50 protein-coding genes and 1 pseudogene (1 of these 51 cut by a window edge) are annotated in these 55,951 nt (G+C 69.5%); 16 read left to right on the top strand and 35 right to left on the bottom strand.

What is annotated here, in order from left to right:
• Both ABD927_RS17615 and ABD927_RS17620 read right to left on the bottom strand, forming a co-directional pair.
• Positions 1-259, bottom strand: a pseudogene (locus tag ABD927_RS17615) (preprotein translocase); the annotation flags it as partial.
• A gap of 954 nt (positions 260-1,213) precedes the next feature.
• The gene (locus ABD927_RS17620; RefSeq protein WP_345251156.1) at positions 1,214-1,954 is read right to left on the bottom strand and encodes a ProQ/FinO family protein; all 741 of its coding nucleotides are present in this window, start codon (positions 1,952-1,954) and stop codon (positions 1,214-1,216) included.
• A gap of 227 nt (positions 1,955-2,181) precedes the next feature.
• Between ABD927_RS17620 and ABD927_RS17625 the strand changes: the two genes are divergently transcribed.
• On the top strand, positions 2,182-2,559 hold the full coding sequence (locus tag ABD927_RS17625) for a rhodanese-like domain-containing protein (RefSeq protein ID WP_345251157.1): 378 nt from the start codon (positions 2,182-2,184) through the stop codon (positions 2,557-2,559).
• A gap of 66 nt (positions 2,560-2,625) precedes the next feature.
• Here the strand turns inward: ABD927_RS17625 and ABD927_RS17630 are convergent, their stop codons facing one another.
• From ABD927_RS17630 to ABD927_RS17660, 7 genes are all read right to left on the bottom strand, one after another.
• A complete protein-coding gene (locus ABD927_RS17630; RefSeq protein WP_345251158.1) occupies positions 2,626-4,113 on the bottom strand; it encodes an MmgE/PrpD family protein in 1,488 nt (495 codons plus the stop codon).
• Positions 4,114-4,139: 26 nt separating this feature from the next.
• Positions 4,140-5,189 (bottom strand): TauD/TfdA family dioxygenase, encoded by a 1,050-nt coding sequence (locus tag ABD927_RS17635; RefSeq protein WP_345251159.1) that lies wholly within the window; start codon positions 5,187-5,189, stop codon positions 4,140-4,142.
• Between the two features lie 10 nt (positions 5,190-5,199).
• Complete coding sequence (locus tag ABD927_RS17640; RefSeq protein ID WP_345251160.1) at positions 5,200-6,180, bottom strand: Bug family tripartite tricarboxylate transporter substrate binding protein; 981 nt, start codon at positions 6,178-6,180, stop codon at positions 5,200-5,202.
• A gap of 47 nt (positions 6,181-6,227) precedes the next feature.
• Positions 6,228-6,563, bottom strand: a complete 336-nt coding sequence (locus ABD927_RS17645) for a DUF4387 domain-containing protein (protein ID WP_345251161.1) — start codon at positions 6,561-6,563, stop codon at positions 6,228-6,230.
• A complete protein-coding gene (locus tag ABD927_RS17650; protein WP_345251162.1) occupies positions 6,560-7,927 on the bottom strand; it encodes an acyclic terpene utilization AtuA family protein in 1,368 nt (455 codons plus the stop codon). The genes ABD927_RS17645 and ABD927_RS17650 overlap by 4 nt, the downstream gene beginning before the upstream one ends.
• Positions 7,928-7,966: 39 nt before the next feature.
• On the bottom strand, positions 7,967-9,142 hold the full coding sequence (locus ABD927_RS17655; protein ID WP_345251163.1) for an acyl-CoA dehydrogenase family protein: 1,176 nt from the start codon (positions 9,140-9,142) through the stop codon (positions 7,967-7,969).
• Between the two features lie 125 nt (positions 9,143-9,267).
• Positions 9,268-10,020: an SDR family NAD(P)-dependent oxidoreductase gene (locus tag ABD927_RS17660; protein ID WP_345251164.1), complete on the bottom strand. Its 753-nt coding sequence runs from the start codon at positions 10,018-10,020 to the stop codon at positions 9,268-9,270.
• Between the two features lie 152 nt (positions 10,021-10,172).
• Between ABD927_RS17660 and ABD927_RS17665 the strand changes: the two genes are divergently transcribed.
• From ABD927_RS17665 to ABD927_RS17675, 3 genes are read left to right on the top strand one after another with little or no spacing between them, the layout of a single operon-like run.
• Positions 10,173-11,225: a cyclase family protein gene (locus ABD927_RS17665; RefSeq protein WP_345251165.1), complete on the top strand. Its 1,053-nt coding sequence runs from the start codon at positions 10,173-10,175 to the stop codon at positions 11,223-11,225.
• Positions 11,226-11,227: 2 nt separating this feature from the next.
• Complete coding sequence (locus ABD927_RS17670) at positions 11,228-12,880, top strand: AMP-binding protein (RefSeq protein WP_345251166.1); 1,653 nt, start codon at positions 11,228-11,230, stop codon at positions 12,878-12,880.
• A gap of 2 nt (positions 12,881-12,882) precedes the next feature.
• Positions 12,883-13,635, top strand: coding sequence for a GntR family transcriptional regulator (locus ABD927_RS17675; protein ID WP_345251167.1), 753 nt, complete (start codon positions 12,883-12,885; stop codon positions 13,633-13,635).
• Here ABD927_RS17675 and ABD927_RS17680 read toward each other — a convergent pair.
• Positions 13,550-14,194 carry an alpha-ketoglutarate-dependent dioxygenase AlkB gene (locus ABD927_RS17680; protein ID WP_345251168.1) on the bottom strand — a complete coding sequence of 215 codons (645 nt, stop codon included), beginning with the start codon at positions 14,192-14,194 and terminating at the stop codon, positions 13,550-13,552. The genes ABD927_RS17675 and ABD927_RS17680 overlap by 86 nt on opposite strands.
• A 263-nt stretch (positions 14,195-14,457) precedes the next feature.
• On the opposite strand from ABD927_RS17680, the gene ABD927_RS17685 reads away from it, so the two are divergent.
• The 3 genes from ABD927_RS17685 (at position 14,458) to ABD927_RS17695 (ending at position 18,037) form a co-directional block, all read left to right on the top strand.
• Entirely contained in the window at positions 14,458-15,438 is a 981-nt protein-coding gene (locus tag ABD927_RS17685; RefSeq protein ID WP_345251169.1) for a Bug family tripartite tricarboxylate transporter substrate binding protein, read from the top strand.
• 2 nt (positions 15,439-15,440) lie between these two features.
• Entirely contained in the window at positions 15,441-16,856 is a 1,416-nt protein-coding gene (locus tag ABD927_RS17690) for an aldehyde dehydrogenase family protein (protein WP_345251170.1), read from the top strand.
• Positions 16,857-17,062: 206 nt separating this feature from the next.
• Positions 17,063-18,037: a Bug family tripartite tricarboxylate transporter substrate binding protein gene (locus tag ABD927_RS17695; RefSeq protein ID WP_345251171.1), complete on the top strand. Its 975-nt coding sequence runs from the start codon at positions 17,063-17,065 to the stop codon at positions 18,035-18,037.
• On the opposite strand, the gene ABD927_RS17700 is transcribed toward ABD927_RS17695, so the two are convergent.
• From ABD927_RS17700 to ABD927_RS17760, 13 genes are all read right to left on the bottom strand, one after another.
• Positions 18,034-18,759, bottom strand: a complete 726-nt coding sequence (locus ABD927_RS17700; RefSeq protein ID WP_345251172.1) for a GntR family transcriptional regulator — start codon at positions 18,757-18,759, stop codon at positions 18,034-18,036. The genes ABD927_RS17695 and ABD927_RS17700 overlap by 4 nt on opposite strands.
• A gap of 86 nt (positions 18,760-18,845) precedes the next feature.
• Positions 18,846-20,084 carry an MFS transporter gene (locus tag ABD927_RS17705; protein ID WP_345251173.1) on the bottom strand — a complete coding sequence of 413 codons (1,239 nt, stop codon included), beginning with the start codon at positions 20,082-20,084 and terminating at the stop codon, positions 18,846-18,848.
• Between the two features lie 7 nt (positions 20,085-20,091).
• Entirely contained in the window at positions 20,092-21,054 is a 963-nt protein-coding gene (locus tag ABD927_RS17710; protein ID WP_345251174.1) for an alpha/beta hydrolase, read from the bottom strand.
• Positions 21,055-21,068: 14 nt separating this feature from the next.
• Positions 21,069-21,653 (bottom strand): cupin domain-containing protein, encoded by a 585-nt coding sequence (locus tag ABD927_RS17715; protein WP_345251175.1) that lies wholly within the window; start codon positions 21,651-21,653, stop codon positions 21,069-21,071.
• 111 nt (positions 21,654-21,764) lie between these two features.
• Positions 21,765-25,436, bottom strand: coding sequence for a hydantoinase B/oxoprolinase family protein (locus ABD927_RS17720; protein WP_345251176.1), 3,672 nt, complete (start codon positions 25,434-25,436; stop codon positions 21,765-21,767).
• On the bottom strand, positions 25,433-25,966 hold the full coding sequence (locus ABD927_RS17725) for a winged helix DNA-binding protein (RefSeq protein WP_345251177.1): 534 nt from the start codon (positions 25,964-25,966) through the stop codon (positions 25,433-25,435). The genes ABD927_RS17720 and ABD927_RS17725 overlap by 4 nt, the downstream gene beginning before the upstream one ends.
• Positions 25,956-26,333 carry a 2Fe-2S iron-sulfur cluster-binding protein gene (locus ABD927_RS17730; RefSeq protein ID WP_345251178.1) on the bottom strand — a complete coding sequence of 126 codons (378 nt, stop codon included), beginning with the start codon at positions 26,331-26,333 and terminating at the stop codon, positions 25,956-25,958. The genes ABD927_RS17725 and ABD927_RS17730 overlap by 11 nt, the downstream gene beginning before the upstream one ends.
• Complete coding sequence (locus ABD927_RS17735; protein WP_345251179.1) at positions 26,330-28,066, bottom strand: FAD-binding protein; 1,737 nt, start codon at positions 28,064-28,066, stop codon at positions 26,330-26,332. Before ABD927_RS17735 ends, ABD927_RS17730 begins: the two co-directional genes overlap by 4 nt.
• 25 nt (positions 28,067-28,091) lie before the next feature.
• Positions 28,092-28,817, bottom strand: a complete 726-nt coding sequence (locus ABD927_RS17740) for an ABC transporter ATP-binding protein (RefSeq protein WP_345251180.1) — start codon at positions 28,815-28,817, stop codon at positions 28,092-28,094.
• Positions 28,810-29,673: an ABC transporter ATP-binding protein gene (locus tag ABD927_RS17745; protein ID WP_345251181.1), complete on the bottom strand. Its 864-nt coding sequence runs from the start codon at positions 29,671-29,673 to the stop codon at positions 28,810-28,812. The genes ABD927_RS17740 and ABD927_RS17745 overlap by 8 nt, the downstream gene beginning before the upstream one ends.
• A 2-nt stretch (positions 29,674-29,675) precedes the next feature.
• On the bottom strand, positions 29,676-31,556 hold the full coding sequence (locus ABD927_RS17750; RefSeq protein ID WP_345251182.1) for an ABC transporter permease: 1,881 nt from the start codon (positions 31,554-31,556) through the stop codon (positions 29,676-29,678).
• A gap of 142 nt (positions 31,557-31,698) precedes the next feature.
• Entirely contained in the window at positions 31,699-32,817 is a 1,119-nt protein-coding gene (locus ABD927_RS17755; protein ID WP_345251183.1) for an ABC transporter substrate-binding protein, read from the bottom strand.
• A gap of 108 nt (positions 32,818-32,925) precedes the next feature.
• Positions 32,926-33,666: a GntR family transcriptional regulator gene (locus ABD927_RS17760; RefSeq protein ID WP_345251184.1), complete on the bottom strand. Its 741-nt coding sequence runs from the start codon at positions 33,664-33,666 to the stop codon at positions 32,926-32,928.
• A 156-nt stretch (positions 33,667-33,822) separates the two neighbouring features.
• On the opposite strand from ABD927_RS17760, the gene ABD927_RS17765 reads away from it, so the two are divergent.
• The 6 genes from ABD927_RS17765 to ABD927_RS17790 all read left to right on the top strand — a co-directional run bounded on the left by ABD927_RS17765 (position 33,823) and on the right by ABD927_RS17790 (position 41,146).
• Positions 33,823-34,995 carry an enolase C-terminal domain-like protein gene (locus tag ABD927_RS17765; RefSeq protein WP_345251185.1) on the top strand — a complete coding sequence of 391 codons (1,173 nt, stop codon included), beginning with the start codon at positions 33,823-33,825 and terminating at the stop codon, positions 34,993-34,995.
• 75 nt (positions 34,996-35,070) lie between these two features.
• Entirely contained in the window at positions 35,071-35,895 is an 825-nt protein-coding gene (locus tag ABD927_RS17770; RefSeq protein ID WP_345251186.1) for a fumarylacetoacetate hydrolase family protein, read from the top strand.
• 46 nt (positions 35,896-35,941) lie between these two features.
• The gene (locus ABD927_RS17775; RefSeq protein ID WP_345251187.1) at positions 35,942-36,961 is read left to right on the top strand and encodes a Bug family tripartite tricarboxylate transporter substrate binding protein; all 1,020 of its coding nucleotides are present in this window, start codon (positions 35,942-35,944) and stop codon (positions 36,959-36,961) included.
• Positions 36,962-37,027: 66 nt separating this feature from the next.
• Positions 37,028-39,085, top strand: coding sequence for a tripartite tricarboxylate transporter permease (locus tag ABD927_RS17780; protein ID WP_345251188.1), 2,058 nt, complete (start codon positions 37,028-37,030; stop codon positions 39,083-39,085).
• A 29-nt stretch (positions 39,086-39,114) separates the two neighbouring features.
• Entirely contained in the window at positions 39,115-40,143 is a 1,029-nt protein-coding gene (locus ABD927_RS17785; RefSeq protein ID WP_345251189.1) for a Bug family tripartite tricarboxylate transporter substrate binding protein, read from the top strand.
• Between the two features lie 4 nt (positions 40,144-40,147).
• On the top strand, positions 40,148-41,146 hold the full coding sequence (locus ABD927_RS17790) for a PhnD/SsuA/transferrin family substrate-binding protein (protein WP_345251190.1): 999 nt from the start codon (positions 40,148-40,150) through the stop codon (positions 41,144-41,146).
• Positions 41,147-41,165: 19 nt separating this feature from the next.
• Here ABD927_RS17790 and ABD927_RS17795 read toward each other — a convergent pair whose 3' ends face one another.
• From ABD927_RS17795 to ABD927_RS17805, 3 genes are read right to left on the bottom strand one after another with little or no spacing between them, the layout of a single operon-like run.
• Positions 41,166-42,251 carry a nickel/cobalt transporter gene (locus ABD927_RS17795; protein ID WP_345251191.1) on the bottom strand — a complete coding sequence of 362 codons (1,086 nt, stop codon included), beginning with the start codon at positions 42,249-42,251 and terminating at the stop codon, positions 41,166-41,168.
• A complete protein-coding gene (locus ABD927_RS17800; protein WP_345251192.1) occupies positions 42,248-42,901 on the bottom strand; it encodes a DUF1007 family protein in 654 nt (217 codons plus the stop codon). Before ABD927_RS17800 ends, ABD927_RS17795 begins: the two co-directional genes overlap by 4 nt.
• Positions 42,880-43,275: a Fur family transcriptional regulator gene (locus ABD927_RS17805; protein WP_345251193.1), complete on the bottom strand. Its 396-nt coding sequence runs from the start codon at positions 43,273-43,275 to the stop codon at positions 42,880-42,882. The genes ABD927_RS17800 and ABD927_RS17805 overlap by 22 nt, the downstream gene beginning before the upstream one ends.
• Before the next feature lie 47 nt (positions 43,276-43,322).
• Between ABD927_RS17805 and aztA the strand changes: the two genes are divergently transcribed.
• From aztA to ABD927_RS17820, 3 genes are all read left to right on the top strand, one after another.
• Complete coding sequence (gene aztA, locus ABD927_RS17810; RefSeq protein ID WP_345251194.1) at positions 43,323-44,072, top strand: zinc ABC transporter ATP-binding protein AztA; 750 nt, start codon at positions 43,323-43,325, stop codon at positions 44,070-44,072.
• Positions 44,066-44,947, top strand: a complete 882-nt coding sequence (aztB, locus tag ABD927_RS17815; protein WP_345251195.1) for a zinc ABC transporter permease AztB — start codon at positions 44,066-44,068, stop codon at positions 44,945-44,947. Before aztA ends, aztB begins: the two co-directional genes overlap by 7 nt.
• Before the next feature lie 62 nt (positions 44,948-45,009).
• Entirely contained in the window at positions 45,010-46,011 is a 1,002-nt protein-coding gene (locus tag ABD927_RS17820; protein WP_345251196.1) for a metal ABC transporter solute-binding protein, Zn/Mn family, read from the top strand.
• 49 nt (positions 46,012-46,060) lie between these two features.
• Here the strand turns inward: ABD927_RS17820 and ABD927_RS17825 are convergent, their stop codons facing one another.
• The 9 genes from ABD927_RS17825 to ABD927_RS17865 all read right to left on the bottom strand — a co-directional run.
• A complete protein-coding gene (locus ABD927_RS17825) occupies positions 46,061-47,053 on the bottom strand; it encodes a Bug family tripartite tricarboxylate transporter substrate binding protein (RefSeq protein ID WP_345251197.1) in 993 nt (330 codons plus the stop codon).
• 47 nt (positions 47,054-47,100) lie between these two features.
• Positions 47,101-48,753, bottom strand: coding sequence for an AMP-binding protein (locus tag ABD927_RS17830; protein ID WP_345251198.1), 1,653 nt, complete (start codon positions 48,751-48,753; stop codon positions 47,101-47,103).
• Entirely contained in the window at positions 48,750-49,529 is a 780-nt protein-coding gene (locus ABD927_RS17835) for an enoyl-CoA hydratase/isomerase family protein (protein ID WP_345251199.1), read from the bottom strand. The genes ABD927_RS17830 and ABD927_RS17835 overlap by 4 nt, the downstream gene beginning before the upstream one ends.
• Positions 49,530-49,589: 60 nt before the next feature.
• On the bottom strand, positions 49,590-50,282 hold the full coding sequence (locus ABD927_RS17840) for a GntR family transcriptional regulator (protein WP_345251200.1): 693 nt from the start codon (positions 50,280-50,282) through the stop codon (positions 49,590-49,592).
• A 121-nt stretch (positions 50,283-50,403) separates the two neighbouring features.
• Positions 50,404-51,399, bottom strand: coding sequence for a LysR family transcriptional regulator (locus ABD927_RS17845; protein ID WP_345251244.1), 996 nt, complete (start codon positions 51,397-51,399; stop codon positions 50,404-50,406).
• Positions 51,396-52,400 (bottom strand): tripartite tricarboxylate transporter substrate binding protein, encoded by a 1,005-nt coding sequence (locus ABD927_RS17850; RefSeq protein ID WP_345251201.1) that lies wholly within the window; start codon positions 52,398-52,400, stop codon positions 51,396-51,398. The genes ABD927_RS17845 and ABD927_RS17850 overlap by 4 nt, the downstream gene beginning before the upstream one ends.
• Complete coding sequence (locus ABD927_RS17855) at positions 52,397-52,705, bottom strand: DUF4387 family protein (protein ID WP_345251202.1); 309 nt, start codon at positions 52,703-52,705, stop codon at positions 52,397-52,399. Before ABD927_RS17855 ends, ABD927_RS17850 begins: the two co-directional genes overlap by 4 nt.
• Positions 52,702-54,078: an acyclic terpene utilization AtuA family protein gene (locus ABD927_RS17860; protein ID WP_345251203.1), complete on the bottom strand. Its 1,377-nt coding sequence runs from the start codon at positions 54,076-54,078 to the stop codon at positions 52,702-52,704. Before ABD927_RS17860 ends, ABD927_RS17855 begins: the two co-directional genes overlap by 4 nt.
• A gap of 68 nt (positions 54,079-54,146) precedes the next feature.
• Positions 54,147-55,951 carry the 3' portion of a hydantoinase/oxoprolinase family protein gene (locus ABD927_RS17865; protein WP_345251204.1) on the bottom strand. 334 nt of this gene lie beyond the right edge of the window, so 1,805 of the gene's 2,139 nt are visible here — the last part of the coding sequence; its start codon lies off the right edge, out of view; its stop codon occupies positions 54,147-54,149.

The following is a 55,951-nucleotide window of genomic DNA, read 5'->3' on the forward strand; positions in this document are numbered from 1 at the left end:
AATTTACTTCGGCGCGAGCGCCGACAAAGGGGTCAGTTTTCAACCGGCGTTGACATATCGTCCACGAGCGAGGGTCGCCAATCGTGGTTCGGACGGTGAGCCCGTGTAACTTGGCCTGGAATATGTATGCCTTCGCTCCGGCGCCAGTGGCGCGCAGGCCCAGGCCCGGCACCTTGCTGTCCCATAGGAACGCCTGGCTTTTACCGGACGGGCAGGCGAAGCCGTCCACGCGCGAGGCAGTGAAGTTGACCTTGGGCATGACTGAGTGATCCGAGAACGGCTTACATGGATTCCATGTAAGCGCTATGTAACCCGATTATCGGGAAAACGATCACATCAGGTCAATCAAAAAGTCCGCGCTACGTCATGCAATATGCTGTTTTTATAGGAATTTATCGCGTTACATGCATCCGGATCAACATGGATAAACACTGTATCACACGGATTGAAAATCCGCGTGTCGGTGGTTCGATTCCGCCCCAGGCCACCAAGGATTCGATGCCCAGCCCTGAACGCTGGGCATTTTCATTTGTGCATCAGGGGCTTAGGCGAAAAATCTCACCCATAACGTCCCAAGTCGTGCCGTTACATCCCACGTTGGCCCGTACCCCAAGCCGTACTCCAGAATGATTTCGTGAAAACGACCTCTGGGGGTACGGGTAGGTCATCATGGGGCAGCTAACCGAGACGCAAATCGGGGCCGCTAAGCCCGGCTCGAAAGAGTATTTTCTCAACGACGGTGACAACCTGTTCCTGCGGGTAGGCGCGAGCAATTCTGGCTTCGTCGATCCATCAATTGACCGCGCACTCTTCAGCACCCGATAAATGGGTGGCAGGAAGTCCATCCCATGCCGAGTGTCGTCATAGGCGTCGCTGCGCCATATCCACGATCTACCAAGCCAATCCCGGCATAGACGCAGGGCGTCCACCCGCCGCCAGGCCCAGGCGTTGCAGAAAGTCCGGCTCGCCGCGCCTGGGCAGCGAGCCGGACTTGGCACACGGTCAATCCGACGACGGCGCGACCATCGCTTGCAGTTGATCGAGCACGCCGTGGCACGATGGGGATCAGCAAGGCCGCCAATTTACCAGCAGCAGAAGGCCAGGGTTTGCGCGCGGCGCGAAACGAAACCTTGGTCATGCGTTCCGCGATGCCGCATGTCACCGGGCAGACCTGGTGCGGCTCGCCAGTGGCGCGACCTGGCCGCGTTCCGGATCACTCCGGCTTGGCAGTGTCCTCGGCTGGCTCTGTCCGACTCGGCTCAGCGTGAGCCGGCTCAGCGTGGGCCGGTCCGGCCTGTGCCGATTCTGCCTGTACCGGTTCACTCTGTGCCGGTTCGGCCTGGCCCGCAGTCTGCCCGGGCGATTCAGGCGACGGCCCCTGCTGCGCCGCCGCGCCTTTCTCCGCTTGCGCCTTCTGCCTGCGCTGCCGGTGCGCCAGGAAACGGGCATGCGTCGCTTCGGCGGGCGTGACCTTGCCGGCAGGCTCGCCAGCCAGGTCGACGCGCACGGCATCCTTGGTCAGGCACACCCAGTAGCGCTGGACCGAGCACCAGGTGGCCACGGCCTGCTTGATTTCGTCCTGGCTCAGGCGCAGCTTGGAGGCATGCGCGTACAGGTCGTCGATGATGCCGAGCTTCAGCGGCACGCGCGGGGCCGGACGCTTGGGAAACGCCTTGGGGAAATGTTGCTGCAGCCGTCCGATGGCCACCAGCAGCGGGTCGCGCGGCGGTTGCGCCGGCGCATCGGCGGGGCGGGCACGGGCTGCCGGCCGGCCGGGAGGGCGCCCCTTGTTGGCCGGCGGGCCGCTCCGTGCGTCGCGCGCCTTGTCGCCGCCCTTGGCGGGACGCGGATGTTGCTTGGCCTGCTGCCGCCGTTCATCTGCCGCCTGCTTGGCCAGCATGTCGCGCAGCGCGGCGAGTTGTTCGAACCCCATGGTCTTGCCCAGTACCTGCATCGCTCAGTGTAGTCCGCCATTGTATTCACTTCCCATGGCTGCGGATGTCTCACTTCCCGCACTATCTCTGGCAATGGCCTCGAAACCGACAACCACCCGCCTGCGAACGCCGGCTTTTCCGCTCTGGGCTTGCGAGCGCGGGCCTCGTTTGCCAGGATCCCAAGGGATCCCCACATCCGCTATGCTCCACCCCAGCGCACGTTCAGACCCAGCCCAAGGAGCCCTCCATGCCTGCAAACACCGACTACCAGCAACTGGTCGCGGCCGCCCGCTCGCGTATCGACGAGATCACGCCCGAGCAGGCGCGCGAGCGCGCCGCGCAGGGTGCGCAACTGGTGGATATCCGTGATCCGGACGAAGTGGCGGCCAACCCATCCATTTCCGGTTCCGTGCATATCAGCCGCGGCCGGCTCGAGTCGCGTATCGCCGAGGCGGTGCCCGACAAGGACACGCCCGTGGTGTTGTACTGCGCGGGCGGCGGGCGGGGTGCCCTGGCGACCGATACGCTGCGCCAGCTCGGCTATACCAAGGTGGCCAATCTGGCGGGGGGATTGCGCGGCTGGCGCGATGCCTTCGGCAGCGAGCCGTCGGACAAGGCCGGTTGAGCTGCAGTCGAAGCCGTCCGCCGCCGCGAATGGGATGGCGGCGCGCGCGATGCGCCCCGGTGCCGGTCAGCGCCGTTCGCTATCGTCTCGCACGGCCCGTTCCAGCAGCGTAGTCAGTTCGCGGATGTCGCCCAGGCATTCGATGCGGTCGACTTGATCGGCGATTTCGCGGGCCGCCGCGGGGTCGGCGGTCACCGCCGCGCACAGGGCGAATTTCTCCCGCAGCAATTCCCCCGGCAAGGGGGTCTCCGCGGTCCGGCCCGCTCGCTCTTCCACTCGGGCGCGCAGCACCTCGCCATTTCGCATGTGGATCTCCACCGTGGCGCCGGCGTGGTTGTCCTGCGCGAAGTCGTTGTCCGTCGCGTGATCGTAGGCGGCCACCTGCATGCGCGGCAGCAGGTCGCGCACCGCGGGGTCGCGGTAGGCGGCCTGGTCGAAATCCCCCACGCCCACGCGGCCGCTCAGCAAGGCCCGCGCCAGCACGTATTGCAGGCTGAATTTGCAGTCGAGCGGGCTGTCGGGCCGCGGTCGGTTGGTGTGGGCCAGGCGGCGGCTGTGGATCGCGGCGTCGACGCGGACCACGTCATCGGGCGCGGGGCGGTGCGCGCGCACCAGTTGCAGCATCGCGTCGAGCGCGGGATGCGTGCTGGCGCAGCAGGGATACTGCTTGATGCCGATGCCGGGCGAGACGATGTCCCAGGGCGCGCCCCAGGCGGCCAGGGCAGGTTCCATGTCGTAGGTGCCGGGGCCGTTGAATACGTCGAGGAAGCCTTGCCGGTGCTCGAACGCCGACGCCGCGTTGGCGGTGAATCCGAGGCCGGCCAGCCGGGCGGCATAGATGCCGTTGCGGGCGGCGTGGCCCACGTGCAGCGGCTTGGCCATGGTGCCGAAGTTGGCCTTGATGCCGGATGCGAACGAGGCCGCCAGCGCCAGCGCGCGCGCCGTGGCGCCGGCATCCAGGCCCAGCAGCCTGGCGCAGGCCGCCGCCGCGCCGAAGGTGCCGAGCGTGCTGGTGGGGTGCCAGCCCTTGCTGTAGTGATGGAAGTTCACGCCCAGGCCCAGCTTGGCTTCTACCTCGAAGCCGGCGACGTAGGCGGCCACGAAATCCCGGCCGTTGCTGCCCAGCTGCTCGGCCAGCGGGAACAGCGCCGCCAGCAGCGGCGCCGAGGGATGGCCGCCCATGGTGACGCTGCAGTCGTCGAAGTCCAGCACGTGCGAAGCGGTGCCGTTGACCAGCGCGGCGTCGAGCACCGACACCCGGCGCCGCGAGCCGAACAGCAGCGCGGGGCCGGGCTGCAGGTCGAGGCCGGCGGCGCACAGGGCCGTGGCGTCTTCGCGCGCGCCGGCCAGCATCGCGCCTACCGTGTCGAGGATGCCGACGCGGGCCCAGTGCACGGCTTCCGACGGCAGGTCGCCGTAGCGCAGGGCGGCCACGCGGTCGGCAAGTTGGCCGGCAATCCCGGCCTGGGCGGCTTGCGCGGCCGTTTGGCCGGGGGCCTGAGCGGACGGCCGAGCGGTTGCCTGACCGGATGCCGGGTCGATTGCTGCTCCCATTTTCGGATCTCCTGGCGTGGCGCGCATCAATCGGGATTGACGGTCTCGTAGGTATGTTCCGACACCCGCGAAGGAAACCCGCCCCGGAAGGCGCCCGCGCGCGTGTCGCGGAAAATGGCCTTCATTCCGTCGTCCAGCGGCCGGCTGTTCGGCACCGCCAGCCACAGGCGCAGCAGGTGGCGCTTGCGCTCCGGTTCGGGGAAGTCTTCGAACTCGGTGCGCGCGTGCATGGTGACGTGGTTGTTCAAGAACTGCACGTCGCCGGATTCGAATTTCATCTCGCGGCAGAAGCGGCGGTCGTTGGCCATGTCGAACACCAGGTTGATCGCTTCCTCCTGCTTCGCCGTCAGCCGCGGCACATCGGGGAATTCCTGGGCGGCGCGGATGTGCGAGCGGATGAAGCGCGAGCTGAAGCGGCCGCCCGCGCTCGAATAGACCGGCATGGTGTAGTAGGGCAGCTCGCCGGGCTCTTCCTGCCCCTTCCAGCTCCAGTGGAAGGGCTGGTAGAGCACTTCCAGCAGGTCGGGGCGGGTCCGCTTGATCTCGTCGTGAACGGCGAGCGAGCTGCAGAACATGCTGACGCCGCCGCGCATGGCGGTCTGGATCACGAACAGGCCGACGACGTCGCTGGTATCGGTGTGGAAGCCCAGGTGCTGGCGCGAGACGTAGCCGCGGCCCTTGGCGGAGTTGAAGTCGCTGTTGAAGTTCTTGACGTCGCCCAGCAGGTCGCCGCGCCGGCTTTGCGAAACGGCCCGGCCCATGTTCAGGCCGATGCCCCAGTACATCAGCCGCAGGTCTTCCTTGGAGTAGCGTTCGGTGGGGATGCCTCGCAGCACGTACACGCCGCGGCCGTTCTCCAGCCTGTCCAGCAGCCTGGCCAGGGTCGGCCTCATCGCGTCGAGCGGAAAGTCTTCCTTCACCATCGTGGCGCAGGAGCCGTGCCTGGCCTTGGTCGTGCGCAGGGCCCGGTCGAGGTCGGCCGTCTCGGCGTCGGACAATCGATGGATCCATTGCGCGGTGTCGTCCAGGTCGGACGCCGTCCAGTTGGCAAGGCGATCCGCCGCGTAGTCGTTCATTGTGTTCTCCTCAGTTGACGCGTGCGCCCGATATGCGGACCGCTTGCGCCCAGTGCCCGATTTCGGAATGCAAATAGTTCTTCAGGTCTTCGGCGCTGCCGCCCTGCGGCTTGCCGCCGTCGACCAGGAACAGTTGTTCCATGGAAGGGTCGCGCAGTACCTTGTTGACGGCGGCGTTCATCCGGTTCACCAGGTCGGCGGGCATGCCGGCCGGGCCGAGCAGCGCCGACCAGGCGCTGATGTCGTAATCCTTGACGCCCTGTTCCATGAAGGTGGGAACGTCCGGCATGGCCGGCGAGCGGGCGGCGCTGGTGACGCCGATCAGGCGCACCTTGCCCGCCCGCCCCAGCGGCAAAACGGAAGCCGCCGACACGATGGCCAGCTGGATGTGGCTGGCGACCATGTCGGTCAGCATGGCGGCCGTGCCTTTGTAGGGCACGTGCACCATCTTCAGCCCGGTGGCCCTGGCCAGCAGTTCGGTGGCGATGTGTCCGGTCGAGCCGGCGCCGTCGGAGCCGTAGTTGAGCTTGCCGGGCCGCGCCTTGGCGTAGGCGATGAATTCGGCCACGTTGTGGATGGGCAGCTTGGGGTCCACGGCCAGGAACAACGGGCTCTTGGACAGCAGCACGATGGGCGCGAGGTCTTTCTCCGAATCGTAGGGCAGGTCCTGGTAGAGGGCCGGGTTGATGGCCAGCGCGCTGCCCGAGGCCACGGTCAGCGTGCGGCCGTCGGCCGGCGACGAGCGCACCGCCTGCATGGCGATGATGCCGTGGCCGCCGGGGCGGTTGTCCACCACGAACGGCCGGTCCAGCAGGGCGGACAGGCGCTCGGTGACCTTGCGTGCCGTGTTGTCGGTGGTGGTGCCGGCCGCCGTGCCGAGTATGACGCGTACCGCGCCGGCGGGGTATTCCTGTGCGTGTGCGGCGGTCGTCGCGACACTCGCGGCGAGTGCGCAGACGCCCAGGCAATGCGCGATGCGATCGAATTTCATGGAAGTCTCCTCGTTTTTCTATTGCTTGTCGTCGTGGGCGCGGCAGGCTAATCGGCCGGCCAGGGAATGGCGATGGACTGCAGGGGCACGTGCATCTGCGCGGCATGCATGTCGGTCTCGCCGATGCTGCCCTGCGGCCGCGGCCGCGGGATCGTTACCTTGATGGCGTTGATCGGTTCGAAGAAACCGAAGGTCCCGATCGTGTCTTCCGGGATGCGGTACAGCGCGGCGAACATGGATTTGGTGAACGCGCCGGACTCGCGCACCCGTTCGAAGTCTTCGCGGTTCCTGAAGATGATGTCGAAGGTCACTTCGAAAGGGCCGGAATTCTTGCTGCGGATGACCTTGGCGATGTCCTTGAGCGGCTTGTCGATGGTTTTCATCCGAGCTCCACGTAGCGGATGGGAAAGGGCGCGACCGGATCCCGCACCGCCATCAGGTGGTAGACGTTGAATTCGCACACCGGGCCCAGCGGGATCTCCAGCGGGGTGAAGGGATGGGCCAGGTTGCCGGCCGTCGCCAGCCGGCCGGGGTAGGGCGCATGCAGCAGCGAGCTGCGCAGCCGCCCGCAAATGGCGGTGGCGAGGTCCTGGGTCGTCGCGGCCACTTCGACGATGATGCACAGCTCGTGGGATACGCGGTCCACCAGCGGCTCCAGCGGCCCCATCACGCCGTTCCTGCCGTAGATGTGGGGAATGACCTGGTAGCTGTCGGCGGGAACGTCGGGAAAGCTGGCCCGGACCGCCGCCATCACGCGCTCCAGCGTGCCGTCCAGTTCGGCGATGAAGATGGGGTCGCGCGCGCCGGCGATGAAGATGGTGCGAAAGCCCACCTGCTTGGCGCCTTCGAGCTTGACCGTATAGGCGGGCGCGGGGCGGAACACGGCGCCGCTGGCGCGCACCCGGCGGTCGGTCACCTGTTCGTAGGCGCAGTGGGACAGATCCAGCGTGCCGCCGGGGCCCGCCAGTTCGAAGGGATGCGATTTCTCGTACAGCGTGTGGGCGGCCACCGAGCTGGTGGTGCAGCGTTCCGCGGGATTGACGGGCTCCAGTTCGAAATGCTCGTGGCGCAGCACGCCCATGATGTTGCGGCCGTTGGGCTCGGCGCACAGCGCGCCGCATTCCATGATCTTGCCCATGTGCCAGGCCAGCGCAGGCGGGAAGCCGTGCAGCATGCCGAGCGCGGCGATGGGAACGGGATCGTAGGCGCGGCCGCTGACGATCACGTCCAGGTCCGGGCGTTCCTGCATGGCCTTGATGAAAGGCTCGGCGCCCATTTGCGCCACGATGTTGGTGGCGGCGTCGATCTCGGCCGCGCGCAGGGGCGGGACGGGGCCGAGCGGGGCGATGCGCCCGGCCTCGAGGGCGGCGTGGATGGCGGGCTTGGGGATGTCGGCGTAGATGGCCGCGCAGCGCAGGCGCCAGCCTCGCTCGCGGGCGATCTCGTCGATGATGTCGAGGAACAGGTCGGTGTGCGCGTTGGTGCCGTCGCCACCGGCCGACGATACCAGTACCGGCGCGCCGGCCTGCCGGCCGCCTTCCAGCATCAGCGCCAGATCGGAACGGTAGGCGGCGCGCGAGCAGGTCATCGCGCCCATGCCGAGTTTCTGCGGACCGCTGTCGGTGGAGCCGGCATCCGCGCAGATGGCGTCGGGCCCCCAGGCGATGCCCTGGCGAAAGAATTCCCGCGGTATGCCGTAGCCGAGCATGCCGATGGGCGTGAGTATTTTCAGCTGGTCTTTATTCACTTGCCGCTTCCTCGAACCCGCGTGGCCGCTATGGCCGCGCTAGGACTTCAACAGTTCCCGCGCGATGATCACTTTCTGCACTTCGGTGGCCCCCTCGTAGATGCGCAGCGCGCGCACGTCGCGATAGAGCTGTTCGATGCGGCTGCCCGCCACCAGCCCGGCGGCGCCGAACATCTGCTGCGCGCGGTCGATCACCTGCTGGGCCGACTCGGTGGCCGTCATCTTGGCCATCGCCGCTTCGCGCGTGGTGCGGGCCGGGCCGGTGTCGCGCCGCCATGCCGCACGGTAGGTCAGCAGCGCCGAGGCGTCGATGGCGGTGGCCATGTCGGCCAGGCCGGCCTGCGTGAGCTGCAGGTCGGCCAGCGAGCCGCCGAACATGGCGCGCTGGCGGACGTGTTCCAGCGCCAGGCCGAGCGCGGCCTTGGCCATGCCGAGGGCGGCCGCGGCCACCGAGGCGCGGAAGATGTCCAGCGTCTGCATGGCCAGCTTGAAGCCCTGGTCGGGTTCGCCCAGCAGCCGGTCGGCCGGGACGCGGCAGCCGGAGAACGTGAGCGTGGCCAGCGGATGCGGCGCCAGCAGGGGGATGGGCGCGGAGACGTCCAGGCCGGGCGTGCCGGCATCGACCAGGAAGGCGCTGATGCCGCGCGAACCGGGGGCTTCGCCGGTGCGGGCGAAGACGCAATAGAAATCGGCGATGCCGGCGTTGGAGATCCAGGTCTTCTGGCCGTCGAGCACGTAGGCGTCGCCGTCGCGGCGCGCGCAACAGGCCAGGGCGGCAACGTCGGACCCGGCGCCGGGTTCCGACAGCGCGAAGGCGGCAATCGCCTGGCCGGTGGCGACGCGCGGCAGGTATTGCCGCCGCTGCGCGTCGCTGCCGGCCAGCGAGATGGGCGCGCTGCCCAGCCCTTGCATGGCGAAGGCGAAGTCGGCCAGGCAATCGTGGCGGGCCAGCGTTTCGCGCAGGATGCACAGCGTGCGCGAATCCAGCGCCGGCAGCGCGCCGCCCCAGGCCCCGCCGGGGCCGGCCGGCACGCCGTGGCGCAGCCAGCCGGCCTCGCCCAGGGCGCGCACCAGCCGGCGGCAGGTGTGGCCGACGTCGTCCTGCGCGTGGCCGCCGATCGGCAGCGACGCGCTGCACCACGCTTCCAGCTCATGGAACAGCGCGACGTGCTGCGGTTGCAGGAAGGGCCAGTCGAGCCAGGCGGTGTCGGCCATGTCAGTGTTCCACGGCACGGCGCATGCATTGCGGCGCCCTGTGCAGGGCACCGCGGATCCGGCTTCGCCGGTCCGCCGGTGCCGCCCCTTGCGGGGCGCGCGAAGCGCGCAGGGGTGGGTTCATCTCAATTGCCCGTCGCGCCGATGGTCAGGCCGCCGCACACATTGATCACCTGACCAGTGACGTAGCCGGCCAGCGGATCCAGCAGCATGGCGACCACATGCGCGATTTCGTCCGGGCGGCCCATGCGCCCGACCGGGATGGCCGATTCCAGCCGGGAGCGCGCCTCGCCCGCGGGATTGGAGCGGTCGAAGAATTCGGTGGCGACCGGCCCGGGCGAGACGGTGTTGACGGTGATGCCGTGCGGCGCCAGTTCGAGCGCCCAGGTGCGCGACATGCCGGCCAGCGCGGCCTTGGAGCCGCCGTAGGCGGTGCGCCCCGGCTTGCCCAGCGCGGCGCGGCTGCCTATGTTGACGATGCGCCCATGGCGCGCCGCCTTCATCCCGGGCAACAGGCCCTGCACCAGCAGCAGGGGCGCCACGACGTTGATGGCCATCGTCCGCTGCAGGAGGTCGGGCGACATCGCCTCGACGTCGGCCAGCTCCACCATTCCGGCGTTGTTGACGAGCAGCAGCACCTGGCGTTCGGCCGCCAGTTCGCCCACGGCCTGCCGCGCCTGTTCCGCCACGGCGAGGTCAACGCTGCGGAAGGTTTCCCCCGGCAGCATCTGCTCGGGCGGGGTGCGGCTGAAGTTGACCACCTGGTGGCCGTCGCGCAGCAGCCGGGCGACGATGGCGCGGCCTATGCCGCGGCTGCCACCCGTCACGAGGGCGGTGGTTCCGTTTTTTGCGTTTTCACGGACGCTGGTATGGGCCATGCGCGCTTCCTGTCTCCCGCCCCGTGGCGATGTCGTTGTGATGGATGTTGATGCCGCGCCTGCATAACTACCTAACCGCATAAGTACTTAAATACGTACTTTCGTAGTATCGTACCAATGTGCCCGACGATAAACAAGGAGGAGACGCGATAATGAATAAACGATGGAAGCGCAGGCCGGAGGGATCGACATGGGGAGACTTCGGTCCGGAAGACGAACTGGGCCGGCTCAACCTGTTGACCGAGGAAAAAGTCCTGCAGGCGGTGCGTGAAGTGCGCGCAGGCAAGGTCTTCTGCCTGTCCCTGCCGCTGGACCTGCCGGGCGGCAACGTGCTGAACCCGCGCCGCCATCCTCCCATCCTGCGGCCGACCTTCCGCGACGGCACGCCCTATATGAACTTCGCCTTCGATCGCCTGCAGCAGTCGGCGGTCGACGTGCTGTCCGACGACCAGGTCACGCTCAGCATGCAGTATTCGACCCAGTGGGACGGCCTGTGCCACATGGGCGCCCAGTTCGACACGCAGGGCGACGGCCTGCCGCGCCGGGTGTACTACAACGGCTATGCCGCCGGCGTCGACGTGCTGGGCGGCGAGGGCTTCCAGGAAGGCGACGCGCAGCGGGATCGCTGCTGCCCGCCGGGCCGCTCCTACGCCCGCAAGCTCAGCGTGAGCCGCTACGCGGAGAAGGGCATGCAGGGGCGCGGCGTGCTGGTGGACCTGGCGCGCCATTTCGGCCCGGGCCGCATCCGGGTGGGATACGAAGGCTTGCAGGCCGCCATGCGCGAAGCCAGCGTGGCGGTCGAGCCGGGCGACATGCTGGTCCTGCGCACCGGCTTTGCCGAAGCGGTGGTGGCCATGGGCGGGCAGCCGGACGGCCATGCGCTGGAGGCGGCCGGCGCCGTGCTGGACGGTTCCGACCCCGCCTTGCTGGATTGGATCGCCGAGTCCGGCGTGGCGGCGATCTGCGCCGACAACTACGCCGTGGAAGCCTATCCCGCCGGCACTTCGGGGCCCGGCCATTCGGTGCTGCCGCTGCACCACCATTGCCTGTTCAAGCTCGGCGTGCCGCTGGCCGAGCTCTGGTACCTGAAAGACCTGGCGGACTGGCTGCACGAGCACGGGCGCAGCCGCTTCCTGCTGACGGCGCCGCCGCTGCGCCTGCCCGGCGCGGTCGGTTCGCCGGTCACTCCCATTGCCACGGTGTAGCCATGCAGCCATCCTCGCAGCAGACATTCGCGCAGCGCCTGGCCCACCATGCCCGCAGCAGGCCGGGGGCGGCGCTGGTGATCGACCGCGATCACGCCATCTCCGCCGGCCGGTTGCAGCAGGAGGCCGCCGCGCTGGCGGCAGGGCTTGCCGGTGTGGGCGTGGGCGCGGGCGACCGGGTCGCCATCTGGCTGCCCAATTGCGCCGCCTGGATCACATCCTTCCTGGCCTGCGCCCATCTGGGCGCGCTGGTGCTGGCGGTCAACACCCGCTTCCGCTCGGTCGAGCTGGCCGACATCATCGATCGCGGCCGCGCCGACTGGCTGGTGCTGTGGCCGGACTTCAAGGGCATCGATTTCGAAGGCATCTTCAACGACGTGGCCGGCGAGCGCATGGGAAGGCTGCGCGGCATCGTGGCCGTGCGCGAAGGATCGACGGCGCCGGCGGCCGCTCCGGCCGCGGATGCCTGGCGCGGCCTGCCGGTGCACGACTACCGCCGCCTGCTGGCGACGTCCGCATCCCCTCCGGCCGCGGCGCCGGATGGGCCGGTCCTGTGCTTCACCACCTCGGGCACCACCTCCCTGCCCAAGTTCGTGGTGCACGACCAGGCCACCCTGCTGCGGCACGGCGATGCCGTCGCCCAGGCCTGCGGGTACGACGGCGACAGCCGGGTGCTGGCCGCGGCCCCGTTCTGCGGCGCTTTCGGCTTCGCCACGCTGGTCGGAGCGTTCGCCTACGGCGCGCCCATCGTCTGCGAGCCGGTGTTCGGCGCGCAGGCCTCGGCCGCCGCGGTGCGCCGGCATCGCGTCACGCATACCTTCGCCAACAACGAAGCGCTGGTGGGCATCATGCGCGCCGCAGCGCCGGGCGACCTCGCCTCGGCGCGACTGTTCGGCTTCGCCAGCTTCGCCCCCGGCATGGACGAGCTGCACACGCTGGCGCGGGACGCCGGCGTCGCGCTCGCGGGGCTGTACGGATCCAGCGAACTGCAGGCCCTGGCTGCCATCCAGCCGCGCGCCACTCCCGCCGCCGGCAGCCCGGCCCAATGCCTGCCGGGCGGCATGCTGGTCCACCCGGCGGCGCGCGTGCGGGCGCGCGATCCGGAATCCGGCGAGCTGCTGGCCACGGGGCAATCCGGAGAACTCGAGATCCGTTCCCCCAGCCTGATGCAGGGCTACCTGGACGATCCGCAGGCCACCGCCAAGGCCTGTGACGAAGACGGCTATTTCAGGACCGGCGACCTCGGCTACGCGCTGAACGACCGCCAGTTCGTGTTCCAGGCGCGCATGGGCGATTCGCTGCGGCTGTCCGGCTTCCTGGTGAACCCGGCCGAGATCGAGCGGGTGGTGGAGGCGCTGCCCGGGGTGCGGGCCTGCCAGGTGGTGGGCGCCGTCCACGACGGCAAGACGGTTCCCTATGCGTTCGTGCTGCTGCATGCCTCGGCGCGGCCCGATGCGCAAGGCTGGCGCGCCGCGTGCCGCAAGGCGATGGCGGGATTCAAGGTGCCCGTGGCGTTCACCGTGCTCGATGAATTCCCGTCGGTGCAGAGCGCCAACTCGGTGAAGATACAGAGGTATAAACTGCGGGAAATGGCCGAACGGCTGCTGGCCGAGCCGCATGCATCCGTCGATCCGAAACCCCTCCCGCTTTCCTGACCGTGTCGCCCAAGCTTTTTTCCCGCAGTCCGCAGCCGCTGTACCTGCAGGCCGCGGCGATCTTCCGCGCCAACATCCATAACCGCCATTGGCTGCCGGGCCAGCGCATTCCGCCGCTGGAATCGCTGATGGAGACCTACGGCATCTCGCGCGCCACGCTGCGGCAGGCGCTGGGATTGCTGGAGGCCGACGCGCTGATCCACCGCTCGCGCGGCGCCGGCACTTTCGTCAGCAAGGCGCTGCCGGCGCGGCCCACCCTGCTGATACCCAAGACCTGGGCCGAAACGGTGGAGCTGAGCAACCAGCTCGGCACCGTATCGCTGGTGCAGTCCGATGCCGACGTGCCGCTGCCCGAGGTGCTGGGCATGGAATGCCGCGCGCGGCGCGACGGCCGGTTCCAGTTCCTGTGCCGGGTCCATACGACCGAGGCCGGCCCCTTCTGCTACAGCGAGGTCTACGTGGACAGCGGCCTGTTCCGCAAGCATCGCGCGCGCATGCAGAAAGAAACGGTGGCGCCCGTGCTGGACCAGTACTACGGTTCGCAACTGACGCAGGCACACCAGGTACTGAACATCATCCAGGCCGGCAAGGAATCCGCCGAGGCGCTGCAGATTCCGGTGTCGTCGCCGGTGGCCGAGATACGGCGCTTCGCCTGCCTGGAGGACCGGGTCATCTACTACGCTCGCCTGGAGTTTCCGTTTCACAACATGAGCATGCAGTTCGATCTGCTGGGCGAACGCAAGTGCGGAAAGTGATGGACCAGCGCAGCGCCCCGGTGGGCGCCACGCTGTGCTGCCAGGCCCACCGGGCCGGCCCCTGCAGGCGGTAGATCGAGCGCGGCGCGACGGCTACGCGCACTACGTCGGCCTTCTTCGGCGCCACCGGCGGGTAGGGGCGGAAACGCAGGATGGCTTCGCTGCCCAGCGAGATGCCGACCACGTCTTCGAACTGCGGCACGTCGCGGTGCCAGCCGAGCGGCGTGCCGGGCGCGTATTCGGCCACCAGCGCGTGCACCAGGGCCTCGGGCGGCACCCCGAGCCAGGCGGCGGCGCGGTCGCGCAGGCCATGCAATTCGGGTATCAGCTCGGCCGTGGGCTGCAGGCGGTTGGCGTCGTAGTCGAAACTGCCGCCGTAGCTCACCACGCGGCGGCGCGCGGTATATGCCTTGTAGCGGGCCGCCGCGAACGGCAGCGTCCGCACGAGCGCGAGCAGCCCGGCTTCGTCGGCCGGCGACAGGAAGCCGGGTTGGTAGACGAAGCCTGCGGGCAGCCGCGACGGCGGCGGAACGAGGTCGAACAGGGAAGCCTGCTGCATATGGCCAGCGTAGCGCAGACCGGCCCTGCGGCGCCAACCTTTCACGCTTTGAAAAGTAGAAAAATTCGCGTTGAAACGCGGCGATTCCCGGCGCATTCTCCGTCCCGGAGACAGCACCCCAACGAGGCTCTCCGCGCATGCGCCGCCGGCTTGCTCGGCCGGGCCGCGCGTCTGCCCTATTTCATTCGTTGAAAAGTACAAGACATCAATTGTCCGTGCCGCCATCTCTGGGGAAACGGTAACGGCAATATCTGGAGACAACGATGAAACGCACCGCATTTCCTCGCGCATTCGCCTGCGCGGCCGGATTGTTCCTGGCGCTGCAGGGCGCCGCGCATGCGCAAAGCGACTGGCCCAACAAGATGGTCCGCGTCGTCCTGCCGTTCGCGCCGGGCGGCAGCTCGGATCTCGTGGGGCGCCAGGTGGCGCAGCACCTGAGCACGCACTATGGGCAGCAGTTCGTCGCCGAGAACCGCGCCGGCGCCGGCGGCAACATCGGCGTCGATTTCGTGGCCAAGGCCGCGCCCGACGGCTACACGCTGGGGATAGCGACGTCGGGCCCGCTGGCGAACAACAAGTCGCTGTACAACCCGATGCCGTTCGATCCCGAGAAAGACCTGGCGCCAATCGCCCTGGTGGGCGAGATCCCGCTGGTGATCGCCGTCAATCCGTCGGTGAAGGCCTCGAACCTGAGCGAGTTCGTCGCGCTGAGCAAGTCCTCCACGAACGCCTTGACCGTTTCCAATCCGGGCAACGGCACCATCGGGCACCTGGCCACCGAATACCTGCGCATCAATACCGGCGCCAAGCTGCAGCCCGTTCCGTACAAGGGCGATACGCCGGCGATGGCCGATGCGATGAGCGGCACCGTGAACGCCGTGGTGGCGCCGGTGACCTCGCTGATTCCCAACATCCAGGCCCACAAGCTGAAGGCGCTGGCGGTCACGTCGAAGACCCGGTTTCCGGGCCTGCCCGACGTGCCCACGGCCAACGAGCAGGGCGTCAAGCTGGAGGCCACCGTCTGGAGCGCGATGGTGGGGCCGGCCGGGCTGCCGCAGGCCATCGTTGCGTCGCTGAACCAGGAGATCAACAAGTACACCGGCTCTTCCGAAGGCAAGGCCAAGCTGACCCAGCTGGGGATGGTGCCGCTGGCCGGCACGCCGGCCCAGCTCAGCGAACTGATGGCGGCCGAGGCGGCGAAGTGGGAAAAGATCGTCAAGTCCGCCAAGATCTCGGCCGAGTGAACATGGACCGTCTGCAGTTCTACATCGATGGCGCGTGGGTGGATCCGGCCGTGCCGGCCACCCTGGGCGTCGTCAATCCCGCCACGGAAGAAACTTTCGCGCGGATCAGCCTTGGGTCGGCGCAGGACGTGGACCGGGCCGCCAAGGCCGCGCGGCGCGCCTTCGCCGCCTATTCCGCGACCAGCGTCGAGCAGCGCCTGGACTGGCTGGGGAAGATCATCGAGGGCTTCCGGGCGCGGCTGCCGGAACTGGCGCGCACGATGACGCTGGAGATGGGCGCGCCCATCACCTTCTCGACCGAGCGCCAGGCCACCGTGGCGCTCTTCCATTTCGAGGAAGCGGCGCGCGTGCTGGCGAGCTATCCGTTCGAGCAGCGGATGGGCAACGGCATCGTGCGCCGCGAGCCGATCGGCGTATGCGGGCTGATCACGCCGTGGAACTGGCCGCTGAACCAGGTGGCTTCCAAGGTCGCGCCGGCGCTCGCGACGGGTTGCACCGTCGTGTTGAAGCCGAGCGAGATCGCGCCGCTCAGCTCGATGCTGTTCGCCGAGATCGTCCATGATGCGGGCCTGCCGCCGGGCGTGTTCAATCTGGTCAACGGCGACGGGCCCACGGTGGGCGAGGCGATCGCCGCGCATCCCGGGATCGACATGGTGTCGTTCACCGGCTCGACCGCGGCGGGCGTGCGGGTGGCCAAGCTGGCGGCCGACACGGTCAAGCGCGTGGCGCAGGAACTGGGCGGCAAATCCGCCAACATCATCCTGCCGGATGCCGACCTGAGGGCCGCGGTGATCGCTGGCGTGCACGCCTGCTATACGAACGGCGGCCAGAACTGCCAGTCGCCCACCCGCATGCTGATTCCCCGCGCGCAGCGCGAGGCGGCTTTCGCGGCCGCGCGCGAGGCGGTCGGCGCCATCCGGCTGGGCGATCCGCTCGACCCGGCCACCACCATGGGCCCGCTGGTCAGCCCGGCGCAGTTCGAGAAGGTCCAGGCCCTCATCCAGTCGGGCATCGACGAGGGCGCGACCCTGGTGGCCGGCGGCGCCGGGCGTCCGGCGGAGGCGGGCCGCGGCTACTATGTGCGCCCCACGGTGTTCGGCGACGTGACGCGCGGCATGCGGATCGCCCGCGAGGAGATCTTCGGTCCGGTACTGTCGATCATGAGCTACGACTCCGAGGACGAGGCGATAGCGATCGCCAACGACACGCCGTTCGGGCTGGCGGGCTTCGTGCAGTCCAGGGACCGCGAACGCGCACGCGCCGTGGCCAATGCCATCCGGGCCGGGCGCGTCTACCTCAACGGCGCCGCCTTCGACCGCAGCCTGCCGTTCGGCGGCTACAAGCAGTCCGGCAATGGGCGCGAATTCGGCGTCTTCGGATTCGAGGAATACCTCGAAGTGAAGGCGATACTCGGCTAGGCCGTTCCCCCGGGGGCGGCCCGCCGCGCGCAGCACGTCCTGCGCATCGCGTTCGGCGCATCACACTTTCGCGAATGCCACCATCGCCCACGCGGGCTAGCAGCCTGCGTGGGCGATGGCTTTTTGCGCATCGAAATCAAGTGTTGCCTTGGATGATATATCGTATATCATATTTGAACAATCATAAGACAACCCAAGGAGACACGATGTTGACCAGACGTTCGTTCATGGTCGCGGGAGGAGTCGCGACCCTTTTCTCGCGCGCCGGGCGCGCCCAGCAAGCGTGGCCCACGGGGCCGATCAAGGTGGTGGTGCCGTTCGCCCCCGGGGGCGGCAACGACAACTTCGGCCGCCTCGTCGCCAAGCAGCTGCAGGACAGGCTGGGCGTCTCGGCCTATGTGGAGAACCGGGCCGGCGCCAACGGCATCATCGGCCTCGATTCGGTCCACCGTTCCAGGCCTGACGGCTATAGCATCGCCACGGCCACCACCGGGCCGCTCGACGTCAACCCCTGGACCACCAAGGAGCTGCCCTACGATCCGGCCAAGGACTTCACCTACCTGGCCAATATGGTGAAGTTCCCGCTATTCCTCTGTGTGGGGCCCCAGCTGGGAGTGAAGTCCCTGCGGGAGTTCCTGGCCAGGGCGAAGTCCGGCGGCCGTCCGCTTACCTACAGCTCGGCGGGCATCGGCAATTCCACCCATCTGGCGGGCGAGGTGCTGGCCAATATGACGGGCACGGAATTGATGCACGTTCCCTACAAAGGGGCCGGCCCGGCCATGGTCGGGGTCATCGGGGGCGAGGTGGATTTCACCTTCGGCTCGGGGCCGTCGGCGCTTTCCTTCGTCAAGGCCGGCAAGGTGCTCAACCTGGGCGTGACCGATTCGCGTCGGGTGCCCGACATGCCGGAACTCAAGACCATCGCCGAGCAAGGGGTGCCGGGCTACGAGGTGACGTCCTGGGGCGGCATCGTGGCGCCCGCCGGCCTGGCGGCGGACGCCCGGAGCCGGCTGGACGCGGTGCTGAAGGAAATGATGGACGACAACGAGTTCAAGAAACAGCTGATGGACCAGGGCATGGTCCCCAGCTACATGCCCGGCCCGCAGTTCGAGGCCTACGTCGGCCGCGAGCGCACCCGGTGGGGCGAACTCAACCGCAAATTGAACATCAGGACGGATTAAGCTTCCCGCGCGCTTCGCGCCACGGCGCGTTTGCGGGCGGGCTTGGGCGGGGGCGGGGCTTGCGCCTGCGCGGCGTCGGCCTGGAGGATCTTGAGGATTTCCCGCACCGGGCGCGCCAGGTGTTCGCGCACGATCAGGCGGATGCCGTCGGCGTCCCGGTTCACCATGCATTCGAGCATTTCGTAATGCTCGCTTTGCGTCATGGCAAGCATGGGCGGCGAGCTGAGATAGAGCTTGACGTAGGCCCGCATCTGGCCGCGGTACACCTCGATCAGCTTCTTGATGCGGGGCAGGTTGGCGAGCTGCAGGACTTCGTTGTGGAAGTTGTGGTGCAGCCGGTACCACTCGGGCGTGTTGGTTTTCTTGTCCATTTGCTGCAGGATGCGCTCCAGGCCGCCGAGCTCGGCGCGCGCGCGCCAGCGCTGCGTTGCCTCTGCCGCCGCCGTCTCTTCCAGCGGCGCGCGGATCAGGAAGATCTCCCGCACGTCTTCCGGCGTCAGCATCTTCACCACGGCGCCGCGGTTATGGTGGATTTCGATCAAGCCTTCCGCTTCCAGGTTGCGCAAGGCCTCGCGCACGGGCAGGTGGCTGATCTCGAATTCCTTGGCAATGTCCGCGATGTTGAGCTTGGCGCCGGGCTTGCGTTTGCCTTCGTAGATTTGCTCGCGCAGATGCTCCAGGACGATCTGGGTCAGGCTCTTGTAGGTGTGGGCTTGCTGCATGTTTGCAAAGGATAAGCGGCGGATGGCCATCCACCGGCGCGGTCATTGCGCAATTTGACCACGGCCCGCGATCCAGGTGTGAACAATCATTCGCGGGGCGTTGCGCCCTGGCCCGGCCGCTGGCGGACCGCGCAGGCGAATGCGATGCCCAGCGCCGCGAGGCCCAGCGCCGCGGCCGTGGAGACCGCCGAGAAGCCCGCCGTGTCGATGGTTCTGGCGGCGCAGGCGACGCCGATCGACTGGCCCAGGAACAGCACGCTGACGAACAGCGTGGTCGAGATGCCGCGCGCCTGCGGCGCCATCTGCGTCGCATTGACCTGCAGCGTTCCGTGGAGCATGTAGAAGCCCAGGCCCGCCATGAACATGGCGGCCACCGCCCAGCCCTGGCCGGGAAGCCACGGCATGGCGGCATAGGCCAGCGCCAGCAGCAGGCCGCCGCCGATCGCCAGCCCCCGCTCGCCCAGCCGCGCCACCAGCCGGCGGGCAAGCCGGGTATAGGCCAGCCCGCCCACGCCATAGCTGACCAGGACCAGGCCCACCACCGACAGCGGGGCGCGGAAACGTTCGTGCAGGAAGGTGGGCACGAAGGCCAGTACTCCGAAGGCCAGCGCGCCTTCCAGGAAGCCGATCGCCAGCATGCTGCGGACCCAGCGCTCCTTCAGCAGCGCCGGCACCATCGCGTAGAAGGCGGCCGCCGGCCGCCGCCCGTCGCCGGTCCTGCCGGCGGCCCGTTCGTGCCGGATGCGGCCGAGCAGGAGCGTCCCGGCCAGCGCGTAGAAGAAGCCCAGCAGCAGGAAGCCGTTGCGCCAGCCGAGGAAATCCGTCACCACCCCGCCGATGGCCTGGCCGGCGATCAGCCCGGCCACCGATCCCGTGATGAAGCGGGCCAGCATGACCTGGCGCCCGGCGTAGGGAACGGCGTCGCCGATCCAGGCCATGCCGAGCGGGACGATGGCGGCGGTGGTGATCCCCATCGCCACGCGCGCGCCGACCAGCCAGCCGAGCGTGGGGGCCGCGGCGCAGGCCAGGCAGGCCAGGGTCGATGCGAGCGCCGCCCAGGCGACGATCTGCAGCTTGCCGAACCGTTCGCCCACCGGCCCGTAGAAGAGCTGCATGATCCCGTAGGCGATGGAGAAGGCCGACACCGTGAGCGCGGCCTGTTCCGTGGCCGCGTGGAACGAGGCCGTGAACTGCGGCAGCATCGGGTCGCAGATGCGCATCGCCACCGAACTGGCGAAGCTGCCGCAGCACATCACGGTGATGGTGGCCCCGGTATCGGGGCCGCCGGCGGAAGAGGCCGCCTCGCGCGCGGATGCGTCGTTCACGCGCGGATCACGATTGCGACAGGAACAGCCGCGTTTCGTCGAACAGTCGGTGGCGGGGCCGTTCCAGCATCATCATGTGCGTGCCGCCGCCGAGGATGACCAGCCGTTTTTCCGCGGCGTTGGCGAGCCGCCCGAAGACTTCCTGCGCCATGTAGGGCGGCGTGTCGCGGTCCCACTCGCCGAGGATGAGCAAGGTGCGCGCCTCGATGGCGGCGGGGTCGTACAGCGCCTTGCCGGCGGCCCAGTACTCGGCGTTGTCCTTGAGCACGCCATTTGGGGCGCGCAGCGTCTTTTGCCCGCCGTTGCCGGCGGCCGGGGCGAAATTCGCCTCCACCCATGCGTCCTGCCATGCCTGCGGCGCCGTGGCGGCGCGCTGCGCTTCCGGTATCGCGCCGATCCAGCGTTCGATGGCGTCGGCCGAAGTGACCGTGCGGAAGGCGCCCAGCTTGCCGCTCGTGTTGATCATGGAGGGTGTCTGCCGGATCCATTGCGGCGCATGCAGGACGAGGTTGGCCACCTTGGCGGGATGGCGCGCCGCATAGGCGGCGGCCACGGAGGAGCCCCACGACCAGCCCAGCAGCGAGAGCCGCGCGGCCCCATGGCTTTGCAGCAGATGGTCGACCAGTCCTGCCAGGTCGGCCACGGCGTCGGCCGTGGGCAGCAGCGGCGCCCGCTCGGCGGCCGCTTCCTGCATGGCGGCCCAGGACCCGGAGCCGCCATAGCCGGCCATGTCGAGCGCATGGACGTCGAACCCCGCGCGGGCGAGATCGTCCATCCACGAGACGCCGTCGAGCGGCAGGTCGAAGGTGCCGCTGGAGGGGTAGGTCGCGCCATGCACGCACACCACGATCCGCTCGCCCGGCGCCTTGTCCTGGCCGGCGAGCCGCTTCCTGCGCACGTACAGCGGGCAGCCCGAGGCCGCCCCGGTGATGCGTGTTTCGCTGGCTATCGTCTGTTGGTTCGATGGCATCTGTCGTCTTCCGTTCAGCCGCGCTGCGTCTTGCCGAAGAAATTCCCGTCGGCATCGCGGTGGATCCACTCGGCCTTCGGATGGTTGCCCGCCTGGACGGTGATGAGCAAGCCCTCTTCGCGTCCTTCGCCCGGCGTCAGGTTGATGAAGCGCCGCGGCACGAAGGGCGGGCAGGCGCACACGTCCAGCGGGTTCAGGTCCAGCGAGTGCTCCTCGTTCACGCCCCAGATGACGCGCCAGGTGCCGTGGATGGCGATGAAGCTCTCCAGCGTGTCGTGGTTGTGCAGGATGGGGCCGTTGCCGGGGCGGGCTTCCACGTACGACATGGTATAGCCTTCGCTGATCGGGATGGCCGACATGGGATCCTTGCCGCCCTCGATGATCAGGCCGGTGCCGATCACCAGGATGTTCTTGCGCTGATGGCCGGGCAGCAGGCTGTCCGGGTAGCGGTCGGCGGGGAACACCAGCTTGTCGTAGCGCGCGACGCGCGTGGACAACATTTCTTCCGGGGTGACTTCGCGGATCGGGATCTCGAACCCTTGCAGGTCGTCGATCGTCAGGGCTTTGCGCCCGGAGCGTTGGGATTCGGTGGTTTGCATGGCTGCGCCCTTCAAGGTGGGTTGATGGAACGGACACGCCGCGTCCGGCGTTAATAAATCATATACGATTTATTATTTACAGATCAACACGGCGACTGCCCGTTCCCCCTCCTACGGCGCTCCGTAGCCGCCGCCTCCGGGCGTGTCGATTTCGAAGATATCGCCGGCCTGCAGCTCGGCGCGGTCGGCGTTGGCCAGCGGCTCCACGCGGCCGTCGCCGCGGATCACGCGCGCCCGGCCGGGCTCGCCCGGCCGGCCGCCGGCCAGGCCGAAGGCGGGATGCTTCCAGCCGTTGGCCAGCAGCGAGACGGTCATCGGTTCGAGGAAGCGCAGCGTGCGCGTGCCGCCGTCGCCGCCGCGCCAGCGGCCGGCGCCGCCCGAGCCGGCGCGGATCCGGTAGCGCTCGAGCCGCACCGGAAAGCGCAGTTCCAGCACTTCGGGATCGGTCAGGCGGGAGTTCGTCATGTGGGTCTGCACCACCGACGTGCCGTCGAAGCCGCCGACCAGCGTGCCGGCGGCGTCGTAGCGGCCGCCGGCGCCGGAGCCGCCCGAGATGGTCTCGTAGTACTGGTAGCGCGAGTTGCCGAAGGTGAGGTTGTTCATCGTCGGCTGGCTGCTCGCCAGCACGCCGAGCGCGCCGTAGATCGCGTTGGTCACGCAGGTCGAGGTCTCGACGTTGCCGGCGACCACCGCGGCCGGGTGGCGCGGATTGAGCATGGAGCCTTCCGGCACGATCAGCGTCAGCGGCTTCAGGCCGCCGGCGTTCATCGGGATGTCGTCGTCGAGCAGGGTGCGGAACACATACAGCACGGCGGCCGTGGTCACCGCGCGCGGGGCGTTGAAATTGTCGGGCAGCTGGGCCGAGGTGCCGGTGAAATCCAGCGTGGCGCTGCGCGCCGCGTGGTCCACGGTGAGCGCCACCTGCACCCGCGCGCCGTTGTCGAGCGAGACGGTAAAGCGTCCGTCGCGCAGCCGGCCGATGGCGCGGCGCACCGATTCCTCGGCGTTGTCCTGCACGTGGCGCATATAGGCCTGCACCACGTCGAGCCCGAAGTAGCGCACCATGGCCAGCATTTCTTCGCGGCCTTTTTCGTTGGCGGCGATCTGGGCGCGCAGGTCGGCGATGTTCTGCTCGATGTTGCGCGCCGGCAGCCGGGCGCCGCCCAGCAGGGCGCGCAGCGCATCTTCGCGCAGCTTGCCGTCCTCCACCAGCAGGAAGTCGGTGATCAGCACGCCCTCGTCGTCGATGGTGCGCGAATCCGGCGGCATCGAGCCGGGCGTGAGGCCGCCGATGTCGGCGTGGTGTCCGCGCGAACCCACGTAGAACAGCACGCTGGCGCCGGCCTGGTCGAACACCGGCGTGACGACCGTGACGTCGGGCAGGTGGGTGCCGCCGGCGTAGGGATCGTTGAGCACGTAGACCTGCCCGGGCCGCATGCGGCTGCCGTGCGCGGCGATGACGGCCTGCACGCTGGCGCCCATGGAGCCGAGGTGCACGGGGATGTGCGGCGCGTTGGCCACCAGTTCGCCGCCAGCGTCGAAGATGGCGCAGGAGAAGTCCAGCCGCTCCTTGATGTTGACCGAGTGGGCCGTGTTCTGCAGCCGCCAGCCCATCTGCTCGGCGATCGACATGAACAGGTTGTTGAAGATCTCGAGCATCACCGGGTCGGCCTCGGTGCCGACCGCGCGCTGCTGCGGGCGCGGCAGGTGGCGTTCGAGCACGAGGTCGCCGGCCGCGGTGACGCCGGCGCGCCAGCCCGGGTCCACCACGGTGGTGGCGTTGGCGTCGGAGATGATGGCAGGGCCGTCGATCGTGTCGCCGGCGTACAGCTGCCCGGCGGCGTAGAGCGGCGCGTCGACCCACTGGCCGCCGCTGTGGATGGCTGCCGTGGCCGCCGGCGCCAGACGCCGGCCCGCGGGCCGCGGCGGGCGCGCGAAACGGCCGGCGGCGCTTTCGCGGCCGTTGCCGGCAGTGGCCTCGGCCACGGCGGAATCGATCACCAGCGCGCGGTCGGGCATCAGGAACGAGAAGCGCTGGCGGTAGGCGCTTTCGAAGGCGGCGAACATGGCGGCCGGGTCGCCCGCCGCGACGGGCAGGGCGGTGTCGGTGCCCTCGTAGCGCAGGTAGAGCCGCTCGGTCACTTCGATGGCCTGCGGCGCGCTGCCCTGGGCCTGGAGTTCGGCGCGCGCCGCCGCGCCCAGTTCGTCGAGCACGCGCCGGGCCTCGGCCTGGCCGGCGGCGTCGAAGCGCCGCTCCACCGAACGTTCGCGCACCGCGGTGGAAGCGGCCAGGCCCATGCCGTAGGCCGACAGCACGCCGGCCAGCGGATGCACCAGCACGCGCGGCATGGCCAGCGCGTCGGCCACGGCGCAGGCATGCTGGCCGCCGGCGCCGCCGAAGGTGGTGAGCGTGTAGCGGGTCACGTCGTAGCCGCGCTGCACCGAGATGCGCTTGATCGCGTTGGCCATGTTGGCCACCGCGATCTCCAGGAAGCCGTGGGCCAGCGCCTCGGGCGTGGTCGGCTTGCCGGTGGCCTGGCCGACCTCGGCCGCGAGCGCGGCAAAGCGTTCGCGCACCACCTGCGCGTCGAGCGGCTGGTCGCCGCCCGGGCCGAACACGGCCGGGAAATGCGCGGGCTGGATCCGGCCCAGCATCACGTTGGCGTCGGTCACCGTCAGCGGGCCGCCGCGGCGATAGCAGGCCGGGCCCGGGTCGGCGCCGGCCGACTCGGGCCCCACGCGCAGGCGCGCGCCGTCGAAGCGCAGGATCGAGCCGCCGCCCGCGGCCACGGTATGGATGCTCATCATCGGCGCGCGCAGGCGCACGCCGGCCACCAGGGTGTCGAAGGCGCGTTCGTAGTCGCCGGCGTAGTGCGACACGTCGGTGGAGGTGCCCCCCATGTCGAAGCCGATCACCCGGTCGTAGCCGGCCGCGGCCGAAACCCCGGCCATGCCCACGATGCCGCCGGCCGGGCCGGACAGCACCGAGTCCTTGCCCTGGAAGGCATGGGCGTCGGTGAGCCCGCCGCTGGATTGCATGAACTGCAGCCGCACGCCGGGCAGCGCGGCGGCCACGCGATCGACGTAGCGGCGCAGCACGGGAGACAGGTAGGCATCGACCACCGTGGTGTCGCCGCGCGCCACGAAGCGGATCAGCGGCGAGACCCGGTGCGAGACCGAGATCTGCGCATAGCCCAGCTCGCGGGCGATGGCCGCCACCCGTTCTTCGTGCGCCGGATTGCGGTAGCCGTGCATCAGCGCGATCGCCACGGCGGCATAGCCTTGCGCGCGGCCTTCGGCCAGCGCGGCGCGCGCCTGGGCCTCGTCGAGCGGCGCCACCACGCCGCCGTCGGCGCCGAGCCGTTCGTCGATCTCCACCACGCGGCTGGCGAGCTGCTCCGGCAGCACGATCTCGCGGTCGAACAGGCGCGGGCGGTTCTGGTAGGCGATGCGCAGCGCGTCGCGAAAGCCTCGCGTCACCGCCAGCAGCACGCGTTCGCCCTTGCGTTCCAGCAGCGCATTGGTGGCCACCGTGGTGCCCATCCGCACCACGGCGATCCGCTCGGACGGCACGGGTTCGCCGGGCCGCAGGCCGAGCAGGCGGCGGATGGCTTCCACCGCGGCGTCTTCGTAGTGGCCCGGGTTTTCGGACAGCAGCTTGGCAGTGACCAGCGTGCCGTCGGGGCGGCGGCCGATCACGTCGGTGAAGGTGCCGCCGCGGTCGATCCAGAATTCCCAGCGGCCGGGGGCCGCGGCGTGCGGTGCGCAGGAGGTGGTCGTCATAGGGATGAGGCCGCGCGGGCGGCCTGGTCGTAGAGGCCCGACAGCATGCGAAGGCGGCGCGCCACGTCGGACAGCGCCTCGCCGTCGGTGAGCTCGCCTTCCACGCTGGCGAGCAGGCAGCGGTCGCGCACGGCGCGGAATCGGTCGATCAGCGCGGCGCCTTCGGCGGTGGTGGCGTAGAAGACTTCCTTGCCGGCTTTCTCGCCCTGCACCAGGCCCAGGCCGGCGAGCTTTTTCAGCGCGTAGTTGATGACGTGCGTGTCTTCGTAGTTGAGGGTGAAGCAGATGTCGGCCAGCTTTTTGCCCCGTTCGCGGTGGTGCACGTGGTGCAGCACCAGGATGTCGGTGAAGGCCAGGTCGGGCTGGCCGGCGGCGGTCATGCAGCGCATGACCCAGCGGCTGAAGGCGTTGTGGGCGATGATGAGGCCGAACTCGAGCTCGGACAGCCCGGCGTGCGGTCCCTGCGCCAGGTGGGCCGAAGAAAGGATGCGCAGCCGGCCGCCGGCGGCGTCGGGCGCCTCAGTCGTCATCGGCGGCGTCCTCGCCGGGGAACAGCCGCTCCTTGGGCGGTGCGATCTCGGTCACCAGGTCGCGCACCAGCGGCTTGTTGGGCAGCGGCGCCACGTCGTAGGTGCGGCCGGGCTCGAGCTTGGCCATACAGGCGTAGACCGTCTTGCCGTCGAGCTTCATCATGCATTCCTTGCATGCGTTGGCGTTGACGCAGGCGTGGCGGAAGGCCAGGCTGCCGTCCAGATGGGCGCGCACCCAGCGCAGGCCGTCGAGCAGCGAATCGGCCGCGCCTGCGGGAAGTGCGTATTCGTCGACGGCCGGCGCTTCGCCGGCGCCGCCGCGATGCACTTTGAGCCGGATGGTGCGCGCGTCGGAAGAGGTTGTCATGCGTTGAACTCCTCGGGCGTAGGCATGTGGGGCAGGCGCTCGACGGGCTGGGTGGCCAGCGTCCAGCGGCCGTCGCGCCAGGCGATGGTCTGGTTGAGCGTCCAGGCCTCGTCCTGCGCGGGATGGTCTTCGCGCTGGTGGGCGCCGCGGCTTTCGGTGCGCGCCAGCGCGCTGCGGGCCACGGCTTCGGCCACCAGCAGCATGTTGCGCAGGTCCAGCGCGTCCAGGCAGCGCGGGTCCTGGGGGGCGAGGGGGGGCAGCGCGGTGCCGGCGCGCGCGCGCAGCGCCTCGATGGCGGCGAGCGCCTGGCGCAGGCCGGCGTCGGTGCGGAAGGGGCCCACGTGCTGCTGCATCACGGCCTGCAGTTCTTCGATCAGCGCGGCGTAGTGGGGCGGCCGGGCCGCCTCGTCGCCGGCGGCGAGCCGCGCCAGCGCCGGCGCGGCCAATGCGCGCAGCGCGGCGGCGGATGGCGGGGCGGCATGGCCGGCTTCTTCGGCCGCCTGGCGGCCGGCGCGCAGCCCGAAGGCCACGGCCTCGGTGATCGCATTGCCCGACAGCCGGTTGGCGCCGTTGGCGCCGCCGACGGCCTCGCCGGCCGCGTAGAGGCCGGGCACGTCGGTGGCCAGGCGGGTGTCGACCCGGATGCCGCCCATGTGGTAGTGGGCGATGGGGGCCACTTCGATCATCTGCTGCGTGAGGTCGATGCCGGCGGCGGCGAGCCGCTGGATGATGGGGCCGAACGCGGCGCGCAGCGTCGCCTCGGGCACGTGGCGGAAACTCAGGTAGGCGCCGCCGGCGGGCGAGCCGCGGCCGGCTTCCACTTCCTTCAAGATGGCGTAGGTGGCGGCGTCGCGCGTGGTGGTGTAGCGGCCGTCTTCGGTGGCGTTGCCGTAGCGCCCGACGAACTCCTCGCCGTCGCGGTTGAGCAGCCGTCCGCCCAGCTTGTAGCGGAAGGGATCCCACATGATCGGGTCGAAGCCCACCAGCCGGGGCGCCAGGTGGCCGATGGGGAAGAACTGCACGAATTCCATGTCGAGCAGCCGGGCGCCGGCGCGCAGCGCGAGCGCGAAGCCGTCGCCGCCCATGTTGAACGAGGCGCTGTTGCGCCGGTACAGCCGCGTCAGCCCGCCGGTGGCGATGATGGTGGCGCCGGCGCGCACCAGCACCGGCTGGCCGGTGCCCAGGTGCAGCGCGACGGCGCCCACCGCGCGGCCGGCGTCGAGCAGCAGCTCGGTGACCAGCAGGTCGCCCACGCGGCGCACGCCGGGCGTATGCGCGGTCTGCGCGCGCAGCGTCTTGGCCACCGCGGGGCCGGTGTTGAGGTAGTCGACGTAGACGCAGCGCGGCCGGTCGTGGCCGGGCGCCTGCGCCTGGGTGAGGTGGCCGTCGGCGCGGGCCCAGCCCACGCCCCAGCGGTCGAGCTGGCGGATCGCCTCGACGCCTTCCTCGCACACCAGGCGCGCCAGCGGCTCGCTGCACAGCCCGCGGCCGGCCGCCAGCGTGTCGCGCAGGTGGTGGGTCCAGTGATCGGGCACCTGTTCGCCGAGCGCGGCCGCCACGGTCATCTGGGCCATGATGGTCGCGCCGCCGCGGCCGATCAGGCTGCGGTCGGCCAGCAGCACCTGGCGGCCGGCCTCGGCGGCGGCGATCGCCGCGGCCATGCCGGCGCCGCCGGCGCCGATCACCAGTACGTCGGTTTCCAGGGTATGGGGCATCAGGTCGTCGGCAGGCATGTTCTTCAATGACAAGGGTTCGGGTTCAGGCGGCGCCGAGGTAGGCTTTCTGTACCGCCGGGTCGGCCGCGAGGTCGGCGGCGCCGCCTTCGAGCACCACGTGGCCGTGCTGCAGCACGTAGGCGCGGTCGGCCAGTTCGAGCGCGATGCGCGCGTTCTGTTCGACCAGCAGGATGGTCTGGCCCTCGGCCTTCCAGCGGAACAGCACTTCGTAGACGGCGTCGACGAAGCGCGGCGACAGGCCCATCGAGGGTTCGTCGATGCACACCAGGCGCGCGCGCCGCAGCCAGGCGCGGCCGAGCGCCAGCATCTGCTGCTCGCCGCCGGACAGCGTGCCGGCCGGCTGGCGGCGGCGTTCGGCCAGGCGCGGGAAGGCGGCGAAGACGTCTTCCAGGTCGCGCGCGATGGCGGCTTTTTCGTGGCGGCGCGGATAGGCGCCGAGCAGCAGGTTCTCGTGCACCGACATTTCGGGAAACACGCGCCGGCCCTCGGGCACGCTGGCCACGCCGCGGCCGATCACGTCGGCCGGCGCGCGGCCCTGGATCTCGTGGCCGTCGAGCAGGATGCGGCCGCGCGTGGGCCGGACCAGGCCGAGCACCGATTTCAGCGTGGTGGACTTGCCCGAGGCGTTGCCGCCCAGCACCGACACCACCTCGCCGGCGCGGACCGCCAGGCTCACGCCATAGAGCGCCTGCACGGCGCCGTAGTGGGCGTCGATCGCATCGACCTGGAGCAGGGGCGGCTCAGCCATGGTGGGCATCCGATTCGACGGGGCGGGCGCGGGAGCGGCCCAGATAGGCCTCGACCACTTCGGGATGGTCCAGCGCCTCGGCCGGCGTGCCGGTGGCGAGCACGCGACCCTGGTTTAGCACGATTACGCGGTCGGCGATGCGGCGCACTAGCGACAGCTTGTGCTCCACCACCAGCAGGCCCAGCGCCGGCTGCTCGGCCCGCAGCGCGAGCAGCAGCTCGGCCAGTTCGGCCGTCTCGCTCGGGTTCATGCCGGCCGCCGGTTCGTCCAGCAGCACGAAGCGCGGCTGCGCGGCCAGCACGCGCGCGATCTCCAGCCGCCGGCGGTTGGCGTACGAGAGGCTGAAGGCCGGCTGGCCGCGCCGCGGCCAGAGCCGGTCGCCGAAGCGCTTGAGCGCGGCTTCGGCCAGCGCCTCGGCCTCGGCGCGGCGGCGGCGCCAGCCCGGCAGGCCGAACAGTTCGCCGGCCACTTCGGCGGCCGCGGTCACCAGGCGGCCGTGGCGGCCGCGCAGCAGCCCGGCCTGGGTGCCCAGCAGCACGCTGTCCCATACGGTCAGGGCGGGGAACACGCGCGAGGTCTGGAAGCTGCGGCCCAGGCCGAGCCGGGCGATGCGCTCGGGCGCCAGGCCGTCGATGCGGCGGCCGCCCAGCAGGACACGGCCCGCGGTGGGCCGTTCGATGCCGCTCAGCAGCTGGATCAGCGTGGACTTGCCGGCGCCGTTGGGGCCGACCAGCGCGACGGTCTCGCCCGGCGCCAGGCGAAAGCTGACGTCGTCGACCGCCTTCACGCCGCTGAAATGGCGGCTCAGGGCGTCCACCCGCAGGCCGGGGTCGTGGGTATGCGCGGCAGCGGCCATGGCTAGCGGGCTCCCAGCAGGCCGTGCGGACGCAGGCGCAGCATGACGAGCAGCGCCGCGCCGTAGGCGATCATGCGCCACTCGGCGAACGGGCGCAGCAGTTCGGGCAGCAGCGTGAGCGCGAAGCCCGCCAGCGCCGCGCCGCTCAGGTTGCCGAGGCCGCCGAGCACCGCGATGGTCAACAGCAGTATCGACGCGCCGACGGTGAAACTTTCCGGGCTCACCACGCCCTGCACGTAGGCGAACAGGCCGCCGGCCGTGCCGGCCAGCAGGCCCGACAGCGCGAAGCCCAGCAGGATGTAGCGCCGCACCGGCAGCCCGGCCGCGTGGGCCGCGAGCCGGTCTTCGCGGATGCCGCGCCAGGCCCGGCCGATGCCCGAGCCGAGCAGCCGCTGCGCCAGCGCCAGCGCGGCCGCCGCCACGGCGGCGATCAGCCAGAATTTCTGCGCCAGGCCGGACAGCGCAAGCCCGCCCAGCAGCGCCAGGCGGGGCGCGGGGATGTCGATGAAGCCCATCGGCCCGCGGGTAACGTCGAGCCAGGTCATGAAGACCAGATAGCCGATCTGCCCGACCGCCAGCGTGCCCAGCGCCGCCGTATGGCCGCTGAGCCTGAGCAGCGGCAGCGCCGCCACGGCGGCCACGGCCGCGGTCACCGCGGCGGCGCCGAGCAGCGCGGCCTCGGCCGGCCAGCCATGGTTGCGCGCCAGGATGCCGACCGCATAGGCGCCCACGCCGTAGAAGGCCATGTGGCCGATCGAAAGAATGCCGAGCGAACCGGAAACCAGCGTGACGCTGGCCGCCAGCAGCGCGAAGATCATCGCGTAGGCCACGGCCTGCAGCAGATAGGCGCTGTGCGAGATCAGCGGCAGCAGCGCGAGCGCGGCGCCGGCGGCCAGGAAGCCCCATGGCGGCAATTCGAGCGCGCGCACCGCGCCGCGCTGGCTGGAGGCCGACGCCAGCACGCTGGTGCTCGGCATCGCCCCGGCGGCGCCGCTCGCGCCGCCGAGCGCGTCCAGCCGCCGGTCGCCCAGCAGCCCTTGCGGCCGGAACACCAGGAATACCAGCACCAGCGTGAAGGCGACCAGATCGCGGAAGCCTTCGCCCACATAGGCGCTGGCCAGCGTTTCCACCACGCCCAGCAGCAGGCCGCCCAGCACCGCGCCCGGCGTGCTGGTGAGCCCGCCCAGCAGCGCCGCGGAAAAGCCCTTGAGCCCGTAGGGCAGGCCCATCTGCGGGAACACGCTCTGGAAATACAGCGCCACCAGGATGCCGCTGAGCGCGCCCAGCGCCCCGGCCAGCCCGAAGGCGAGCTGCCTGACGCCGGTGGTGCGCACGCCCAGCTGCGCGGCCGCGTCGCGGTCCTGGGCGGTGGCGCGCAGCGTGCGGCCGAGCCAGGAGCGCGACAGGAACAGCGTGAGCGCGATCGTGGCGACCGCGCCGAAGCCGAAGATCAGCAGGTCGGTGCTGGTGATGTAGGCCTCGCCGAAGAAATAGGTGGCTTCCTCGAACGGCACCGGGAAAGACTGCCCTTCGGGAGACCAGATGATCTCGGCCAGCTGGTCGACGATCAGGCTGATGGCCAGCGTGGACAGCACCGGCGCGACATAGGGCGCGTTCTCCAGCGGCCGCAGCGCCACCCGCTCGAGCAGCACCCCCAGCAGCGTGACCGCCGCGATCGACAGCAGCGCCGCCGCCGGCAGCGGCAGGTGCAGCGCCGTGACCCCGCTGAAGGCGATGAACGCGCCCAGCATGAACAGCGCGCCCTGCGCGAAATTGATGACGTTCGAGACGCCGAAGACCAGCGAGAAACCCAGCGCGATCAGCGCATAGACCTGGCCGATGGCCAGGCCGTTGAGGATCTGGCTGGCAAAGAGTTCAAGCATGGCAAGCCGTTCGTAAAACAGAAACGCCAGCCATGCTCCATAGAGCAGGCCAGCCGATGCCGCCAACCCAGGACGCCGCGGCTCCGGCTCTGCCGGGCCGCCAGCGTCGTCCCCTGGGGGGCGCGCGAAGCGCGTAGGAGGGCTACCTCAACAATTCAAAAGTGCCGTCGCGCACCACCAGGAAGGTCGGATCCTTCTTCACGTTGCCGTTCTCGAACTTCGAGACGCCGGTCACGCCCTGGTAGGCCGGGCCGTTGGCCAGCTCGTCGCGCACCGCCTGGCCGGTCAGCGGCTTGCCCGACTGCACCACGCGGCGGATCGCGGCCGCGCCCACGCCGGCGGCGTCATAGGCCAGCGCGGCGAACTGGTCGGGCTGCTTGCCGTACTTGGCGCGGTAGGCGTCGACGAAGGCCTTCTTCGACGGATCGCCGGGGAAGAAGATGCTGTGCACCACCACGCCCTCGGCGGCCTTGCCGGCCAGTTCGATGAACTTCGGCGAGGTCAGCGGAATGCCGCCGCCGGCCGGGATGTCGACGCCGGCCTGGCGCAGCTGGCGGATGAAGATCGAGGCTTCCTGGTAGGGCAGCGCCAGGAATACGCCGTCGGGCCTGGCCGCCTTGATCTTGCTGATGAGCGGGCGGAAGTCCTTCGCGCCCGGGATCACCGCCTCGGTCAGCAGCACCTTGCCGCCGTCCTTCTCGATCGCGGCCGAGGTGGCCTTGACGGTGAACACGCCCCAGTCGTCCTGCGAATACGGGATGACGATGCGGTTGGCCTTGAGCTTCTTGTGGATGGTGTCGGCGTTGTACTGCGCGAGCACGTCGTCGGTGTTGTTCTGGCGGAACTGGTAGGGGCTCTGGCGGCTGAAGTCCGGATGCGACGAGGTCGGGCTGATCTGCGGGATCCTGGCTTCCTTGAAGATCGGCGCGGCCGCCATCGAGGCGGTGGTCGACCAGGAGCCGATGGCCAGCACCACGCCCGGCGTGGCGGCGATCTTGCGCGCGACCGTGGCGGCTTCCTGCGGCGAATTGCGGTCGTCTTCGACGATCAGCCTGACGGGGCGGCCTTCGATGCCGCCGTCGGCGTTGAGCTTGTCGAGATAGAGCTCGACGGCGTTCTTGAAGCTGGCGCCGTACTCGGCGAAGTTGCCGGACAGGTGCGAGAAGAAGCCGATGTTGATCGGCTCGGCGGCGAAGGCCGGTGCCGCCGCCGCAAGCGAAAGGGCGAGGGCCGTGAGGATTCGTGGAAAGCGGATGGGCATGGGGCACACAGCGATCTGGTCAGGAAAAGGGCCGTGTCGCCGGCCCCGCCGTAGCCCCGAAAGTTATGCTTTTATCGATAAAACATCAACGTATTGTTATTGATAAGCTTAGTTCGGCTGAGCATATCGGAGCGGTCCCCCCTCGCCGGCATCGGCGAACAGGCGCCCCAACAGGTACTTGCCCGTGGTGCGGTAGTGCGTCATCAGCAGCTCGACGGCCTGGTCGGCCTTGCGGGCCAGGGTGGCCTCCACGATCTCGGCATGCTCGGCTTCGCTGTCGCGCACCGGCATGCTGAGCGCCCCCGCGATCTGCCGGTAGCGGATGGTCTGGTCGAAAAGCTGGCCGCAATAGTCCAGCAGCATGGGCGAACCGCAGCCGGCCAGCAGCGCCATGTGGAAGTCCCGGTGGCGCCGTTCCCACGCCGCGTCGCGCGGCTCGCCGGATGCCACGCGCGCCTTGGCGGCGCGGTTCACGCGGAATAGCGCAAGCGCGATGTTCTCTTCCCATTGTTCGTCGCCGTGGGCGATGGCCTCGCGCAGCGCGCGTTCCTCCAGCCAGCAGCGCACCCGCAGCAGATCGGCGAATTCCGCGGCGCTGATCGGCTTGACCCGGAAGCCGCGGTTGTGCAGCCGCTCGACCAGGCCGAACGAGGTCAGCAGGTTCAGCGCCTCGCGCACGGGGCTGGTGCCGGCCTCGTAGCTGCGGCTCATGTCTTCGATCTTCAGCTTCATGCCCGGCGGCAGCGTTCCTTCGATGATGTCCTGCCGCAGGCGGCTGTACAGCCGCATGGTGATGGTATCGCCCGCATTCGGCTGGTCTTCGATCGGCGCTTCATCCAGGGACTTCACTGCGTCAGGCTCCGCAAGGCATATGTCCTTAGGATTGTACATGCTGTTCGGATCGCACTATTTTTATACATAAAGTAGATGTAGAAGAATTTTTGTGTTTTAATTTTCGGCATTCGAGCGCGTTGCAAAGCAAGAATTCCAAGGAGGAAACCAACGATGAGGATCGTCGAAGTCCGCGCCAAGACCGTGCGGGTCGAAACCAGCATGTTCAACGCGCGCGGTTCGCGGGTGAATTCGGCGGCCACGGTGCTGGCCGCCATTACCGACGTGGTCCGTGGCGGCAGGCCGGTCATCGGCTTTTCCTATAGCGCCACCGGTTTCCAGCCGCCCACCCACCAGCTGAACGAGCGCTTCATCCCCAAGCTGCTGCAGATGAAGGAGGACGAGCTCAATATCGATCCGCGCCATTTCGACCCGGCCGCCACGCTGCAGGCCTTGAAGAAGGGCGAGAAGCTGGGCGGCGACGGCGAGCGCGCCACCGCCGTGGGCACCATCGAATGCGCGGTGTGGGACGCGGTCGCCAAGCTGGCGCAGGCGCCCGCCTACAAGCTGATCGCCGACAGGTACAACGGCGGCAGGCTGGCCGGCAAGGTGGAGTGCTATGTGGGCGGCGGCTGGTACAGCCCCGGCAAGGGCCCCGACGCCCTGCGCGACGAGGTGAAGAAATACCTCGACATGGGCTATCGCACGGTCAAGATCAAGGTCGGCGGCCTGCCGCTGGCCGAAGACCTGAAGCGGGTCGACGCCGCCCTGGCGGTGGTGGGCGACCCGAAGCGCCTGGCGGTCGACGCCAATTCCGGCATCGGCCCCGAGCGCCGGCCGGAATTCGCCAACGCGCTCAAGGGCTACGGGCTGCGCTGGTTCGAAGAGCCCACCCATCCCAACGACTACCAGGGCAATGCCGAATTCATCGCCATGTACGGCAATCCGGTGGCCACCGGCGAGAACCAGTTCTCGCTCGAAGAGCTGCGCAACCTGGCCCGCTACGGCGGCATGCGCCCCGGCACCGACCTGCTGCAGTGGGACATCCCCCACGCCTACGGCATCCACGAAGCGGCCAACATCATCGGGATGCTCGCCGGCTTCGGCTGGTCGCCCGCGTCCATGATCCCGCACGGCGGCAACCAGATCTCGCTGAACGCCTCGGCCGCCTTCGGCTTCGGCGCCTGCGAGGCCTATCCCGACGTCTTCGGCGTGCTGTCGGGCTATGCCGACGGGCTGGAAGTCGTCGACGGCCATCTCACGATCGGACACTGGGAAGGCTTCGGCTTCGAAGGCCAGGCCGGCCTGTTCTCGAAGATGAAAGAACTGGTGCCCGAACACTATTGATTGAGTCGAGACGCGGCCGGCCGGGCGCGCCCGGCCCCGCCTCGTCCCCCCCGGGATCACAAGGAGAGCATCCCCATGCGTTTTCTGAGCTTCGTCACGCCCGATGGCCGTCCCGGCTGGGGCAAGGCCACCGACCAAGGCATCGTCGACCTGTCGGCCGTCGCGCCGACCCTGCGCGAGGCGATCGCCGCCGGCCGCCTGGCCGGCGCCACCGGCAGCACCGTCTACGCGGAAAGCGAGATCAAGTACCTGCCGGTGATCCCGTCGCCCGACAAGATCCTGTGCGTGGGCCTGAACTACCGCAGCCACGTGCTGGAGACCGGCCGCGAACTGCCGGCCAAGCCGTCTATCTTCACCCGCTTCGCCAACACCCAGGTCGGCCACGGCCAGCCGATGATCCGCCCGCGCGTGTCGGAAAAGTTCGATTACGAGGGCGAGCTGGCGGTCGTCATCGGCAAGACCTGCCGCCACGTGGCGCGCGCCGATGCGCTGTCGGTGGTGGCCGGCTACGCCTGCTACAACGACGGCTCGATCCGCGACTGGCAGCGCCACACCATCCAGTACACGCCCGGCAAGAACTTCCCCGCCACCGGCGGCTTCGGTCCCTGGCTGGCCACGCCCGACGAACTCGGCGACCTCGGCCGCCGAGCCATCCGCACGCGGCTCAACGGCCAGGAAATGCAGCACGCCACCTTCGACGACCTGATCTTCGACGTGCCGGCGCTGATCGAATACTGCTCCACCTTCACGCAGCTCGAACCGGGCGACGTGATCATCACCGGCACCACCGGCGGGGTCGGCGCCTTCCGCGAGCCGCCGGTATGGATGAAGGCGGGCGACGTGGTCGAGGTGGAGATCGAAGGCATCGGCACCCTGCGCAACACGATCGCCGACGAGTGAGCCGCCGAAGCGGCAACGACAACGATTCCGCGAGGAGACAATGAAAATGAAACGAATGGGCCTGGCCGCCCTGGCCATGCTGGCCTGCGCGCACCTGCAGGCGCGCGCCGACGCCGTGGAGGACTTCTACAAGGGCAAGACCGTGCGCGTCGTGGTGGGCGTGGCGCCGGGATCGGGCTATGACCTCAATGCCCGCGCGGTCGCCAAGTACATGGGCAAGTACCTGCCCGGGCACCCGACCTTCATCGTGCAGAACCAGCCCGGCTCCGGCAGCATCTCGATGACCAACACGCTGTGCAACGCCGGCCCGTTCGACGGCACGGTGATCGGCGCGTCGTTCGGCGGGATCCCGACCGCCACGCTGTTCACCCCCAGCGTGGCCCGCTTCGACCCGCTGAAGATCAACTGGCTGGGTACCACCAACCAGGAGACCCACGTCGGCTACGTCTGGCACACGGCGCCGGTGCAAAGCTTCGACGAGGTCTTCAAGACCCGGCTGCTGGTGGGCGCCCAGGCGCCGGGCGTCACGCAGTACGACTTCCCGACCCTGTCCAACGCCGTGCTCGGCACCAGGTTCAAGGTCGTCAGCGGCTACGAGAGCACGCCGGCGGTGCATGCCGCGATGGAGCGCGGCGAGGTGCAAGGCGTGGGCGCCAGCGGCTGGGTGACGCTCAAGCTGCTGAACTCCGACTGGCTCAAGAACGGCACCGTCAAGCCCATCATCCAGTGGGGCCTGAAGAAGAACCCCGACCTGCCCGACGTGCCGCTGGCGCTGGACTACGCCAAGACGCCCGAAGACCGCGACGCGCTCAAGCTGATGTTCGTGCGCCTGACCATCGGTCGGCCGTTCTTCATGCCGCCGAACACGCCGCCGGACCGCGTGGCGGCCATGCGCAAGGCCTTCGACGCCGTGATGAAGGACAAGGACTTCATCGCCGAAGAGGCCAAGCTCAAGCTGGACGTGATCCCGCTCGACGGCGACGAAGTGCTCGGCATCCTCAAAGAGGCCTACAAGACCTCGCCCGCCGTGGTCGAGCGGCTGCGCAAGATCCTCAATACCCGCTAGGCCTGACCGGCCCCCGCGCGGGCTGCCGCCCCGGGCAGCCCCGCAGCACCAACATAGGCAGACCCGATGGACGCACATGTCTTGGATGCGGTGGGACAGGCATTCCTGCTCGTTTCCGATCCCCACCGTCTGCTGATCCTGTTCGCCGGCGTATGCATGGGCCTGGCGCTGGGCATTCTGCCGGGCATCGGCGGCGTGGCCGGCACGGCGCTGCTGCTGCCCTTCACCTACAACATGGATCCGCCCACGGCGATGGCGATGCTGCTGGGCTTTGCCGCGACCACCACGACCGCCGACCCGATCTCGGCCATCGTGCTGGGCGCGCCCGGCCATGCCGCCTCGGCGGCCACCGCGCTCGACGGCTATCCGATGACCCAGCGCGGCGAAGGCGGCCGCGCGCTCGGCGCCTCCTACATGTCGGCCATGATCGGCGGACTGTTCGGCGCCCTGGTGCTGGGCGCGATGCTGCCGCTGGTACGGCCGCTGATGCTGCACATCGGCGCGCCCGAACTGCTGTCGCTGGCCGTGTTCGGCCTGTCGATGGTCGCCACCCTGTCGGGCAACACGCCGCTGCGCGGGCTGACCGCCGCCTGCTTCGGCATGATGCTGGCGATGATCGGCGGCGACCCGCAGACCGGCACGCTGCGCTGGACCCTGGACAGCGTCTACCTGATGGACGGCCTGCCCCTGGTGCCGCTGACGCTGGGCATCTTCGCCCTGCCCGAGCTGTGCGACCTGATGGTCGGCCGCTCGACGATCTCCAGGAACGCCAGGCCCGAGCGCGCCCGCGAAGGCGGCCTGTCGCACGGCGTGCGCGACTGCTTCAGGAACTGGTTCCTGGTGCTGCGCTGCTCGGGCATCGGCGCGGCGCTGGGCGCGGTGCCGGGCATCGGCGCCGCGGTGATCGACTGGATCTCCTACGGCCATGCCCTGCGCACCGAGAAAGGCGCGCGCGACACCTTCGGACGCGGCGACGTGCGCGGCGTGATCGCCGCCGAAAGCGCCACCAATTCGCGCGAGGGCGGGGCGCTGATCCCGACCATCGTGTTCGGCGTGCCGTCGAGCCCGGGCATGGCGATCCTGCTGGGCGCCTTCCTGATGCACGGGCTGGTGCCGGGGCCCGACATGTTGTCCAAGAACCTCGCCATCAGCTATTCGATGGTGTGGAGCATCGCGGTGGCGAACCTGCTGGGCTCGGGGCTGTGCTTCCTGCTGAGCGGCCATTTCGCCCGGCTGGCGACGCTGCGCCACACGCTGATCCTGCCGGTGGTGCTGTGCCTGATCTTCATCGGCGCCTTCGAGGGCAAGCGCGAATGGGGCGACCTCTACTCGCTGCTCGCCTTCGGCGTGCTGGGCTGGGCTTTCAAGCATTTCAAGTGGCCGCGGCCGCCGCTGGTGCTGGGCTTCATCCTCGGCTCGGTGCTGGAGCGCTACATGTTCATCTCGATCCAGCGCTACGAATTGGCCTGGCTGACGCGGCCGGTGGTCGTGCTCATGTTCGCGCTGTCGGCGCTGACCCTGCTGCGGCCGCTGCTGGCCGGGATCCGCCAGCGCGGCGGGCGCCGGCTGCCGGCCGGGTTCGGGCGGCCGCGCCTGTCGTTTCCCGTCCTGCTGCCGGCCGTGCTGCTGTGCCTGTTCGCGGCCATGCTGGCGCAGGCGCTGACGTGGAACCTGTACGCCAGGATCATCCCGCTGATCGTCGGCGCAGGCGCGGTGGTCTTCTGCGCCGCCAGCCTGTTCACCGAGCTGTGCAAGGCCACGCCGGCGGCGCGGCAGCCGGGCGGCATGCCGGCCGTGCCGGCCGCGGCCGGGCACATGGACGTGGCGAGCAGCATCGCCCACCTTACCGGCAGGCAGGTGCTCGGGCGCGGCGCCGTCTTCTTCCTGTACCTGGCCGGGTTCATGGCCTCGATGTGGCTGATCGGCCTGATCCCCACCGTGCCGGTTTTCGTCTCGGTCCTGATGTACGTGGAGGGCCGCGAGAGATGGCGCGTGATCGCGCCCATGGCCGCCGGGATGACCCTGCTCATCTACGGCGTGTTCGACCAATTGCTGGAAGTGCCCTGGCCGCCCACCGTACTGGGGACGTGGTTCCCCGTGCTGCACGCGATCCCCAGCGCCTGATCCATCCCAGAAACCATCGGAGCAAGACAATGAGCCAGAACGAATGCCTGTCACCCACCCGCCGCACGCTCCTCGCCGCGGGCGCCGCCGCGCTGCCCGCCGCCTTGACCGGCGGCCTGGGCTTGCTGCCCGGCCACGCCGGCGCGCAGGAAGGAGACTACCCGAGCCATCCCATCACGATGGTGGTGCCGTTCGCGCCGGGCGGCGCGACCGACGTGCCGGCGCGCATCATCCAGCAGAAGCTGGGCGAGGTGCTGGGCCAGCAGATCGTGGTCGACAATCGCGACGGCGCCAACGGCATCGTCGGGCTCGGCCAGGTGCAGCGCTCCAAGCCCGACGGCTACACCATCGCGCTCACCAACGTGGGGTCGATGGCGGTCAACGAGCACATCTATTCGAGCATGCCCTTCAAGCCGCTGACGGATTTCCAGGCGGTCAGCATGGTGTGCGACATTCCGGGCGTGGTGGTGGCCAGCAACAAATTCCCGCCCAACAACGTGACCGAGCTGATCGCCTACATCAAGAAGAACCCGGGCAAGGTCACGTTCGCCTCGCCGGGCGTGGGCAGCGTCAACCGCCTGCAGGTGGAAGAGCTGGCGCTGAGCCAGGGGCTGGACCTGGTGCACGTGCCCTACAAGGGCGGCGCCGGCCCGATGCCCGACCTCATCGCCGGGCGCATCGATTTCATGTTCCTGGCGCTGGCCACGGCGCTCACGCATCTGAAGGGCGGCCGCATCAAGGCGCTGGGATCGTCCACCCGCGCCCGGCTGCCGCAATTGCCCAACGTGCCCACGCTGGCCGAGCAGGGCTTCCCGAAGAACGTCACCTCGTCGTGGCAGGGCATTTTCGTGCCGTCCGCCACGCCGGCGCCCATCGTAAGGCGGCTGCACGAGGCCATCGTGCGCACCGTGAACGATCCGACGGTGCAGACCGCCATGGCCGAGGCCGGCCTGCTGCCGCAGACCAGCGCCTCGCCCAAGGAGTTCCAGGACTTCGTCGCCGCCGACAGCGCCAAGTGGGGCGACGTGGTGCGGCGCGCCCACGTGACGGCGAACTGAAGCCATGGCCAGGCTGACCTTGACGCTGGCGGCCACCGTCAGCGACCGTTCGCAGCCGGTGCTCGACGGCCGGATACCCATCGCCGGCTGCGATGTGGTCGCGCTGCCAGGGGAGGCGCAGGACATCTTCCGCCGCACGCTGGCCGACAAGGCCTTCGACGTCGCGGAGCTGTCGATGTCCAGCTATATGGTCGCCGCCGCGCGCGGCGACCAGGACTACGTGGCCATCCCTGTGTTCCTGTCGCGGGCGTTCCGCCACTCTTCGATCTACATTCGCAAGGACCGCGGCATCGCCGGCGGCGCCGACCTGGCCGGCAAGACGATCGGCATGGGGCAGTACCAGCAGACCGCGGGGGTCTGGGTGCGCGGCATCCTGCGCGAGGAATGCGGCCTGGACACCACCCGCGTGCATTGGCGCACGGGCGGGCTGGAAAAACCCGACAGCCGCGGCGAACGCACCCGCATCCGGTTGCCGCCGGGCGTGGACCTGCAGCCGATCCCGGCCGACCGCACGCTCAACGGCATGCTGCTGGACGGCGAGCTCGACGGCCTGATGCTGCCGCCGGTGCCGTCGGCGCTGCGCACGCATCCGCAACGGGTCGGCAGGCTGTTCCCGGACTACGTGGCGGCCGAGCAGGCCTATTTCCGCAAGACCGGCATCTTCCCCATCATGCACGTGCTGGTCATCCGCCGCAGCCTGTGCGAGGCGCATCCGTGGCTGCCGGTAGAGGCGTACCGCGCTTTCGCGCAGGCCAAGGCCGGGGCGTTGAAGGCGCTGACGCAGGTGAACATCAACCAGGTGTCGCTGGCGTGGGCCGCGGCCGACGCGGCGCGCACGCGCGAGGTGCTGGGCGACAGGATGTGGGCCTACGGGCTGGCGGCCAGCCGGCACGAGATCGAGGCCTTGCTGCGCTATGCGATGGCCGACGGCTTGCTGGCCCGCGCCGTGACGCCGGAGGAATTGTTCCACCCGAGCACGCACAGCTTGGCCGACGCGGATTGAAGCCGGGCCGCCGGGCGATTCAGAAAAGCGGATGGGCCGGGGCCTGCAGGCCCTGGTTCAGCAGCCCGATTCCCATCGATGCGATCAGCAGGCCGCCGCCCAGCCCGATGGCATCGAAGACCAGCTGCAGGCGGCGGTGGCCGCCCGACATTCCCTGCAGCAGCCGGAAGGCGCCGCCGCGTGCGAACACCGTCAGCGCCGCGAGCGCGCCCACCGTGGCGGCCGTGCCCAGCGACATGGCGAACACCGCGGCGATGCCGGCCAGGCGCATGTTCAGCGAGTATGCGACCAGCAGCACCAGCACGGCGCCGGTGCAGGGGCGCAGGCCGATCGACAGCACGACGGCGGCGGCGGTGCGCAGCGACAGCGGCTGGGCGATGTGCCGGCGCGACGGGCCGTGCTGCGCGCCGCAGTCCGCGCAATAGGGCTGCATGCGGCCGCCGGCGGAGAATAGCTGGCCGCCTGGCATGGGCGCGGCGCCGCTGGCCGGTCCGGCGCGATGCGGCCCGCCGCTGCCTGATCCGCCGTCATTCGGGGCATCGTCGTCCAGCCCGCGGTCGTCGGCCGGGGCGCGCGCCCGCCGCCACAGGGCGCGCCCGCTGCGCAGCGCCAGCATGGCGCCGAGCAGGGCCACCAGCGCGAAGCTGGCGTTCTCCAGCCGCACGGCCATGTGCTGGGTATCCCGCATCGACAGCCCGAACACGCCGCGCGCAGCCTCCACCAGGACGATCGCGGTGATTCCCTGGACGAGGGCGGCGAGAGTGGACAGCAGGATGCCGCGGCCCAGGAGTACCCGGCTGCTGCCCAGGTAGGTCGCGATGACCGCCTTGCCGTGGCCCGGCCCGGCGGCATGGAAGACCCCGTAGAGCAGTCCCAGCCCGGCCAAGATCCATGCGGCGGAAGAGCCTTCCCGGGCCGCCGCGCGCATCGCGAAGGCCAGCTGGCGGTGCAGGTCCCGCTGCGCCGCCTGGACCCAGGCCAGCGTGTCGCTCCATGCGTCGGAGCGGAGCAGCCACAGCACGGCCAGGACCGCCACCGCCGCCGCCAATAATCCGTACGGCCACCATGCGTCGGCAGCGCGGGTATCCGCGCGATGGCCCGTCATCGGCATGCCATGACGACCCGCTCGGCGAACAGCCGGCCCAGCGTGTCATCGGCCGGCGCCCCTCTGTCCATGGCGAACGCGCGGGCCGCGGCGCGCGGGTCGGGCCTGGGCTGGCGGACGTCGAGCCGGCAGCGGCCGGGCTCGCTGCCGCGCAGGGCCGGCGGACTGTTCGCGTCGTGCTTCATTTCGATGAAATACGTGGGGTCGTAGATGGCGTACGAGAACGCGTGGCGGGCCGGGTCCACCGGCTGCGCCAGCCTGGCGGTGAAGCGGAGCACGAGGCGGTCGCCGCGCATCTCGCTGTGGTATTGGGTGACCGGCGCGAGGGCGACCGGCCGGCCATCGGCCGCGACCTTGGTGAAGTAGCCGTAGGGGCCGAGATTCTCGATGACCTGTCCCGCGAAGCCGGCGGCGACTTCCGCGGTGGGCGCGCGGCCGCCGGCCATTTCTTCCACCACGTAAGTGGTATAGAGCTCGTCGAACAGCCATTCCTCTTCGATCGCCGCGACCATGCCGGCGGGCGACACGACGACGGTGCTGCGCACGTCGATCCAGGCATGCGGATGCGCCCAGGCGGCGCCGGCGGCGGCCCAGCCGAGCAGCAGCAGGGCGGGGCGGCGCGCGCGCGTCAGGGCCTGCAGTCCGAACATGTGCCGCGCAGTTCGATGGACGTGCGGTCGAGCTTGAAGGCGTGGTCCCTGGCCCAGCCGCCGAGGCGGCGGCCGACCGCGCCGTCGAAGAACTCCTCCGTGCGGCCGCAGTGGTCGCAGATGGCGAATACGGCGCAGGTATGCGCATGGTCGGGGTGGGCGCAGGCGACGAAGGCATTCATGCTTTCGATACGGTGGGCCATGCCGTATTCGATGAGCTTGTCGAGCGCGCGATAGACCTGCAGCGGCGCGCGAAAGCCCTGGCCGCGCAGCCTTTCCAGCAGCGTATAGGCGCTGACCGGGCCCGCGGCGCCGGACAGCGCCTGCAGGACCTGGGCCTGGTTCTTGGTCAACTGCGTCGCGGTTGCATCCATGGTTGCGTTATGTGATAACGTTACGTCCCGATTTCGAACTATACCCCATGGCGGAAAACCATAGGCCCGCGGATGGCATTTGCCTGGCGCTGCGCGACCTGACCCTGGGCTATGCCGGCCGGCCGGTCATCCATGCCGCGACCGCCGACATCGCCGCCGGCGCGCTGGTGGCCATCGTGGGCGCCAACGGCTGCGGCAAGTCGACGCTGATGAAAGGCATGGCCGGGGTGCTGCGGCCCCTCGGCGGCGCCTGCCTGCGCCAGCCGGATTGCCGGGTGGCGTACCTGCCCCAGCAATCGGAGCTCGATCGCAGCTTCCCGGCCCGCGTCGTCGACCTGGTCGCGCAAGGCCTGTGGCCGCGCCGCGGACTGCTCGGGCGGCATCGTCCGCAAGACCGCGCCGCGGTCGGCCGCGCGCTGGAGGCGGTCGGGTTGAGCGCGCAGGCGGCAAGCCTCATCGACACGCTGTCCGGCGGCCAGTTGCAGCGCGCGCTGTTCGCGCGGGCGATCGTGCAGGATGCCGGCCTGATCCTGCTCGACGAGCCGTTCAACGCCGTCGACCGGCAGACGATGGGCGACATGCTGGCGCTGATCGCGCGCTGGCATGCCGAAGGCCGCACGGTGGTCATGGTTTCGCACGGGGCCGAGGTGGCGTCCGATTTCCAGCAGGTGCTGGCGCTGGTCCAACGCGCCGATGCCGGCGGCTCGCGCACGCAACTGGCGCCGGTGCGCCGCGGCGAGCCGGCGCCGCGCGCCCCGCATCGCGATGTCGAAGCCGTCGGGGCGGCGGCATGCTGACTTCCGGCGCCTATGCCCACTTCGTGGCGCCTTTCGTCGAGTATGCGTTCATGCGGCGGGCGCTGGCCGGGTCGCTGCTGCTTGCGGCCAGCGCGTGTCCGGTGGGCGTCTTCATGATGCTGCGCCGCATGAGCCTGGCCGGCGACGCCATGTCGCACGGCATCCTGCCCGGCGCGGCGCTGGGCTATCTGCTGTACGGGGTGCAGATCCTGCCGATGATGGCGGGCGGCCTCGTCGCGGGCCTGGCGGTCGCGCTGGCTTCCGGCGTCGTGGCGCGCCTGACGATCCAGAAGGAGGACGCCTCCATGGCGGCCTTCTATCTCATCTCGCTGGCCCTGGGCGTGCTGCTGGTTTCGCTCAAGGGTTCCAGCGTGGACATGATGCACGTGCTGTTCGGCACGGTGCTGGCACTGGACGACGAGGCGCTGGCCGTCATCGCCGCCATTGCCGCGGTTACCCTGCTGGCGATGCGCCTGTGCTGGCGCGCGCTGGTGGCCGACTGCATGGACCCGCTGTTCCTGCGCTCGGTTTCCAGGCTGGGCACGCCGGTGCACTTCATATTCCTCTGCCTGACGGTCGTCAATCTGGTGGGCGGCTTCCAGGCGCTCGGCACGCTGCTGTCCGTCGGGCTGATGATGCTGCCGGCCGCCGCGGCGCGGTTCTGGGTTTCTCGCGCGGACCGCATGTGCGTGCTGGCGGCCGCGATCGGCGCCGCGTCGTGCACCGCCGGGCTGCTGCTGTCCTTCCACTTCGCGTTGCCGTCGGGGCCGGCGGTCATATTGTGCGCCGGCGCCGTCTACCTCGTTTCCCTGCTGGCCGGAAGCCGCGGCATCCTGACGTCGCGCATCCGCATGGCCGCCACACCCACCCTCTGAAGGAGAACCCCATGGCCCGCCGCCTGCGAAGCGTCGCCCTGTTTTACGTTATAACGTTACCCATGCTGCTGGGCGCGTGGGCGCCGGCGCAGGCGCGCGAGCTGCGGGTGGTAGCCAGTTTTTCGATCATCGCCGACATGGCCCGCCAGGTCGGCGGCGACCACATCCGGCTCGCCACGCTGGTGGGGCCGGACGGCGATTCGCACGTGTACGAGCCTACGCCGGCCGATGCCGTCGCCGTGGCCGAGGCCGACGTCGTGCTGGTCAATGGCCTGCAATTCGAAGGGTTCATCCCGAGGCTGGTGCAGGCCAGCGGCACGCGGGCCCGCCTGGTGGAAGTGTCGCGCGGCATCGAGCCGCTGGAAGCGGCGGGCAGGGCGGGGCTGGCGGAAGCGGCGGGCGGCGCCGAAGCCGGCCACGGCGCGCACGGGCAGCAAGACGGCCACGGGCACCCGGCCGGCCAGCAGCAAGGCAGCGAGCCGCACGCCCACCACCACCATGGCAAGTACGATCCCCACGCCTGGCAGTCGGCGCGCAACGCGCAGGTCTACGTCGGCAACATCATCCAGGCCCTGTGCGAGGCCGACCAGGCCGATTGCGGCGTCTACCAATCCAACGGCAACGCCTATCTCGCCCGCCTGCGCGCGCTCGACGACGAGATCGCCGCGATGATGCGGGCCATTCCGCCGGACCGCCGCCGCGTCATTTCCTCCCATGCCGCGTTCGGCTATTTCAGCCGCGCCTACGGGATCACCTTCCTTGCCCCGGAAGGCATTTCGACCGACGCCGACCCCACCGCAGCCGACGTCGCCGCGCTCATCGCGCAGGCCAGGGCGCAACAAGTGGCGGCCATCTTCATGGAGAACATCACCAACCCGCGCCTGATCCGCCAGATCGCGGACGAGACCGGCATGCGGGTGAATGCCACTCTCTATTCTGACGCCCTGTCCGGCGCCTCGGGGCCGGCCGCGACCTACGTCGACATGATGCGCTACAACGCCAATGCGATCCGCGCGGCGATCATGGGCGGCCCGGCCGCCGGGCGCCAGGCGCCTGGGGCATAGGCCGGCAGGGCGATGGCAGGCCGCGGGCCGGACGATCAGGCGCCGGCTTCTACTCGGCCTTGATATTCATCTTGCGCACGAGCGCTCCGTAACGCTCGATGTCCGCGCTGACGCGCTGCGCGAATTCCTCCGGCGTACCGCCCAGCGGCGTGGCGAAGCGCTTGCCGAGCTCCTGCTGCACGTCGGCAGAGCGCAGGATATCGTTGACCTGCCGGTTCAGCGTTTCGACGATGGCCTGCGGCGTGCCGCGGGGCACGAACATTCCCTGCCACGATCCGTAGTTGGCAAGTTGCGGGAAGCCCGCCTCGCCCACCGTCGGCACGTCGGGAAACTGTTCGAGCCGCCGTTCGCCGGCCACCGCAAGCAGCCGGATCTTGCCGGTGGCGGCCACCGGCTGCGCGGCGCCGGGGTCGGAGATCAGCACCTGCACTTCGCCGGCGGCGATCGCCGTCAGGGCCGGCCCCATGCCGCGGTAAGGCACGTGGATCATGCGGACGCCGGTGGTGTTGAGAAACGACTCCGTCGACACGTGCGTGATGCTGCCCATGCCTTGGGTGGCATAGGCCAGCTTGCCCGGATTCGCCTTGGCGTACGCCACCAGTTCGCCCAATGTCTTGATCGGCATGCCGGCGGTGACGGTGAACACGCTGGGCGCGAAGACCATATTGATCACCGGCCGGGCGTCGCGGATCGGGTCGAAGGAAAGTTTCATCAAGGCCGGATTCACCGCGTAGCTGGCCGAAGCGACGAGGATCGTGCCGCCGTCGGGCGGCGCGCGCAGCGCGGCCTCCGCGCCGACCACGCCACCCGCGCCGGCGCGGTTTTCCACCACGAAGGACTGCCCCAGCCGCTGCGTCAGGCGCTGGGCGACGAGCCGGGCGATGTAGTCGGTGGCGCCGCCAGGGGCGAACGGCACCACGATCCGCACCGTCTGGGCCGGGTAGGCGGCGGGCTGCGGCGCCTGGGCGAGGGCGGCGCCCGAGATCGAGGCCGTGCCGGCGATGGCGGCGGCGAGGCCGCGCAACAGTGCATTCTTTTTCACGAGTCTCCTCCGCGGCGGTCCGGTGATCCGGATCCGCCAAAGGGTGGTCATTGGTGGGGGTTATGGTTCAGCCAGGACCTTCGCTCGCGGTCCCAGGTGGTGCCGAAGCGCGCGCGTTCGCGCAGCGCTGCCTTGCGGACCTTGCCCGTATGGGTGCGGGGCAGGTCGTCGACCGTTTCCAGGAACCGCGGCACGTATACCTTGGGAAGGCGGTCGCTCATGAACGCCGCCAGATCCTCGTAGGCGGCAGCGATGTCGTCCGGCTCGGACTCCCACTGGATGCATGCGTGGATTTCCTGTTCGCCGGTTTCCGACGGGACCGCGATCACCGCGCAATCGCGGACCGAGGGATGCCGCCGAAGCTCGGATTCGACCTGTTCCGAAGAGATGTTCACGCCGCGCCGGCGGATGGTGTCTCCGAGGCGGCCGGAGAAATAGAGCTGGCCGTCTTCGCCGAGGTAGCCGCCGTCGCCCGTGTGGAACCACAGGTTGCGGAATGCCCGGGCGGTGGCTGGCAGGTTCTCGTGGTAGCACAGCATCACGCGGTGGGGCGCCAGCGGCCGCACCGTGATCTCGCCGACCACGCCGGCCGCGACAGGCCGGTCGAGCGCATCGACGATGCGAACGTCCATCTCCGGCAGGGGATAGCCGGCGCTGGCCGTCCCTTCGGGCCCGCCCCGCATGTACGAGATGACCCCGACTTCGCCCAGCGCATAGATCTGGACGAACCGGGTATTGAATCTTTCCTCGAAGGCGCGGTTCGGCTGGCCGGCCCACAGATACCTGACGCGGTGCTGGCGGTCCGACGCCGCGGGAGGCTGGGCGGCTACCAGGGGCGCGACGCCACGCAGCAGGTGCGCCAGCGTGGCGCCGTTGTCCCGCGCCTCCAGCCAGAAGCGGCTGGCGCTGAACTTGGGGACGCTGACGAAGGTGCCCCCGGCGTGGAGGGTGCCGATCAGCCCGTTGATGCTCGCGAGGTTGTGGTGCAGTGGAAAGGGGCTGTACAGAACGTCGGCCTCGGCATATTCGAGCACTTCGTTGTGGACGGCCGCCTTGGAGAGCACGTGCAGATGGCTTTGCACGATGCCCTTGGCCGGCCCGGTCGTGCCGGAGGTAAAGCGGATCAGCGCCGGGGCCGTCGCCTCGATCGCCGTCCACGGCGAGGCGGCGGGGCCAGGCTCTGTCAGCGCGGCGAGTTCGACCACGGCCGGCGCGTGCGCGACGGCCGCGAGCGCTTGCCGGACCGCCTGCAATTCGTAGCGGCCGGCCAGGACCAGCACCTTGATATGGCGCAGATAGTCGCGTACCTCGGGATCCAGCAGGCAGGCGACGCCTTCGCCGTCGGTGAAGGCGGCCTGGGCGCCGACCGTCGCCAGGCCGAACAGCAAGGTCGTCTTGCGGAATTCGTGGTTGATCGGTACGTCGACCAGGCCGGCGAACATGCAGGAGAACCACGCCTTGACGTAATCGGCGGAGTTGCCGAGATAGAGCGCGGCTGCCGCCCCGGCCTGGAGACCGAATTCCTGCCGCAGCCGGGCGGCGCCGGCCTCTGCGTGCGCGACCAGGTCCTGGTAGCTCAGCATTTCGCCCTCGCGGGGAAACCGGACGAGGGCCTTGGCGCCGTGGCGCCCGGCCTGCTCGACCAGCCGGCGCGGGATCGTGTTGCGCGCGTCGATTTGCGCAAGCCGGCGGCCCGTCATGCTTGCGCCCCGTACTCGACCCGTCCCGTCTGCAGTTCGCCGCTGGCCGCAAAATGCATTGCGCCTGCCAGCGACGAGAGCTTGAGGGCACCGATCATCTGGTAGGCGAATTGATTGAGCTGGAACTTGTTATGGGCCAGGGTGGGCGCGTGGCGGCCGGAAAATTCCGCGGCCAGGGCCGCGAGGGCGGCGTCCCATCGCCCGGCCTCGACCACTTCATTGCAGATGCCAAGCTCCACGGCCCGCTCCGCCGGCACGCGGCCGCCACGCAATAGCAGAGACTTCGCGCGCTTGAGTCCCATTACCATCGGCAGGACCAGCGCGCCCATCTGCATGCTGGGAATGCCCTTGATCGCCCCCGTGAAGTGCAGCGCCGCGCCCTCTTTGGCGATGCACAGGTCGCTGCACAGGGCGATGTGATTGCCCAGCCCCGCCGAGGCGCCGTTCAGGGCGGCGATGACGATCTTCGGCATCGTGACGATGCGGGTCATCAGGTCGGTGGCCGTTTCGCCGCCGCGGGCGCGGTCCTGGGGCGATCGCGCGTTCATCTGTTTCAGGTCGGCCCCGGCGCAGAAGGCGTCCCCGGTTCCCGTGACGATGACCGCGGCGACTTCCGGGTCGAGCTGGCAATCGAGCAGGTGCCGGTCGAGCGCCTGCAGATCGGCCGGGCCGAGGGCGTTCTTGACGTGGGGCCGATTGATGCGCAGCGTGACCACGCCTGGCGCGTCGGCATGGTCGGTGCGGACGATGCCGCTCGTGTCTCCCGCCGTTTGCATGGCGTCTTCCTCCAGTGGTGCCGTATCGATGGTTGGGCGTGGCCGGCAATGCCGGCGCGGTCAGCCGCCGCCGGGCAGCAGCTTCGTGACGTGGCGGTACCGGTCGGAGCGATATCGCGTGCGCGAAAACGTGATGCGGGTGCCCTCGACCGAGATCAATTGCCATTCGAACTGCAGTACCGGGGCGCCGACCTCCAGTTCCAGTATCCGGGCGACGTCTTCGGCGGCGCCGACCGCGCTGATCGCCTGCAGCATGTGCAGCGGCTTGACGTTTCCATATTGCTGGATGGCCAGCAGCATGGACTTGATCTGCTTCTGCGCGGCCACCTTGCGGCCGATGTCGAGCAGGGCGTAGTTGCGCTGGTACGCGAACGGACCCGCTTTCGAGGACCGGACCGAGCGGATTTCCGATACCAGCGTGCCTGGCGCAAGCTCCAGCGCCTCGGCGACGTCGGGCGGAGCCGGAACCTCGAGCCGTTCGAGGATGGTCAGCTTCGTGTTGCGCCCGTAGCTGGCGAGATCTTCCGTGGAGTTGATCGACCAGCTCGAGAACGGATCCGCCTTGCTGTCGCGCACGAAGGTTCCCTTGCCCGCGATGCGCTGGATCAGCCCCTGGGTTTCGAGCGAGCGCATGGCCTGGCGCACCACCGTGCGGCTCACGCCATGGCGCCGGGTGAGTTCTTCCTCGGTGGGCAGCATGTCGCCGGCCGCCAGCGTGCCGTCCAGGATGGTGTCTCTGAGCAGGGCTTCCATCTGATGGTGGAGCGCAAGCCGGCCGCGTCGAACAGTGGATGTCGTATTCATGGCAATATAATAATGTAATTACATTTCGAGGGCAAGAAGGACGCCGCCATGTCCGCGCGGCGGATGCCGGCTAGCGCCGGCCAGGCGGCGCGGCCGCGGGTTCCGCCATCCCGCGGCAATGGGCCAGGAACATGCGGGCAGGCGTCGACAGCCCTTCCTCCGACCGCACCGCGATGAGCAGGTCCCGCTGCGCCCACGGCTCGGCCAGTTCGACGATCCGCACTTCCATCGACGCCACGTGGGTCTGCGCGATGCGCTTGGGCGCGATGCCCACGCCCAGGCCCGCCGCCACCATGCGGCACAAGGCGTCGGTGCTGCGCACGCTGATGCGGATCTTCAGTCCGGGGCCGCCTTCGGCCACCACGTGCTGGGCGATGGAGCTGCGCGGCTCCAGGCCGATGATGTCGTAGGCCACGGCATCGGCCAGCCGCGCCGATTCGCGCCGGGCCAAAGGATGCGCCGGCGGGGCGACGATGCATAATTCGTCGTGCCGGTAGGCGAAGGTGACCAGGTCCTGATGGGTGCTGGGGCCGACGAATATCCCCATGTCGACCCGGCCTTCCAGCACGGCGTTGGCGATGCGCTGGCTGGTCCATTCGGCCAGGTCGATGACGATGTTGGGGCAGCGGTCGCCGAACCGCTTGAGTTCATCGGGCAGGAATTCCGACACCGCGGAACCGGTGGCCGCGACCCGCACGTGGCCCTTGACGCCCAGCGCGTAGCGGCTGAGGTTGTTGTGCATGCGGTCGACGCTGAAGATGATCTCGCGCGCATGCTGCAGCAGTTCGCGGCCGGCCGGCGTGAGGTGCATGCCGCGCGCGTGCCGGTGGAAGAACTGGCTGCCCATCGAGTGTTCCAGGTCGGCAATGCGCTTGCTGATCGCCGCCACCGCGATATTGCTGCGCTCGGCGGCGGCCGACAGGCTGCCCGTGTCGGCCACCGCCATGAAGATCCTGAGCGTCTGGAATTCGAGCTGTTTGATCGGTGTCTCCGGGGAAGGCGCCGATGCGGCCGCCCCGCGGCGGCGCGCGCCGGCCGGCCGCCGCCGTCTGGCGCGGCGGGCTATTCGGGCTTGAGCCCGATCGCCTTGGCGAGCTTCCCGATTCTATCGAAGTCGCGCGCGAACCAGTCCGCGGCATCGGCCAGGCTGCCCCCGACGATGCGATGGCCATCGTCCTCGATCACCTTCACCACGTCCGGCATCCTGAGGGCGCGGTTCATCTCGGCGTTCAGCTTCTCGGCGATCGCCCGCGGCGTGCCGGCGGCGACGATCAGCCCTTGCCAGCCATCGACGTTGAAATCGGGGTATCCCGATTCGGCGATGGTGGGCACGTCGGGCAGCAGGCGCGAACGCGTGGGCGTGGTGACCGCCAGCGGCCGCAGTTTGCCTGCCTTGATCAGGGGCGCAGCCACGTTCGCGGTAAGAAAGCCGCTATCCAGCTGGCCGCCGACCAGGTCGGTGACGTAGTTGTTGATCATCTTGTAGGGCACGTGCAGCAGCCGCGTGCCGGCGGTGACGTTCAGCAGTTCGCCGCTCAGGTGGAACGAGGTGCCGACGCCGGGCGAGCCGAAGGTCAGCGTGGCGTCGGCCGGCCGCGACTTGGCCAGCGCGATGAATTCGGCCAGGGTGCGGGCCGGAATCTTGGGCGACACCAGCAGCACGAAGGGGCCCGACACCAGGATGGATACCGGCGTGATGTCCTTCAGCGAGTCGTAGGGCAGGTCGTAGAGATAGGGGCCGACGCTGTAGTTGCTGGATACGATGCCGATGGTATAGCCGTCCTTCGGCGCGCGCAGCAGTTGCTGCATGCCGATCAGGCCGCCCGAGCCGGGCAGGTTCTCCACCACGACAGGCTGGCCGAGCGCCATTCCCAGCGGCGTGGCCAGTACCCGCGATACCTTGTCGACCGACGAGCCGGGCGAGTTCGGCAGGATCAGCCGGATCGGCTTGCTGGGGTATTCGTCCGCATGGGCGGCAGGGGCCGCCAGCCCGGTCGCGGCACCGGCGGCCGCGGCGGCGGCGCCCAGCAGGAAGCGGCGGCGGCCAAGGCTGTCTTCTCGTCTCATCGTTCTGTCTCCAGTTTTTCTTGCAGCAGATAGGCCCACTGCGCGCCATGCATATCGCGGTCGGCGACCGCGCCCTGGACCACCGGCCGGGGCAGGCTGATCTTGATCACGTTCAGCGCCTCGATCCGGAAGATCTTCACGCTGCCGGCGTCGGCCTTGAGCAGGTCGGCAATCGCCCCGGCACCCAGGCGCGGTTCGTCGCACATGCGCCGGTAGGTGGCGGCGTCGTCGCAGAAGATGTCGATGGTCAGCCAGAAGGGGCCGGCATTCTTGGACCGGATGGCGTAGGCGGCTTGGCGGCTCATTGAACACTCCCGAAAACGGCGGTCTGGAAGCGGAATGGGGCCAGCGGGTCGTCCACCACCATCACGTGGTTCAGCACGAATTCGTAGACGATGCCGCGGTCCATCGACGAGGGCGAGAGGGGGAAGGCGTGGGTCGCCGTGACCGGGTCGTCCGGCAGCGGGAAATGCAGCATCGGCGGGCTCAGCAGCTTGATGATCTCGCGCGTGCGCGCGGCGTCGGGCGAAGTCGCGATGGCCATCACGCCGATCTCCACCGGGTCGCCGCGCCGGCTTTCCAGCCGGCCCAGCACGGCGTCGCGGCCGATGGCGCGGAACTGCAGGTCGTAGGCGCCGTCGTCCAGGCCGAGCTGGGTGGCGATGATGTTCCGCACCCGGGCTTCGAGCAGTTCCAGCCATTCGTCGAAGCGCGCCAGGTATTCGGGCGAGCGGATGATGCACATGCTGACGCCCTGGTAGCCGGCCGGCGCGGCGCCTTCCAGCTTGACGGTGTAGGCGTCGGCCGGCGTCCAGCGGGCGCCCTCGACGCGGACGTGCTGGTCGTCGATGGCCGTGTAGCGGGCCTGCTCGACGTCGAGCGCGCCGCCGGGTTCGGTCAGCACGTAGGGATTCGAGTTCTCGTACAGCATGTGGGCCAGCACGGTACGCGGCGTCGCCTTGGCGCCGTCGGCCAGCGCATGCACGATGAAGCCCGCATCGTCGACGGTCGCCATGACCGCGCCGCTGGCGGGCTTGGTGGTGCAGAAGGCCCCGCATTCCAGGATCTTGCCCGCATGCCAGGCCGCGCCCGCGTTCATGCCGCGCATGATCGGCACCGCCGCCATCAGCGCCGTGTCGGTGGCGCGGCCGGCCAGCACGATGTCGGCGCCCTGCTCCAGCGCATGGATGATGGGCTCCACGCCCATCGCGGCGACGATGTGCGAACAGCGGTCGACCAGCGCGTCGTCGATCGGGCGGACGGGCTGCAGGGGCTTGATGCGCCCGGCGGCCAGCGCCGACTTGACCGCGTCGGCGGTCTGCTCGCTGTAGATGCACGTGACCCGCACCGTCTGCCCCAGCTCTTGCGCCAGTTCCTTGCACAAGTCGCGCATCAGGTCGACGCCGGCGTCCGAGCCGCAGGTGCCGCAGCTGCCGACGATCAGCGGGATGCCGAGTTTGCGCCGCGCGATCATCAGCAGCCTGAGTTCCGCCCGCAACACGCCGCGCGAGCATTTCGCGCTGCCCGAGCCCAGGAAATAGGGCCCCGAATCGGTGGAACCGCCGTCCACCGCGATCACGTCGGGATGTTCCTGCATGCCGCGCTCGAACGGCTGCTGCGGCCGGACGCCGGTGCCGATGGATCCGCAGGGTACGAGTACTTTCACGGATCGGGTCATATCGTCTCCTCGTGCTTATGTGAATGGATGTCGCCGTCCGCGGCGGGATGCCGGGCCGGCGGCGGGTTTCAGGCGGGCACGGCCTCGCTGGCCGAGCCGGTGGCGTCGCTGGTCTGCGCCTCGTAGCGGATGTCGACCACCAGGTTGAAGTGCGGATCGACGGTGGCGACGCAATCCGGGCCGATGCTGCAGCTCGATTCCCTCTCTTCGATGACCGCCGGCCCGGCCACCTGCATGCCGGGCGCCAGCGCGTAGCGATCGTAGACGGACGCCGGCAGGTCGCCGAAGCCGGAGAAATAGACCCCCCGTTCGCCGCGCCGGGCCGCCGTTTGCGCCGGCTCGTGCGCCAGGCTGATGTGCTGCTCGGGCAGGCAAGCGTTCAGCCGCCAGTTGATCGCCTCGATGCCGACGTCGTTGACCACGCGGTCGAAGCGCGCGGCGTAGGCCTGCATGAACGACTGCCGGATGGCGTCGGCGTGGCCGGCGTCCAGGGGGCCGCGCGGCAGCGGCACGCTGATTTCGAAGCCTTGGCCCACGTAGCGCATGTCGGCGCTCCAGGCCAGCGCGATGTCTTCCCGCCTGCCGCCGGTGCCCAGCAGCAGCTCGCAGGCCGCGGCTTCCATGTCGGCGTAGATGGCGTTCACGTGGTGCCAGTCGACGTTTTCCAGCTCGGCCACGTAGCCTCGCACCTTGTCGACGGCGGGGCGGGCCACCAGGAAGCCGAGCGCGGAGATGACCCCGGCGCCCATCGGCACGATCATCCGCCTGACCTTCAGCAGCTTGGCCAGCGCATAGGCATGCACCGGCCCGGCGCCGCCGAAGGCGTACAGGCAATAGTCTCGCGGATCCTTGCCTTTCTCGGCCAGGTGCACGCGGGTGGCGGCGGCCATGCTTTCGTTGACGATCTCCTGGATGCCGCGCGCCACGCCGGCCGCGTCCAGCCCGAGCGGCCGGGCCAGCCTGGCGTCGATGGCGCGGCGCACGTCGTCCATCGACAGCGCCATTTCGCCGCCGAGGAAATAGTCCGGGTTGAGGTAGCCCAGCAGCAGGTCGGCATCGGTCACGGTGGGCTCGGTGCCGCCCCGGCCGTAGCAGACGGGGCCGGGGACCGAGCTGGCGCTGCGCGGACCCACTTTCATCAGCCCCATCGGATCGATGCCGGCGATGGAGCCGCCGCCCGAACCGATCTCGATCATGTCGACCACGGTCACCTTGAGCGGCAGGCCGGAGCCCTGCTTGAACTTCTGCAGGCGGCCGGCTTCGAAGTCGTGCTTGACGTGGGGCTGGCCGTTCTCGATCAGGCACATCTTGGCCGTGGTGCCGCCCACGTCGAACGAAATCATCCTGTCTTCGCCGGTCTGCCGCGCCGTGAAGGCGGCCGCCATGGCGCCCGCGGCGGGGCCGGATTCGATCAGGCGCACCGGATAGGCCTTGGCGTTGGCCACGGTGGTGATGCCGCCGCTCGACAGCATGATGTAGAGGTCGCCGTCGAAGCCGAGCGCCGCCAGGTCGGTACCCAGCCGGTCGAGGTAGCCGTGCACGCGCGGCTGCACATAGGCGTTGACGCAGGCGGTGACGGTGCGCTCGAACTCGCGGATCTCGGGCGCGACGTCGGCCGACAGGCTCACCAGCAGGTCCGGGTACAGGGCGCGGACGATTTCCAGCGCGCGCCGTTCGTGCGCCGGATTGCGGTACGCGTTCATGAACGCGATGGCCAGCGACTCGATGCCTTGGCCTTCCACCAGGTCGGCCACCGCCTGCGCCACCGCCGCTTCGTCGAGCGGCCGGTCTTCGCTGCCGTCGGCCCGGAGCCGTCCGCCGATGCCCCGCCGCAGCGGGCGCGGCACCAGCACCGGAACGGGCTGCAGGAACA

Source organism: Pigmentiphaga soli, from assembly GCF_039541095.1.
Classification (GTDB): domain Bacteria; phylum Pseudomonadota; class Gammaproteobacteria; order Burkholderiales; family Burkholderiaceae_B; genus Pigmentiphaga; species Pigmentiphaga soli.

What these genes read in the sequence shown, in the direction of transcription:
- ABD927_RS17735 (WP_345251179.1), bottom strand. Translation starts at nt 28,066, where the DNA reads ATGCCTGCCGACGACCTGATGCCCCATACCCTGGAAACCGACGTACTG.
- ABD927_RS17765 (WP_345251185.1), top strand. Translation starts at nt 33,823, where the DNA reads ATGAGGATCGTCGAAGTCCGCGCCAAGACCGTGCGGGTCGAAACCAGC.
- ABD927_RS17820 (WP_345251196.1), top strand. Translation starts at nt 45,010, where the DNA reads ATGCTGCTGGGCGCGTGGGCGCCGGCGCAGGCGCGCGAGCTGCGGGTG.
- ABD927_RS17710 (WP_345251174.1), bottom strand. Translation starts at nt 21,054, where the DNA reads ATGCCATCGAACCAACAGACGATAGCCAGCGAAACACGCATCACCGGG.
- ABD927_RS17635 (WP_345251159.1), bottom strand. Translation starts at nt 5,189, where the DNA reads ATGAACGACTACGCGGCGGATCGCCTTGCCAACTGGACGGCGTCCGAC.
- aztA (WP_345251194.1), top strand. Translation starts at nt 43,323, where the DNA reads ATGGCGGAAAACCATAGGCCCGCGGATGGCATTTGCCTGGCGCTGCGC.
- ABD927_RS17755 (WP_345251183.1), bottom strand. Translation starts at nt 32,817, where the DNA reads ATGCCCATCCGCTTTCCACGAATCCTCACGGCCCTCGCCCTTTCGCTT.
- ABD927_RS17835 (WP_345251199.1), bottom strand. Translation starts at nt 49,529, where the DNA reads ATGCAAACGGCGGGAGACACGAGCGGCATCGTCCGCACCGACCATGCC.
- ABD927_RS17690 (WP_345251170.1), top strand. Translation starts at nt 15,441, where the DNA reads ATGGACCGTCTGCAGTTCTACATCGATGGCGCGTGGGTGGATCCGGCC.
- ABD927_RS17770 (WP_345251186.1), top strand. Translation starts at nt 35,071, where the DNA reads ATGCGTTTTCTGAGCTTCGTCACGCCCGATGGCCGTCCCGGCTGGGGC.
- ABD927_RS17860 (WP_345251203.1), bottom strand. Translation starts at nt 54,078, where the DNA reads ATGACCCGATCCGTGAAAGTACTCGTACCCTGCGGATCCATCGGCACC.
- ABD927_RS17695 (WP_345251171.1), top strand. Translation starts at nt 17,063, where the DNA reads ATGTTGACCAGACGTTCGTTCATGGTCGCGGGAGGAGTCGCGACCCTT.
- ABD927_RS17715 (WP_345251175.1), bottom strand. Translation starts at nt 21,653, where the DNA reads ATGCAAACCACCGAATCCCAACGCTCCGGGCGCAAAGCCCTGACGATC.
- ABD927_RS17630 (WP_345251158.1), bottom strand. Translation starts at nt 4,113, where the DNA reads ATGGGAGCAGCAATCGACCCGGCATCCGGTCAGGCAACCGCTCGGCCG.
- ABD927_RS17645 (WP_345251161.1), bottom strand. Translation starts at nt 6,563, where the DNA reads ATGAAAACCATCGACAAGCCGCTCAAGGACATCGCCAAGGTCATCCGC.
- ABD927_RS17660 (WP_345251164.1), bottom strand. Translation starts at nt 10,020, where the DNA reads ATGGCCCATACCAGCGTCCGTGAAAACGCAAAAAACGGAACCACCGCC.
- ABD927_RS17655 (WP_345251163.1), bottom strand. Translation starts at nt 9,142, where the DNA reads ATGGCCGACACCGCCTGGCTCGACTGGCCCTTCCTGCAACCGCAGCAC.
- ABD927_RS17780 (WP_345251188.1), top strand. Translation starts at nt 37,028, where the DNA reads ATGGACGCACATGTCTTGGATGCGGTGGGACAGGCATTCCTGCTCGTT.
- ABD927_RS17680 (WP_345251168.1), bottom strand. Translation starts at nt 14,194, where the DNA reads ATGCAGCAGGCTTCCCTGTTCGACCTCGTTCCGCCGCCGTCGCGGCTG.
- ABD927_RS17790 (WP_345251190.1), top strand. Translation starts at nt 40,148, where the DNA reads ATGGCCAGGCTGACCTTGACGCTGGCGGCCACCGTCAGCGACCGTTCG.
- ABD927_RS17775 (WP_345251187.1), top strand. Translation starts at nt 35,942, where the DNA reads ATGAAACGAATGGGCCTGGCCGCCCTGGCCATGCTGGCCTGCGCGCAC.
- ABD927_RS17800 (WP_345251192.1), bottom strand. Translation starts at nt 42,901, where the DNA reads ATGTTCGGACTGCAGGCCCTGACGCGCGCGCGCCGCCCCGCCCTGCTG.
- ABD927_RS17840 (WP_345251200.1), bottom strand. Translation starts at nt 50,282, where the DNA reads ATGGAAGCCCTGCTCAGAGACACCATCCTGGACGGCACGCTGGCGGCC.
- ABD927_RS17750 (WP_345251182.1), bottom strand. Translation starts at nt 31,556, where the DNA reads ATGCTTGAACTCTTTGCCAGCCAGATCCTCAACGGCCTGGCCATCGGC.
- ABD927_RS17720 (WP_345251176.1), bottom strand. Translation starts at nt 25,436, where the DNA reads ATGACGACCACCTCCTGCGCACCGCACGCCGCGGCCCCCGGCCGCTGG.
- ABD927_RS17665 (WP_345251165.1), top strand. Translation starts at nt 10,173, where the DNA reads ATGAATAAACGATGGAAGCGCAGGCCGGAGGGATCGACATGGGGAGAC.
- ABD927_RS17685 (WP_345251169.1), top strand. Translation starts at nt 14,458, where the DNA reads ATGAAACGCACCGCATTTCCTCGCGCATTCGCCTGCGCGGCCGGATTG.
- ABD927_RS17740 (WP_345251180.1), bottom strand. Translation starts at nt 28,817, where the DNA reads ATGGCTGAGCCGCCCCTGCTCCAGGTCGATGCGATCGACGCCCACTAC.
- ABD927_RS17850 (WP_345251201.1), bottom strand. Translation starts at nt 52,400, where the DNA reads ATGAGACGAGAAGACAGCCTTGGCCGCCGCCGCTTCCTGCTGGGCGCC.
- ABD927_RS17795 (WP_345251191.1), bottom strand. Translation starts at nt 42,251, where the DNA reads ATGACGGGCCATCGCGCGGATACCCGCGCTGCCGACGCATGGTGGCCG.
- ABD927_RS17670 (WP_345251166.1), top strand. Translation starts at nt 11,228, where the DNA reads ATGCAGCCATCCTCGCAGCAGACATTCGCGCAGCGCCTGGCCCACCAT.
- ABD927_RS17625 (WP_345251157.1), top strand. Translation starts at nt 2,182, where the DNA reads ATGCCTGCAAACACCGACTACCAGCAACTGGTCGCGGCCGCCCGCTCG.
- ABD927_RS17725 (WP_345251177.1), bottom strand. Translation starts at nt 25,966, where the DNA reads ATGACGACTGAGGCGCCCGACGCCGCCGGCGGCCGGCTGCGCATCCTT.
- aztB (WP_345251195.1), top strand. Translation starts at nt 44,066, where the DNA reads ATGCTGACTTCCGGCGCCTATGCCCACTTCGTGGCGCCTTTCGTCGAG.
- ABD927_RS17830 (WP_345251198.1), bottom strand. Translation starts at nt 48,753, where the DNA reads ATGACGGGCCGCCGGCTTGCGCAAATCGACGCGCGCAACACGATCCCG.
- ABD927_RS17620 (WP_345251156.1), bottom strand. Translation starts at nt 1,954, where the DNA reads ATGCAGGTACTGGGCAAGACCATGGGGTTCGAACAACTCGCCGCGCTG.
- ABD927_RS17700 (WP_345251172.1), bottom strand. Translation starts at nt 18,759, where the DNA reads ATGCAGCAAGCCCACACCTACAAGAGCCTGACCCAGATCGTCCTGGAG.
- ABD927_RS17855 (WP_345251202.1), bottom strand. Translation starts at nt 52,705, where the DNA reads ATGAGCCGCCAAGCCGCCTACGCCATCCGGTCCAAGAATGCCGGCCCC.
- ABD927_RS17805 (WP_345251193.1), bottom strand. Translation starts at nt 43,275, where the DNA reads ATGGATGCAACCGCGACGCAGTTGACCAAGAACCAGGCCCAGGTCCTG.
- ABD927_RS17785 (WP_345251189.1), top strand. Translation starts at nt 39,115, where the DNA reads ATGAGCCAGAACGAATGCCTGTCACCCACCCGCCGCACGCTCCTCGCC.
- ABD927_RS17745 (WP_345251181.1), bottom strand. Translation starts at nt 29,673, where the DNA reads ATGGCCGCTGCCGCGCATACCCACGACCCCGGCCTGCGGGTGGACGCC.
- ABD927_RS17640 (WP_345251160.1), bottom strand. Translation starts at nt 6,180, where the DNA reads ATGAAATTCGATCGCATCGCGCATTGCCTGGGCGTCTGCGCACTCGCC.
- ABD927_RS17730 (WP_345251178.1), bottom strand. Translation starts at nt 26,333, where the DNA reads ATGACAACCTCTTCCGACGCGCGCACCATCCGGCTCAAAGTGCATCGC.